The following is a 57,671-nucleotide window of genomic DNA, read 5'->3' as shown; positions in this document are numbered from 1 at the left end:
TACGACACCGTCCGCTACGTGGAAAAACGACTGGCCGACACCCGCAAGCCAGACCCGATTGGCACGCCGGACATCCTACTGATGGTGTCGGAAGAGCTGGCCGTAGTGGACAACCTGTCCGGCAAGCTGTACCTGATCGTGTATGCCGATCCTGCGGTACCCAATGCGCTGGTCAAGGCAGAAAGCCGACTGGGCCAGCTACGGGCACGGCTGCGTGAACCGATGGACATTCCGCTGTCACTGCCATCGCAAATCAGCAAGGCTGTTTCCGAGTATGGTCAGGAAGAATTCAAACAGGCGGTGGAAAAGTGCAAGCACTACATTGTGGATGGCGACATCATGCAAGTGGTGCTGGCCCAGCGCATGCAAATGCCCTACCGCGACTCACCACTATCGCTGTACCGCGCCCTGCGCAGCCTGAACCCGTCACCGTATATGTTCTTCTACCATTTTGACGACTTCCACGTTGTGGGTTCTTCACCGGAAATTCTGGTGCGCCGCGAACAGGAAACCGTTACCGTGCGCCCTATCGCTGGCACCCGCGTGCGCGGCAAGAACCGCGAGGAAGACGAAGCACTGGCAGAAGAGCTGCTGGCCGACCCCAAGGAAATTGCCGAACACGTGATGCTGATGGACCTGGGCCGCAATGACATCGGTCGGGTTGCCAACACCGGCAGCGTCAACATTACCGACAATATGGTGATCGAACGTTACTCGCACGTAATGCACATCGTCTCCAGCGTGGAAGGCCATGTGAAGCCGGATGTTTCCAACATCGACATTCTCAAGGCCACCTTCCCGGCCGGTACGCTGTCTGGCGCACCCAAGGTACGCGCCATGGAGATCATTGACGAGTTTGAACCCACCAAGCGCGGCGTATACGGCGGTGCCGTCGGCTATCTTGGTTTCAATGGCGATATGGATCTGGCGATCGCCATTCGCACTGCCGTCATCAAGAACGACATGCTTTATGTGCAATCCGGTGCCGGCATCGTCGCTGATTCAGTGCCGGAATCCGAATGGCAGGAAACCCAGAACAAGGCCCGCGCCGTCATCCGCGCAGCAGAATTAGCCCAAGCCGGGCTGGATGCCTGATGACAGCAGGCTGTCATCAACGGCACGAACCCCGCCTCGGCGGGGTTTTTTTATACTCGACTAAGGGATGGTGCCGAGAAGTGATGTGCATCCTGCTTCATCAGGAAAAGAAAATAACTAATCACCGGCAAAGAAATCAATGGCCACCCAACCAGGCGAAACAATAGAAGATTAAAACCAGAAAACCATGACTCCTGCACCAGCAGGAACCAGCATGATGCCGAAACAAGGAATGCAATGATCTTGTTGGCACAAATAAAAAATATATCGCTCCAGCCAATATTATTTATTGACGCATGCAACATATTGCCAGAAACAATACCCATAATAAAATAAATTACCGTATCAAGCAGCAAATATGTATCCCACAGCACGCCTTTACTATGAAAATAGCCCTGAAACAGTTCAAACAAAAAACCCAACAACAACAATAACACTCCTTTTCTAACCGTTAAAAACACCCCCACCAGAAAAATAAAATCATTAGAAAGATTAAAAACAACGCCATCATACAATAAAATATAAGCAAAAACAGTAAATGAAATTGTCAACATAGCCAGCAAAAGGAAAAACACATATCGCTCAAAATAATTTACATTTAGCAACCTGGATAAATCAAGCATGGTAAATTTTGGCAGCAGCAAAAATCGCAGAGAGAACATTGCCAAAATATGAATAAAAACAAAAGGAATCAGCGCAAGAATATATTGTAAATAATACCGAATCATCAAGAAAATATCACCGAGATAATACATAAAGCACCTCGCTGCAAACTTAATATCAGAACACACCAAACCCAACACCAGGTCGGTTCATTTTCAGACTTACCTAACATTGCCAGCACGCTGAGCACCCACCAACTCACTGCAAATGAATACTTATCATTGACAAATAAAATCAACTGCCACGCTCAAATCAGTGGGCTAATCTAGCACGCGCCCAAGCGGCAATAAATCAGAAAGTTCTTATAATTTATCTGGCACCCGCATCGCCACCACCGAGACGATGGCGTATTGACCCGCAGCAGCCCGACAGAAGCAGGTATAATTGACGGGTCACCCTCACAATCCCACGCATGCCATCCGCCCCACGCAACCGGCAAAGGTGAGACTGACCGACAACAAGAGAAGACCCGTTTACATGACCCGTTCGTTTCGTACACTCCATTCCCTCTGCCTGGCCCTGACCCTTGCCACCACCCTGTCAGTGCAGGCCGGCAATAAGGAAGATCTGCTTGCCGCCCGCGAGGCCTATCGCAGCAACGACATCGGCAAGCTGACTGCCATCGCCAGCGCCATGCCCGCCAGCTATGTACTGCATGACTATCCGTCCTACTGGCTCACCCTCAAAGCGCTGGACCGCGACAACGATGGCCAAGTCGTAGGCTTTCTCAATACGGTGCGCGAAGGCTGGATGCCGGAAAAAATCCGTAATGAATGGCTGAAAAAGCTGGGCAAGCGCGAAGACTGGGGCAGTTTTAGTGCCGAATGGAAAAAGCTGCCTGCAGAAGCGCGAGATGAGGAATCCATCTGTTATGGGCAGTTGCTGGATGTGCGCCAGGGCCGCAAGCCAGATGACCTCAACCGTTTTCTGGAAATGCGCGCCGCACCGGACGGCTGCAATCAGCTGATTACGGCAGCAGCGGCCCAGGGTTTGTTGACCCAGGACTGGCTGTGGCGCAGGGAGCGCCTGCTGCTGGCCGGCAATTACGTTTCTCAGGCCCGCCAACTGGCTGACGCCACCAATCTGCCACTAGACAATGCCGCCTTGAATAATCCGGCCATGGCAACTGCTGGCAGCCCCGGTGGGCAAGAGGCGATGGTCTACGGCATTGTCAGCAAGGCAAGAAGTGATATCAGCGGTGCCGCCAGCCGCCTGAGTGCAGTGGAAGCATCGCTCAGCAAGGAGCGCAGCGGTTTTGCCTGGGGCCAGCTGGCCCTGCTGTCGGCGCGCAAGCAATTGATGTCCCAGGCGCTGCAATGGTATGCCAAGGCCGACCCGCAGCAACTGACGGGTGAACAGTGGGAATGGTGGGCCCGTGCCGCACTGCGAGGCGAACAATGGGCACAACTGGAGCAGATCACCCGCGCCATGCCTGCCGCAGTAGCGGGCAAGCCAGCCTGGCAATACTGGCGCGCGCGCAGCCTGAAACAGCTGGGTCGAGGCAATGAGGCACCGGCGCTGTTTGCCCGCGCCAGCGTTGGCCATCACTACTATGCCCTGCTGTCATTGGAAGAGCTGGGCAATGCCTTGTCCACACCGGCCAGCAAGACAGGCCCTTCCGCAGCAGACATCAGCGCCATGCGTAGCAATCCGGCTATCCAGCGTGCGCTGATGCTGCTCGACATCAGCACTAGCGAAGGCCGGGGTGAACTGCGCAGCGATGCACAGCGCGAATGGCGCTGGGCCATGCGTGGCCGCAATGACATGGAGCTGCTGGCCGCTGCCGAAATTGGCCGCCGCGAAGCCTTCTACGACATGGCCATCTACAGTGCCGAGCGCACCAAGGAAGACCATGATTATTCCCTGCGCTATCTGACCCCCTACCGGGATGTCACCCAACGCTACGCCCGCCAGTTGAATGTGGACGATGCCTGGGTCTATGGCCTGATTCGTCAGGAAAGCCGCTTCATTACCGCAGCCCGTTCCGGCGTTGGTGCATCCGGGCTCATGCAGCTGATGCCGGCAACCGCCAAGTGGGTGGCCAAGAAAATGGGCCTGGGCAGCTATTCTGTCACCGATATCGAAACCAATGTCCAGCTGGGCACCTGGTATCTGCGCTATGTCCGCGACAGCCTGTCCGGCAACGAAGTCATGGCCACCGCCGCTTACAATGCAGGCCCTGGCCGTGCCCGTGCCTGGCAGGATGCCCGCCCGCTGGATGGCACCATCTATGCAGAAACCATTCCCTTTAGCGAAACGCGCGACTATGTTCAGAAAGTCATGGCCAATGCGGCTTACTATGCCAGCACCTTTGGCCATGACAATATTTCGCTGAAAACCCGCATGGGTACTATTCCGGCTCGTTAGGCCGCTTGGCAAAACAGGAGAAAGCAATGCATGACCAGCGCATTTGTCTGATCGGTGGCAGTGGCTTCATCGGTAGTTATGTTGCCGAGCACCTGACAAAACAGGACGCCTCGCTCACCATTGCCACCCGCAACCGCGACCGTCACAAGGCATCGCTCATCGTACTGCCAAAAACCGAAGTGGTTTCCACCAATGTGCATCACCCGCTGGCACTGCAGGAACTACTGGCAGGGCATGATGCAGTGGTCAACATGGTCGGCATCCTGCACGGAACCCGCAAGGACTTCGAACGCGCGCACGTGGAGCTGCTGGACAAGATCATCAGCAGTTGCCACAAGCAGGGCATTCGCCGACTGGTACACATCAGCGCACTAGGGGCAGACCCGCACGGCCCCAGCGACTACCAGCAAACCAAGGGCATTGCCGAACAGCATCTGCAGGACAGCGGACTGGATTGGACCATCCTGCGACCATCGGTGGTGTTCGGGCGTGGCGATAGCTTTCTCACCCTGTTTGCCGACTTGCTGGACAAACTGCCACTGCTACCGCTGGCCGGCGCACACGCCCGCTTTGCCCCGATATGGGCGGATGATCTGGCCCGCGCCGTGGTTGCCTGCCTGCAAAACCCCCATAGTGTGGGCCAGCGCCTCGACCTGACCGGCCCGCGCAGCTATACCCTGGCTGAACTGGTGCGCTATGTAGGCCGGCTGCGTGGCACGCCGCGCCCAGTCTTCGGCCTGCCGCAAGGCTTGGCCATGCTGCAAGCCATGCTGATGGAGCTGCTACCCGGTCCCACCCTGATGAGCCGTGACAATGTCCGCTCGGTAAGCGTGGACAATGTCAGCCCGCACCCCTTCCCTAGCAAGCTGCTGGGCTTTGCCCCCACACCGCTGGAAGTGGTAGCACCTCAATATCTGGGCCGGGATGAGTTCAACCTCATCCTTGCCGATTACCGCAGGGAAGCAGCGCGCTGATGCAGATTTACATTGTTGGCGGTGCCGTGCGGGACCGCTTGCTGGGCCTTCCGGTGAAGGACAGGGACTGGGTAGTGGTGGGCGCCAGCGTGCAAAGCATGCTGCAACAGGGTTTCAAACCGGTAGGCAAGGACTTTCCGGTTTTCCTGCATCCGCGCAGCCACGAAGAATATGCCTTGGCCCGCACCGAGCGCAAAACCGGCAAGGGTTATCACGGTTTTGCCTTTCATGCGGACGAAAGCGTGACACTGGAACAGGACCTGGCCCGGCGCGACCTCACCATCAACGCCATTGCCCAGGATGATCAGGGCCGACTGATCGACCCCTACAACGGCCAGCAGGACCTGCGCGCTGGCCTATTGCGCCATGTCAGCCCGGCTTTTGCCGAAGACCCGGTGCGCATTTTGCGGCTGGCCCGCTTTGCCGCCCGCTTCGGCTTTAGCGTTGCCCCCGAAACCATGCAGCTGATGCGCGACATGGTGGCTGCTGGCGAGGTGGATGCCCTGGTGGCCGAACGTGTATGGCAGGAAATGGCCAAGGCCCTGATGGAAGACAAGCCATCGCGTTTTTTTCTGGTCCTGCGCGCATGCGGTGCCTTGCAACGCATCCTGCCGGAAATCGACGCCCTGTTTGGCGTACCGCAACGGGCCGACTACCACCCTGAAATCGACACCGGCGATCATGTCATGCGCGTCATCGACATGGCCGCCAGCATGCAGCAGCCATTGCCTGTGCGCTTTGCCGCGCTCACCCACGATCTGGGCAAGGCACTGACACCCGCCGCTGTGCTGCCGCGCCATATCGGCCATGAAGCCCGTGGCGAAAAACCCCTGCTGGCACTATGCACCCGCTTGCGGGTACCTGCCGAGTGTCGCGACCTGGCACGCATCACCGTCCTCAACCATACCAAGATCCACTGCACCGCCGAGATGAAACCGGCCACCATCCTGCGGCTGTTCCGCGACTGCGACGCGCTGCGTCGCCCGGAACGCTTTCGCCAGATGCTGTCTGCCGTACTGGCCGATGCGCGTGGTCGGCTGCATTTTGAAGACTGCGCCTACCCACAAGTGGCATGGATGGAGCAAATGCTGCAAGCAGCCTTGCAGGTAGATGCCGGTGCCATTGCCAACAGCTGCGCCGACCCACGCCAGATCCCGGTTCAGGTGGATGCTGCCCGTACCGAAGCCATCCGCATGGCGCGTCAGCAGCTGCACACCCAGCAAGAATCATGATGCCAACGTGCTAGAATGCATCGGCACCACTCATGGAGAAATCGTAATGAAAATCTGTCTGAGCCTGATTCTGCTGGCCCTGAGCGCCAGCGCACTGGCCAACTCCGCCTGCGATAAGCCCAAAAATGACTTTGACGGTCTGTATTGCCTGAACAAGGTGTATAGCCAGGCCGACAAGGACCTGAACGAGAGCTATGGCGAACTGGCGAAAATGCTGGATGCCAATGGCAAGAAATCACTCAAGAACGGCCAGCTGGAATGGATACGCCAGCGCAATGCTGATTGCAGCTACAGCGATTCGCGTGGCTTCTTTGTCAATCTGGACTGTGCCACCCGCACGACGATCGACCGTCTGCAGTTCATCAACGACCGCAAGCGCGAATGCAAGAGCGCTGGATGCATGAACAGCAAACTGCAATAAACCCGGCTTGCCACTCCCAGCGTCATCTCAGGGGGGTGGCAGCGGGCCTGCCGCCTGGCAACGGGCGGCACCCGCAGCAATAGCACGCGCCAGCATGGCCGTGACTGCCGGTTGCGCCAGCCTGGCTTCTTCTGCCGCATTCACGATGACCCCGTGCTCAATCAGCACTGCGGGCTGAGTTGCCGTTTTCAGTACCACCAGATCATCAAACCAGTAAATCCCCAGCGCAGCATCGGCCAGCGGACGATTTTCACCGGCAATCGGCTCAGCATGATGCAAGGTGGGACGCTCACCGCTTTCCTGCAAGGACAAGGCGATTTGCCGCGCACAAGCCAGGCTTAGCGCAGCAAACGGGTTTTTGCGGGATACAAACAGCGAATAGCCATGGAAACGCCCGGCTTCACCCAGGTATTGCGGCTGCACCGAATCATGGTGCACCGACAGCAGCAGCTGGCGGCCTTGCGCCAACCGGGTGCGCTCGCTTAATTGCGTGATATTGCCCTCGGCACCGATCACGCTCACCGCCACGCCACGCTCACGCAGCTGCTCTGCCAGCAGCAAGCCGGCACGGCGATTGAAACTGAACTCGGTCTGGCCGCTGGCACTGCGGGCACCAGAAGCCTGCAGGGAATGACCGATATCCACGGCCACAGACTGTATCCCGCCAGCACCAGCAGGCAGCGCAAGCATACCTGCCAGCCAGCCCTGCACCAGCCAGCGTCTCAGCATGCTGCCTGCACCTCCAGCTGCCTCACCCGCTCGAACAGGCAGACGGTAGCCGCCATGGCCACATTCAGCGATTCAGCATGCCCCGGCATGGGAATGCGTACCCGGGCATCCGCCAGTGCCAGCAAGGCCGGGCTCACGCCTGCACCTTCATTGCCGAATACCAGTGCCACCGGACCAGTCAGATTCTGGCTATACAGCGAGCTGCTACCTTCCAGATAAGTCACCAGCTTGCGGCCCTTGAATTCAGCCAGCGCAGCTTCCAGATCCACCTGCTCGTGAATGTTCAACACAAAATGGGCACCCATGCCCGCACGCAATACCTTGGGCGAGTAAACATCGACACAGCCCTTGGATAGCAATACATCGCGCACACCAGAGGCAGCGGCACAACGCAGGATGGTGCCCAGATTGCCCGGATCCTGGATATCTTCCAGCACCACGCGCGCGGCATCCGGTGCGGGTGATGGTGGCTGCGGGCGTTCACACAGTGCCAGCAGCTCGGGAGGGCTAGCCAGGGCGCTTACCTTGGCCATGACAGCCTCCGGCAGCATGACCACCGTTACAGCCGCCGGCAGCCTTGCCAGCAGGGCTTGCACTTCTGCATGCTGGCTGGCTGCTTCGTTCAGATACAGGCGGTGTGGCGGCTGCCTGGTTTCCAGGCAGGCATCGGTCAGGTGAATTCCTTCCAGCACCATCAGGCCCTGCTTGCGCCGCTCACGGCTGTTCTGCACCAGCCGCGCCAGTTGCTTGATTTCTTCGTTATGCGGTGAGCTTATGCTTTTAACGGTGTACAACATGCATCAATGGTGCGGCGTCAGCCTGGCCACCAGTTCCTTGAAACGGTGATAGCTTGTGTCGTCGATGGCCCGTCCGCTGCGGCTGTTATCCACATAGAACACCCCGACCAGCCGATGGCCAAGGTAAAGGCTCATGACAGCGAATTCGCTATCCCCGATATGTTCGAAAAAATCATCCTCATACTTGCGTACCAGCTGATTACGCACGGTTTCCGGTGCATGGAAGCTTTGCGCCTTGCTGGTGAGCAAGGCAAAGAAACTCCCCGGTTCCAGATCCAGCACCAGCTTGCGCAGTGCATGGCCCTCGGCCAGTCCTACCTGATATTTCAGCCGCAGGCTATGACTGTCGTGGTCGTAGCGGTAATACAGCACGCGCTCGTACTTCAAGTCATTGGACAGATGGCGGATGGACTCGCGTATGCCTTGCTCTAGTTGATCCGGCGAAGCCAGGCTTGCGGCCTTCTTCATTTCCGATCGCTTGTATTCGCCTTCAATAAACAGGATGGCCCGCGCCGGATAGGTATACGCCGGTGCACGTGGCTGGCGCGCGACCGTCAGGCAAGCCTGCACCACCCCCAGATACACCTGCTGCGGGGTGGCACCTATCAATTTCGCTGTCACATCCAGCCCGACATTCCACGGTGCCCGCCACCACCCCTGCTCCAAAGAGTTGGCCGTAGCCATGGCCAGCTTCAGCAACTGTTTGCGCTTGGATGGTGCGCCACTGCCAAGCAGGGTAAGCAAACCGACCGGCAAGGGAATGGCGCGGACAAACTGCTCCAGCAGCTTGGAATAATCGGTGCCGAAATGATCGGACACCTCCTGCAGCAAGGGTTTGTCCGGTAGCTGGTTACGATAGATCAGGTAGAGGCAGGCTGGCAGATTGTAGATCAGCGCAGCAACAAAGCAGTCTTCCACCTTGTGCTCACCCGTGATGGACAGCCACTCCTTGATGATGAGTGCCGCCACCCGGCTGCGCCCCAGCCAGTCTTCCACGGCCTCCACCACGTCGGCGTCCAGCTTATCCGGCAGCGGCTGCATGGCGCTTAGCTTGCCAAAACGGCCCACAACGGCTTCCAGCCCCATCAGCATCAAGGTCTGCTCGACCGAAGGAGTGGACTCGTTACGCTGCAAGGCATGCGAACCACCCACCACGCGCAGCAGGTCGAACAAGAGCAAAGGATCAGACAGGCAGAGATTGGCCAGATCAGTAAAGCTGATCAGGTCGTTATGACGCGCGCAGGCATCTTTCACCCCCTCCAGGGTGGCAGGGAGAATCGGCCAGCGTCGCTCGGAGATAGACTGAAACCAGTTAGCAAGATCCATGAGGGTGGCACCAGATCAGCAATTCTTTCTGCAGCGGACCGCCAAGCGGAATCCGGCTATCAGGTTGGACATCGGGAACCGAGAAGGTATTGCTTACCAGCACACTGGCCGGAGCACCTTCGGTCAGAAATTTGTGCCAGACACGTGGCATGGGTGCCGGCGACAAAAAAGCGTAGATAGCATCATGCTGGCCCCAGTGCTCGCCCCAGAAGCTGCGGCAGCCAAACCGGACTCCCGCAGGACGACCAGCAAAATACCAGCGCAAGCAGGCCAGCAAGCAGCTGCCCCAGGCATTTTCCAGGGCAAGTATGTGCAAATCCGGCCGCAGCGCCGCCAGCTGGATAGCCAGCCGTCCATCACCACAACCAGCCTCCAGCACATGAGCGCCCTGCGGCAGATAGGCTGCCAGCTTGTCGGCCACCTCGCGTCCGGAACGATACAGCGGCACGCGTTCGGTCAGCGCATTTCGTCCCAGCGCAAAGGTTAGCAGCAGGCCCAGCAAATACACCCACGCCGGTACAGCCAGCTGCTGCAACAGCACGACCGCCGGCACAAACAGGCCATGGGAAAGTTTTTGCCAGCCCGGCATGCGCCATACATAAGTCAGCAATACGGCAAACAAGCCCTGCAGAATGGCCCAGCCCTGTGGCTGTACTGCTGGTGCAATAAAGAACCAGGCCAGCAGCGCCGCCAATAGCTGGAGCAGCAAATGTCGCAGCAGGCTCCGGCGCATACCTGCTTATTCGGCCTTGGCCGCAGTTGTTTCAGCCGGGCCGATCGGGCCGATCGGCTCCTGGCTGAGCACCGGCTTCACGCCATCGTTCTGGATTGCCTGTTCGGCATCCTTATTCAGCACCACGATGGTGATACGGCGGTTTTCCGGGCTGAATAAATTGCTCTTGATCAGTGGATTGGCCGCAGCCACCCCGACCACACGCATCACCTTGTCATCCTGCAGACCACCGGCAACCAGCTCACGCCGGGCGGTATTGGCACGATCAGCCGACAGCTCCCAGTTGCTGTAACCGTTCTGCCCATTGCCGAAAGGCGTGGCATCGGTATGACCGGAAATGCTGATCCGGTTGGGCAACTGATTCAGCTGCTGCGCCAGTTGCTGCAGCAGCACACGGGTATGCGGCAGCATGCGTGAGCTGCCGGAGTCGAACATGGGGCGGTTCTGCTCATCCACAATCTGGATTTTCAGCCCTTCTGGCGTCATTTCCAGCTTCATCTGGTTCTTGTAGTCTTTCAGGACCTGGCTTTGCTCCACGCTGGACTGGATTTTCTGCTGCAGTTTGTCCAGCGCCTGCTTTTCCATCACCTTGCGCTCTTGCTCCCGGGTGCTCTTGTTGACCTGACCTGCCTTTTTGGTAAGGTCGTTACCACCGCCCTTCACCACTGAGGTGGCATCACCGGCACCATCACCACCAGACATCGCCACCTTCAGCGGCGTTTTGAAGTACTCGGCAATACCATTCAAGGTTCCTTGCGAAGCCGAGCCCAGCAGCCACATCAGCAGAAAGAAGGCCATCATTGCCGTCACGAAGTCGGCATAGGCAATCTTCCAGGCACCGCCATGGTGGCCGTGCCCGCCTTTTTTGATGCGTTTGACAATAATGGGGCGTTGCGATTCGTCAGCCATGATCCAGCCCTGTTACGCTTATTTTTTGGATTGTTTGACGTGGTCTTCCAGTTCCTTGAAGGAAGGACGATCCGTCGATGTCAGCACCTTGCGACCAAACTCCACGGCCACCTGCGGGGCGTAGCCATTGAGGCTGGCCAATAAGGTTACCTTGATGGTCTGGAAGACACGGGTGCCATCACCCAGCTTGTGTTCCAAAATGGTGGCCAGCGGGGCCACAAAGCCGTAAGCCAGCAAAATACCCAGGAAGGTACCCACCAGCGCGTGGGCAATCAGCATGCCCAGCTCGGAAGGCGGCGCACCGACCGATTCCATGGTGTGCACCACGCCCATCACCGCCGCCACAATACCGAAGGCCGGCAGGCCATCAGCCAGGCCTTTTACCGCGCTGATCGGCACTTCACCCTCATGGTGGTGGGTTTCGATTTCCACATCCATCAGGTTTTCAATTTCAAAGGCATTGAGGTTACCCCCCACCATCAGCCGCAGATAGTCACAGATAAATTCGACGACATGGTGATCGTGCAATACCGCCGGATATTTGGAGAACACCGGGCTGGACTCCGGATTTTCCACATCCGCTTCCACCGACATCAGGCCTTCCTTGCGCACCTTGGACAGGATTTCAAACAGCAAGGTAAACAGCTCCATGTAGAAAGCCTTGTTGTAGGGCGAGCCCTTGAACACCGTTGGCAAGGCCTTGATGGTGGCCTTCAATGGTGCGCCGCCATTGGCCACGACAAAAGCGCCAGCTGCCGCACCAGCAATCATGACCACTTCCAGCGGCTGCATCAGCGCCCCCAGATGGCCCCCTGCCGCGACAAAACCCCCCAGCACAGAAGCGAGGAGAAGAAGGTAGCCGATTCCGACAAACATTAGCTTGATCCTGTAATTGTGATTATTACGTCTCGATTGAACGTTACTGACATTCAGTCTCTGGCATCCCCGCCATGACCGTAACGGACATCAGGCATCAACGTCACATGCTTACTTGCAGGCCCCAAACAACCCCCTGACAAGGCAATGACAGCCCGAATAATAGCATGGCATGCCACCCTTGCAGCGGGCCTGCCTTTATCTTTTGTAGCTGCCAGGCCAGGCGACAGGCAAGTCCGCCATTTAGCTGCCAGCATGAAAAACGGGCCACCCACAGGGCAGCCCGTTCTGCTTGCAGCCATCAGCCCATTAAACCAGGCCGCGCTCTTTCAGTTGTTTCTCGAATTCCACCATGCACTTGGCAGCGGTTGCCAGCATCTGGTCGATCTCTTCCTTGCTGATCACCAGCGGCGGAGCAGAAACAATATGGTCGCCGCAGGCACGCATGATCAGGTTGTTCTTGAAGAAGATATCGCGACACAGGGTGCCGATTTCACCAAAGTTGGGGAACAGCTCGCGAGTGGCTTTGTTCTTCACCAGGGTAAACGCCTGAATCAGGCCCACACCGCGCACATCATCCACATGCTCAAACTGGCCAAACACTTCGCGCCAGCGTTTTTGCATGTAAGGGCCGGTGTCGTTCTTGACACGGTCGACAATGCCTTCGTCACGCAGGGCCTTGACGTTGGCGTGTGCCACGGCAGCTGCCACCGGGTGACCGGAATAGGTAAAGCCGTGGTTGAAATCGCCACCTTCGGCCAGGGTATTGGCCACTTTTTCGTTGACGAACACGGCGCCAATCGGTTGATAGCCAGAGGACAGGCCCTTGGCGGTGGTGAAGATATCCGGCTTGAAGCCGAATACCTGCTGACCAAACCATTCACCGGTACGGCCAAAACCGCAGATGACTTCATCAGCTACCAGCAGAATGTCGTACTTCTGGCAGATGCGCTGGATTTCCGGCCAGTAGGTGGACGGCGGCACAATCACGCCACCAGCCCCCTGGATGGGCTCGCCCACGAAAGCGGCCACCTTGTCGGCACCCACTTCCAGAATCTTGTCTTCCACCCACTTGGCGGCAGCCAGGCCGAATTCTTCCGGCGTCATGTCCTTGCCATGCTTGTACCACCACGGCTGTTCAACATGCACGATGCCCGGAATCGGCAGATCGCCCTGCTCGTGCATGTAAGTCATGCCACCCAGGCTGGCACCACCGATGGTGGAACCGTGATAGCCGTTCCAGCGGCCGATCAGGGTTTTCTTGTCTTTCTTGCCCTTTACATCCCAGTAGCGACGTACCATGCGAATCATGGTGTCAACGGATTCGGAGCCGGAGTTGGTGTAGAAAACGTGCTTGAAACCTTCGGGAGCGACTTCCGCCAGCAGGTGGGACAGTTCCACCACCGCCGGATGCGTGGTCTTGAAGAAGGTGTTGTAGTAGGCCAGCTGCTCCATTTGCTGCTTGGCCACTTCCGGCAGATCCTTGCGGCCATAACCGATATTGACACACCACAGGCCCGCCATGCCGTCGAGAATCTTGTTCCCTTCGGAGTCGTACAGGTAAATACCTTCTGCCTTGGTGATGACACGCGCACCCTGCTCGTTCAGCGAGTTGGTGTCAGTAAACGGGTGCAGATGGTGTGCTGCATCCAGTTCGCGCCATTCGGTCGTAGTACGTTGGTTCTGCATAAAAGCTTCCTCTCTACTATCTCTCCAGCCCGCAGGGGGCTTATTGTTGGGCTGGCCGGAATCGGCCAGCCTCAGGCTGCAACAAGACTATTTCTGCGCAAAACCCGGCTTTGCGGGCTGCGAAATCACACTGTCTGCTGCAACGGCCACTACCCTGACGCCCGGCACGCTGGACGCCAGCTGCCGATCAAAACCGACCGGCAGCACTCACCTGAAACCGCTTCTTATACGTGCAGCAGCAGGAATTTGCGTTCCCACGGGCTGATCACGCGGAAGTATTCGGAGAATTCCTTCTCCTTCATCCCCAGATACATCTTCACAAAATGCGGGCCCATCACTTCCGGAATATCCGGGCAGGCGGCCAGGCGCTTGAGCGACTCTTCCGCACCGTGCGGGAACTGGAAAGGCAGCTCGTAAGCATCAGTAGACATCGGCTCGCGCGGCTTGATCTTGTTGACGATGCCCAGATAACCGCAGGCCAGGGTGGCAGCCATGGCGATATAGGGGTTCACGTCCACGCCGGGTACGCGGTTTTCCACACGGCGGGCTGCCGGGGAAGAATGCGGTACGCGCAGGCCGACGGTACGGTTGTCATAGCCCCACTCCACATTGGTCGGCGCAGCAGTGTACGGGCTGAGGCGACGGAAGGAGTTTACGTACGGCGCAAAGAACGGCATCACTTCCGGGATGTAATGCTGCATGCCGCCGATGAAGTGGAAGAAGATGTCGGACGGGCTGCCATCTTCATTGGTGAACACGTTCTTGCCGGTGTTCTTGTCGATCAGGCTCTGGTGCATGTGCATGGCAGAGCCCGGCTCGTTTTCCATCGGCTTGGCCATGAAGGTGGCGTACATATTGTGGCGGAACGCTGCCTCGCGCACGGTACGCTTGAACAGGAATACCTGGTCGGCCAGATCCAGCGGATTGCCATGCAGGAAGTTGATTTCCATCTGGGCGGTGCCGATTTCGTGAATCAGCGTGTCCACTTCCAGATTCTGCGCATGGCAGTAGTCGTAGATGTCTTCAAACAGCGGGTCGAATTCGTTCACCGCGTCGATAGAGTAAGAACGGCGGCCAAATTCGGCACGACCGGTACGGCCGATCGGAGCGGACAGCGGAATGTCCGGATCCGGGTTCGGCGACATCAGGTAGAACTCCATTTCCGGTGCCAGTACCGGCTCGAAGCCCAGTTCGTCAAACAGGCCCAGTACGCGCTTGAGAACGCTACGCGGTGCCACGTCCACCAGCGAGCCATCGGCGCGGTAGCAGTCGTAAATCAGCTGGGCGGTCGGGTCCACAGCCCAGGGCACAAAGCGCAGGGAGTTCGGATCCGGTGTCAGCACCATGTCCGGGTCTGTCAGGTCCAGCATGCTGTCGTCCGGATAGTCGCCGGTCACAGTCTGGATCAATACCGCTTCCGGAAGACGCATTTCCGGATCGGAGACAAATTTGTCTTTGGGAACAATCTTGCCGCGTGCCACGCCGGTCATGTCCGGGACGATACACTCGACTTCCGTGATGCGATGTTCTCGCAGCCAATCATTAATTTGGTTCATGTTTTCCTCTACTTCCATAGTGGCCGGTAAACCGGCTCTGGATGACGTGCGTCTCAGCCCTGGCGGCTGGCACGACGCGCACGGCAAGCGTCACCGAACGCGTTGAAAATGGCCATGGATACCGGGTTTTCCCAGTATTTCCATTCCGGATGCCACTGCGCGCCATAGGCAAAGCCCTTGGCATCCTTGACCCGGTAAGCCTCCACCAGCCCGTCATCCGCCACGCCTTCCGCAATCAGGCGGTCGGCCAGACGTTTGATCCCTTGCTGGTGCAGCGAGTTCACCCTGACTTCATCCTGCCCCAGCCAGCTTTTGAGCAAGCTGTCCGGTTGCAGGTGCAGGGCATGAGCCAGACCATACATCTCATCCAGATTCTGAGTATCCGGCTCGCGATGATCGCGAAAGCCTGCTTCTTCCTGTACGTGCTGGAAGAGTTCGCCGCCCAGTGCAACATTGATTTCCTGGAAACCACGGCAAATACCCAGAAGCGGGATGCCTTCTTGCAGAAGAAGGTCGATGAGCGGCAGCGTGGTTGCATCACGTGCCGGATCATGAAGTGTTCCCTGGCGGCTGGCTTCTCCGCCATAACGATGTGGCTCTACATTGGACAGCGAGCCAGGCAGCAGCACACCGTCCACAAACTTGAGATATTCGCGCAGCGGCGCAGCATCACCCAGCGACGGAATCAGCACCGGAATGCCACCCACGCCACCGGCGGCAGCTGCAATGTATTTCTCGCCAACCGCGTGAAATGGCAAACCGCTTACCAGTTTCACATCACACGGAATGCCGATGATAGGTTGCTGCATAAGGACCTCATTAACTCGATTGAGGCGTTCGCTACTGCGAACGCCGACAGTTGCAACACCGCTGCATTCTGCACTGCCCAAAGAGCAGGCAGCGACAGGACGGAAACCTCCCATGTCGTGATGGATACGACACATTCCGCGCCCTCCTTACCGCAGCTGCCCAGCCAGACTTGAAACCGCGCTAAACGGCCAAGAAAACTGGTCAGCTGAAAGTACGCTGTCGCTGTGCAGAATACCAGCACGAAACAGCATGCCACGGTTCTTGCAACAAGCCAAGGTTTGATCAAATATACTGTTGCGGATGTTTAAAAAAATCCACAGCACACTTGATTCCTGTGGTCGATTCTGGCTATAAACTCGAAAACTTGCAAAATAATTTGATTTTGCGACGCAACAACAGATGCAGGATACGATCAAAAACCCTATGATGGAACGTCTAAAATTATTAACATAGATGGAAACCGCCAGATGGATGTTGGAGCACGATTGAGAGTGGTCAGAGAGCGCGCCGGACTCTCACAACGCGAACTTGCCAAACGGGCAGGCGTCACCAACGGCACGATCTCGCTGATCGAGCAGAATCGCGTCAGCCCATCGATCAGCTCCCTGAAGAAAGTGCTGGAGGGCATGCCCATGACCCTGGCCGATTTCTTCACTTTTGATGTAGAGCCGCAACAGCCGCGCGTGTTTTATCAGGCCAAGGAGCTGCCCAATCTGGGCAATGATCAAATCAAGCTGCTGCTGGTTGGCACTGCGCACGAACGGCGTGACATTGCCATCCTGAAAGAACATTACGAACCGGGTGCCGACACCGGCCCGGACATGTTGATGCACGAAGGCCAGGAAGGCGGCGTCATCATTGCCGGCTCGATAGAACTCACGGTCAACAATGAAACCCGAGTCCTGGGCCCGGGCGACTCTTACTATTTCGACAGCAAACTGCCACATCGCTTCCGTAATACCGGCAAGCAAGTCTGTGAAATCGTCAGTGCCAGCTCGCCGCCCACATTCTGATTGACGGTTGCCAACCACGAGCAACCGGGATCACCGCATATAACACCAGGAGAACACCAATGGCTCGTACCCATGCACAGTGGAAGCAGTTTGCTGCCGAACTCAATATCGAAGGCCGTGCTTTCATCAACGGTGCTTATACCAGCGCCGCCGATGGCAAGACATTCGACTGCATCAACCCGGCCAACGGCCAGAAGCTGGCGGACATCGCCTGGTGCGGCGAGTCCGAAGTCAATGCTGCCGTCAAGGCCGCCCGTACTGCCTTTGATGCCGGCGCATGGTCCGAGCTGGCGCCGCTGGCACGCGGCAAAATCCTCAAGCGCTTTGCCGCACTGATCCGCGAACATGGTGACGAGCTGGCGCTGCTGGAAACCCTGGATATGGGCAAACCCATTGGCGACTCCACCACAGTAGACGTACCGGGTGCGGCGTATTGTGTGGAATGGTTTGCCGAAGCCATCGACAAGATCGGCGGCGAAGTGGCCCCGGTGGACCCCAAGCTGGTTGGCCTGGTCACCCGCGAAGCCATCGGCGTGGTAGCCGCCGTGGTACCGTGGAACTTCCCCATCCTGATGGCAAGCTGGAAGTTTGGCCCGGCGCTGGCAGCCGGTAACGCCGTCATCGTCAAGCCGTCGGAAAAATCCCCGCTCACCGCCATTCGTCTGGCGCAGCTGGCCAAGGACGCCGGTATTCCGGATGGCATCTTCCAGGTGCTGCCGGGTGCCGGCGAAGTGGGCAAGGCGCTGGCCCTGCACATGGACGTGGATTGCCTGGCATTCACCGGCTCCACCGGCGTGGGCAAGCTGATTGCCGGTTATGCCGCACAATCCAACCTCAAGCGCGTGTGGCTGGAGCTGGGCGGCAAGTCGCCCAATATCGTGCTGGAAGACTGCGCCGATATCGCCAAGGCAGCCCGCACTGCCGCTGGCGGCATCTTCTTCAATATGGGTGAAATGTGTACCGCCGGTTCGCGCGTGCTGGTGCACAGCAAGGTAAAAGAACAATTCCTGGCAGAATTCAAAAAGGCAGCGCAAGGCTGGTATCCGGGCGACCCGCTGGACCCGGCCACCAGCATGGGTGCCATTGTGGACAAGATTCAGTACGACAAGGTGCTGTCTTATGTGGACAAGGGCATCAGCGAAGGTGCCGGGCTGATTTGTGGCGGCAAGGCGGCCCATACCGACAAGGGCCTGTTTATCGAACCGACTGCCTTTGATTGCCAGCGCCCGGACATGACCACCTGCCGCGAGGAAATTTTCGGGCCGGTGCTGTCGGTCATCACTTTCGATACCATCGACGAGGCCGTGCGCATTGCCAATGACACCGAATACGGCCTGGCAGCTGCGGTATGGACCTCCAACGTCACCACCGCGCACCAGGTTTCGCGTCGTCTGCGCGCCGGTACGGTATGGGTAAACTGTTACGACGAAGGCGGCGACATGAACTTCCCCTTCGGCGGCTTCAAGCAATCGGGCAATGGCCGCGACAAATCGCTGCATGCGCTGGAAAAATACACCGAGTTGAAGAGCACGCTGATCAAGCTGTAAACCCCCGCAGCAGCAAAAAAAAGGCGCTCACCAGAGCGCCTTTTTTACTTTTCATCAGCACAGATTCAGCCCTGGCCGGCCATCTCCAGCGCCAGCGCCTCAGCCACGCGGATACCATCCACCCCGGCAGACAAAATACCGCCTGCGTAACCGGCCCCTTCGCCAGCCGGATACAAGCCCTTCACGTTCAGGCTTTGCAGGTCTTCACCACGGGTAATGCGCAGCGGCGAGCTGGTGCGGGTTTCCACCCCGGTCAGCACGGCGTCGTGCATGTCGTAGCCACGGATTTTCTTGCCGAACTCCGGCAGCGCTTCGCGCATGGCGGTAATGGCAAAATCCGGCAGCGCAGAGGCCAGATCCGTCCAGTGCACGCCAGGTTGATACGAAGGCTCAACCGAACCCACTGCGGTGGAAGCGCGCCCCGCCAGGAAGTCGCCCACCAGTTGTGCCGGTGCTTCGTAGGTGCTGCCGCCCAACACATAGGCATGGCTTTCCAGCGCGCGCTGGAAGGCAATGCCAGCCAAGGCACCGCCCGGATAGTCTTCCGGGTTGATACTGACCACCAGGCCGGAGTTGGCATTGCGCTCGGCACGCGAGTACTGACTCATGCCATTGGTAACCACGCGGCCCTCTTCCGAGGTTGCCGCCACTACCTGCCCGCCCGGACACATGCAGAAGCTGTATACCGCACGGCCATTGCTGGCGTGGTGCACCAGCTTGTAGTCTGCCGCCCCCAGAATCGGGTGACCGGCATATTTGCCCCAGCGTGCCTTGTCGATCAGGGTTTGCGGGTGCTCGATACGGAAGCCCACCGAGAACGGCTTGGCTTCCATGAACACGCCACGCTGATGCAGCATTTCAAAAGTGTCACGCGCACTGTGGCCCAGCGCCAGAATCACGTGATCCGCCTCGATCTGACTGCCATCGGCCAGCGTCAGGCCACGGATATGACCATTGTCGATGTGCAGATCAGTCACGCGCTGCTGGAAGCGGATTTCCCCGCCCAGCGCTTCGATTTCCGCGCGCATCTTTTCCACCATGCTCACCAGGCGGAAAGTGCCGATGTGCGGCTTGGCAATGAACAGGATTTCCTCCGGCGCGCCAGCCTTGACGAACTCGGTCAGCACCTTGCGCCCCAGATGGCGCGGGTCCTTGATCTGGCTGTACAGCTTGCCGTCGGAGAAGGTACCGGCCCCGCCCTCGCCAAACTGCACATTGGATTCCGGGTTCAGCACATTCTTGCGCCACAGGCCCCAGGTATCCTTGGTGCGCTCGCGCACTTTCTTGCCGCGCTCCAGTACGATGGGCTTGAAGCCCATCTGGGCCAACACCAGCGCCGCCAGCAGGCCACAGGGGCCAAAGCCCACCACCACCGGACGCTTGGCCAGTGTGGCCGGGGCCTGGGTGACAAAATGGTAGCTGGTATCCGGCGTGGCCAGCACATGGGCATTGCCCTTGAAACGGGCCAGCAGCTTGGCTTCGCCTTCCACTTCCATGTCGATGATGTAGGCCAGGCTCATCACGCCACGGCGGGCGTCATAGCTGCGCTTGAATACGGTGTAGTTTTTCAGCTCGGCGGGCTTGATGCCCAGAAAGGCCACAATGGCCTCGGTCAGTTCTGCTTCGCTGTGATCCAGCGGCAGTTTGAGTTCGGTAATGCGTAACATGCTGATTCCAATGCACAGGTTGCTGTCTATTCAACAAGGGCCGTATTGTAGGAGGGACGTCCTGCAAAAGCAAAACCGGCCACAATGGGCCGGTTTTGCAAGGGTGAAAACTGGCTTAATCGCGGAAGTTGTTGAACTGCAGCGGCACGCCGTTTTCCTTGTCGTCGGCAATCTCCTTGCGCAGCAGCGCAATGCATTCTTGCAGCAGATCACGCTTGGCACCGGATACGCGCACCGCTTCGCCCTGAATGCTGGCCTGCACCTTGAGCTTGGCATCCTTGATGATGCGGACGATCTTCTTGGCCATTTCGGTTTCCAGGCCTTCTTTTACCGTCAGCACCTTCTTTACCTTGTTGCCACTGACTTTTTCCAGCTTGCCGTATTCCAGGCTGCGCACATCCACGTTGCGCTTGGACAGCTTGCTCACCAGGATGTCGTTGACCTGATCCAACTGGAATTCGGCATCAGCATACAGGGTGACTTCCTTGTCGGTCTGCTCGATACGAGAGTCGCTACCCTTGAAATCGTAGCGGGTGGACACTTCCTTGTTGGCCTGCTCGATGGCATTGCGCACTTCTACTTTATTGACTTCGGAAACGATATCAAAAGACGGCATGGGCTAATCCTGTAAGGCATGTATATCTGAATGGCGCAATTCTAGAGATTGCGCACGTCCTTGTCACTCGCCAGCCTGCGCACTGCCCTCGCCCAGCCGGGCACGCATGGCCTCCACTTCCTGCAGGCGGTTGCTGATGGAAGCCCAGTAACGGGTATTGAGCGCGGCAATCACGGCATCCACCAGCAGCATCAGCGGAGTATTGCTGTCCCAGCCGGAAGGGCCGGCGGTATGCGCGGCCAGGGTGAAACGTGCCACCCGGGAAACCGGCGACAGCCACTGATCGGTAAACAGCAGCACATTGACCTTGCGCTGGGCGGCCATCTCGGCAATGTGCAGCGCGCCATCCCAGTAACGACGGATATCAAAGATCACCAGCACATCGTGCTTGCCCATATCCACCAGGGAGTCGGCCCAGCTGGATGGCAGGCCGCGCAGGTGCACCACATCGGCGCGCACCACTTTCAGGTGGTGGCACAGATAAGCTGCCAGCGGGTCGGTCAGCCGTCCACCCAGCAGCCAGATACGGTGCTTGCGCTCGCCCAGCATATTGACCACGCCATCAAACTCGGCGCGGGGCAGATGGGCAACTGTTTGCTGCATCAGCTGGGCAACCTTGCTGGCATAGCCAACCAGAAAGTCATGATCGCCCTGCAGCTGGGCCGGATCGTGCCGTACCAGTGGTGACTGCAGCCGCACTTCCAGTTCGTTGCGCAGGGCGGTCTGGAAGGCGGTATAGCTGTCGTAACCCAGCTTGCTGATCAGCCGCAGCACGGTTGGGCCGCTGACATCAGCGCGAGCTGCCAGCAGGGCAATGGTTTCCAGTCCGGCCACCGGGTAGTTTGCCAGCAGCACCCGCCCCACCTTGCGCTCGGTGGGGGTCAGGCTTTCGAACAGGCTGCGGAGCTCTTCCGCAATGGACCGCTGATGATTCAAGGCTTTCTCCACAATCAGGTCATTACTGACAAGCTGTTGTTAACAATGACCCCGTCCGGCCACAAAGCGGGCTGATTGCGCAGATGATACCAGTCATCGTCCGCGAAACTGCATTGTGTCATTGCTTCCACATTGCACAGCACAATCTAATTTTTATTACATTTTCTACTTGATTGACAAATTTCTAACGAACAATACTGTGCGCAACAGGAGGAAGACAGCACCTGCCACCCACCTAACACCAGCGCAAGGAGCAATCATGGATGCTCGGCATGTGAAGACAATGGCGGATTTGAAAACCCTGATCGAAGAGCGCCAGCTGCGCCAGATCAAGGTTGGACTGGTCGATATTGATGGCGTGATGTGCGGCAAGTACATGTCGCGCGACAAGTTTCTGTCCTCGCTGGAGGGCGGATTCGGCTTCTGTGACGTGGTATTCGGCTGGGATGTGGGGGACAAGCTGTACGACAACACCCTGCTTACCGGCTGGGGACGCGGTTATGGCGATGCGCAGGTGCGCCTGATTCCCGAGTCCTGCCGCGAACTGCCGCTGGAAGACAATATGATTTTCGTGCAGGGCGAGGTGGTGGGTCGGCTGGAAGGCCTGTGTCCGCGCGGCGTGCTGCGGCGGGTGGTGGAGCGGGCCCGCACCATGGGTTTCGAGCCGATGGCCGGGTTCGAATATGAATTCCTGGTTACCGACGAAAGCCATGAGGCATTGCAAGCAAAGCTGTACCAGCAACCCAAGCCGTTGGGGAGCGGTGCGTTTGGCTACTCGGTGTTGCGCAACTCGGTGAATACCGAGTTCTATCGCGGCCTGCTGGATCTGTGCGAACAGATGAATATGCCGATCGAGGGCTTTCATGAGGAAACCGGCCCCGGCGCACTGGAGGCCGCCCTCACCGTAGACCACGCCATGACTGCTGCCGACAACGCCGTCTGCTTCAAGACCTTCTCCAAGGTGCTGGCCGAAAAACAGGGCCGCATGGTCTGCTACATGGCCAAATGGAATGAAGAGCACTCCGGCCAGGGCGGGCATATTCACATCTCGTTGAAAAACCGCGACGGCCACAGCGCCTTCCATCAGGCGGGTCACGCGCACAATATCAGCGACACCATGCGCCATTTCATCGGCGGCATCCAGAAACTGATGCCGCAGTTTATGAGCTTGGCCGCTCCCACCATCAACAGCTTCCGCCGTCTGGTGCCTGGCTACTGGGCCCCCACCAGCGCTCTGTGGGGCGTGGATAACCGCACCGTGGCCATCCGCGCCATTCCCGGCAGCAGCAAGTCGCAACGGGTGGAATACCGCCTGCCCGGTGCCGACACCAATCCCTATCTGGCACTGGCCAGCGGCCTGGCCGCCGGGCTATACGGCATCGAAAACAAGATTGAGCCAGAAGAAGCCGTCACCGCCAACGGCTACCTGCTGCAAGCCCCGGCCCATCTGCAATTGCACCGCACCCTGTGGGACGCCGCCCAGGCGCTGCGCGGTTCGGCTGCCGCGCGCGACTGGTTCGGCGATGATTTTGTCGATCACTTCGCCGCCACCCGCGAGTGGGAAGAACGCGAGTTCCAGCGCCATGTGACGGACTGGGAATTGAAACGCTACTTCGAGATCATCTAAATGAGCACCTCATTCGCTGTCATCACTCCGCTGGACGGTTCCATTCTGCTGGAACGCGCCTATGCCACCGCCGCCCAGACCCAGGCCGTACTGGATGCTGCCAGCAGCGCCCGGCGCGGCTGGCAGCATACCCCGTTAGCCGAACGCAAGGCGCTGATCAGCAAGGCGGTGGACTGGCTGGTGGCCAATAAAGACCGCTGCGCCGATGCCATCACCCGCCAGATTGGCCGCCCCATCAGCCAGTCACCGGGCGAGGTGCGCGGACTGGAAGAACGCGCCCGTTACATGCTGGACATTGCCGAGCAGGGCCTGGCGGCGATCCAGCCCACCACCAAAGCAGGTTTCCAGCGTTTCATGCAACGCGAACCACTGGGTACGGTGCTGGTGCTGGCACCGTGGAATTACCCCTTCCTTACCGCCATCAATACCATCGTGCCAGCACTGGCCGCCGGCAATAGCGTCATCCTCAAGCACTCTTCGCAAACCCCGCTGGTGGCCGAACTGTTCCAACAGGCTTTTGATGCCGCAGGCTTGCCCGCTGGCGTATTCCAGAGCCTGCATCTGGACCATGCCGCCACCCTGCGGCTGGTGGCGGCACCGCAGATCGACTTTGTCGCCTTTACCGGCTCGGTGGCCGGTGGCCGTGCCGTGCAGCAGGCAGCCAGCGAGCGCTTTATCGGCGTGGGGCTGGAGCTGGGCGGCAAAGACCCGGCCTATGTACGGGAAGATGCCGACCTGGCCAGTGCCATCGAAAACCTGGTGGATGGCGCTTTCTTCAACTCCGGGCAGTCCTGCTGCGGCATCGAGCGCATTTATGTGCATCGCAGCCACTATCAGGACTTTGTCGATGGTTTTGTCGAACTCACCAAGGCGTACCGCTTTGGCAACCCGCTGGATACCAGTACCAACCTTGGCCCCATGGTGCGCGCCAGTGCCGCCAGCTTCGTGCGCGGGCAGATTGCCGATGCCGTGTCCGCTGGGGCGCGGGCGCTGATTCCGTCCGGTTCTTTTGCAGCAGACCAGCCAGGCAGCGCCTACCTGGCCCCGCAGGTGCTGGTGGACGTCCATCATGGCATGAGCGTGATGCGCGACGAGAGCTTTGGCCCGGTCATTGGCATCATGCCGGTGGACTCGGATGCTGAGGCCATCACCTTGATGAATGACAGCGCCTATGGCCTGACCGCTTCGCTGTGGACGCAGGACAGCGCCGCCGCCATCCGCCTGGGCCAGGAGATTGCCACCGGCACCGTATTCATGAACCGCTGTGACTACCTGGACCCGGCCCTGGCCTGGACCGGGGTCAAGGATACGGGCCGTGGCATTTCGCTATCCGTACTGGGCTACCAGCAGCTCACCCGCATCAAGTCCTTCCATCTCAAGGGGTAGATCATGCAATTGCAAGGTAACTGGAACTATCCGACCAGCATCCGCTTTGGCGCAGGCCGCGCCAGCGAGCTGCCTGCGCTGTGCCAGCAACTGGGCATGCGCCGCCCGCTGCTGGTAACCGACTCCGGCCTGGCCCGCCTGCCATTGATTGCAAAACTACTGGACTACCTGCACGCAAGCGGACTTGAAGCCACCGTATTCAGCGATATGCGCCCCAACCCGGTGGGGCGTGATGTCTACGCCGGCATCCATGCCTACAAAGAGGGCCGGCATGATGGCGTAATCGCGGTGGGTGGCGGCAGCGCACTGGATGTGGGCAAGGCCATTGCCTTGATGGTGGGGCAGGACAGGCCGCTATGGGATTTCGAGGATGTGGGAGACAACTGGCTGCGGGTGAATGTGGCCGGTGTTGCCCCCACCATCGCCATCCCCACCACCGCCGGTACTGGTTCGGAAGTGGGCCGCGCCTCGCTGATCATCGACGAGGAAGACCACCGCAAGGTCATCATTTTTCACCCATCCATGTTGCCGCGACTGGTACTGGCCGACCCGGAACTCACCACCGGCCTGCCCGCGCATCTGACTGCGGCCACCGGTATTGATGCCTTTGTGCACAATTTTGAAGCCTATTGCTCGCCGTTTTATCACCCGCTGGCCCAGGGTGTGGCACTGGAAGGCATGAAGCTGGTGCACGATTGGCTGCCTGCTGCCTATGCCGATGGCGGCAATATCGAAGCCCGCTCGCAGATGCTGGCGGCGTCCATCATGGGTGCCACCGCCTTCCAGAAAGGCCTGGGCGGCGTGCATGCACTGGCCCACCCCATCGGCGCGGTGTTCGGTACCCACCATGGTCTGGCCAATGCCATCCTGCTGCCCTATGTGATGGTACGCAACCGCCCTGCCATTACTGACCGGCTAACGGCTGCCGCGCGCTATATCGGCCTGGCTGACTGCAGTTTTGACGGCTTTCTTGCCTGGATTCTGGCTTTGCGCAGTGCATTGGGCATCCCCCACACCCTGGGGCAGATCGGCATTCCGCTTGATCAGGCTGGCGAGATCGGCCGCATGGCCAAGGCCGACCCCAGCGATGGCGGCAATCCCCTGTCGCTACAGGCGGCGGACTACAGCGCCATCTACCTGGCCGCTGTGGAAGGCAGGCTGTCATGAAGCCCCCGCTGATCGGCCTGACCACCTACCCGGCAGGTCAGGGCTATGGCTATCACACCCCGGTGGATTATGTGCATGCCGTGGTCCGGGCTGGCGGTGTGCCGGTGCTGCTGCCCCCGGTGGGCAAAACCGCCATCGACAGCTGGCTGGCGGTGCTGGACGGCGTGGTGCTGATAGGCGGCGGCGATATTGCCCCCGCGCTGTTTGATGGCGGTGCACACCCCACCATCTACAACCTCAGTGCGGAGCGGGACGATACGGAAACCGCGCTGGCACGCTCCCTGCTTGCATGCAAGCTGCCCACCCTGGCCATCTGTCGCGGTTTGCAGATTCTCAACACCGTATTGGGCGGGACATTGCATCTGCATCTGCCGGATGTGGTGGGTGAGGCCGTGGCACACCGGGTAGCCCCGCGTGACCCAACCTTGCACAGCGTACGGGTGGCAGGTGACTCCTGCCTGGCCAGCCTGCTGGGCAGCACCCAGATCAGCAGCAAGTCCTGGCACCACCAGGCAATAGATCGCGCCGGCCATGGTGTGCGCGCTGTAGCCTGGGCCGAGGATGGCGTCATCGAGGCCATTGAAATCGATAACGCACCGCAAGTCATTGCGGTGCAGTGGCATCCCGAGCTTTCCGCCGCAGACGACAGCAGCCAGCAGGCGCTGTTTGATGCACTGATCAGGATGAGCAGCAACAAGAACTGAAGCTGGCAGCAACACAGGCCACCATTCAGTCATTTCGGCAGCAACAGGCCGCAGAGCGCCAGCAACCGCCAAGCAAGAACCGATGGGAAGGGTTTGTTAACAAGACAATACCGGACCCAGGCCGCTCTCTTGCCCGTAAGCGGCTGGCAATGCAAAGGGTGATGTTTCAGCAAGTGCATTTCCACAACGTGTCATTCAACACCGGAAAAAGGATCATCATGAATCGCGATCAGCACGCAGCCACGCCGCAAGGCGAGGACGAGAAACTGTTACACAGCATGGGGTACGCTCAGGAGTTGTCCAGACGCATGAGCGGCTTTTCCAACTTTGCCATCTCCTTCTCCATCATCTGCATCCTGGCCGGCGGCATTACCGCCTTCCCTGCCGGGCTAAGCGCCGGAGGCGGCGCCTCCATTGGCATAGGCTGGCCGGTAGGTGCGCTGTTTGCCAGCATTGTGGCCGCTGCCATGGCACAAATTGCTTCGTCTTACCCAACCGCCGGTGGCCTGTATCACTGGTCATCCATTCTTGGCGGCAAGGGCTTGGGCTGGGTGACTGCCTGGATCAACCTGCTGGGGCTGATCTTTGTGGTGGCATCGGTCAATTTCGGGGTATACGACCCCTTTTTCAAAACCCTGATCGCACCACTGCTGGGCATCAATCCCGACAAACTCACCTGGACGGAGCAGACACTGTTTCTGGCAGGCATCACCATCAGCCAGGCCTGGCTGAATCACCTGGGCATCAAGATCACCACCCGGCTTACCGATATGTCCGGTTACCTGATTTTTGCCATTGCCGTGGTACTGACGGTATCGCTGCTGGCTTACGCCCCTGGCCCGCTGGACTTCTCCCGCCTGTTTACCTTCAGCAACTTCAGTGGGGCCGATGGCGGCACCTGGCCCAAGTCCGACAGCAGCCTGCTGGTTTTCCTGTCCGGTTTGCTGCTGACCGTCTACACCCTCACCGGCTATGACGCTTCCGCCCACACTTCGGAAGAAACCCACCAGGCCGCGCACAACGTCCCCAAGGGCATTCTGCGTTCGGTACTGTGGTCTGCGCTGTTTGGCTATATCCTGATCTGCACCTTTGTGCTGGTACTGCCAAGCATGCAGGCTGGTGTCAAAGCCGGCATGGGCTTTTTTGATCTGCTACTGGGTAGCCTGCCCCCGCTGCTGAAGGCCGTGTTGGGTATCGGCATTTTTCTGGTGAACTATCTGTGCGGTCTGGCCTGCCTGACCTCCACCTCGCGCATGATGTATGCCTTTGCCCGTGACGGCGGCCTGCCCTTCTCCCATCAGCTCAAACAGGTGCACCCGGTTCATCGCACCCCCGGCCTGGCTATCTGGGTGAGCGCCACCCTGGCGATTGTCGCCACGCTGTATGGTGATGCCTTTACCGTGCTGTCGGCTGGCTCTGCCGTCTTTCTGTACATCTCCTACATCATTCCGGTGACGGCTGGCATGTTTGCCGAAGGAAAAACCTGGACACACAAAGGGCCGTTCAGCCTGGGCGCGGCATCAAAACCCATCGCCCTGCTGGCCACCATCGGCGGTGCCATTCTGGCTTTTGTCGGTATGCAGCCACCGAATGAGAAGGTGCTGTACCTGACCATCGCCCTGCTGCTGGTGCTGCTGTTTTTCTGGTTTGTGCTGGGGGTACGCAAGCAGTTCAAGGGCCCGCCGATTGGCGAGCGTATCCAGAAGCATCAGGCACATATCCGCGAGATAGAAAGCGCGCTCGACAAGACCACCTGAATCCCCTTGTTTCCGCAGTAACGGCCATGCCCGGCATGGCCGTTTTTCTTGCCAGCGGCAGCCCTGCAGCCTGGCGGTGCATACCTGGGAAACCCGCTTGCTCCTTGCCGGAAAATACTTAATGATGTTGCCTTGTTTACCTTGAGAAAAACGCCATGATCGTGAGCCCGGAACAACTGGCGGCCTTCACCGCTGCCGCCGTACTGATTACCCTCTCCCCCGGACCGGACAATCTGATGGTACTGAGCCTGGGCATTGCCAAGGGCCGCCGCCAGGGCATGGTATTTGGCCTGGGTTGCGCGCTGGGCTGCATCACCCACACCGTGCTGGCGGCACTGGGCGTCAGCGCGCTGATTGCCGCCTCTCCTGCCGCATTCGGCTTACTGAAGATAGCCGGTGGCAGCTACCTGGTGTACCTGGGCTGGCAAGCCATTCGCAGCAAGGGCAGCAGCCTGAAAGCCGACAAGAGCCAGACCGATAACACGCCGCTGGCAGCGCATTTCCGCAAGGGGCTGATTGCCAACACCATCAATCCCAAGGTGGTGCTGTTTTTTCTGGCCTTCCTGCCGCAGTTCGTCAATCCGGCCCAGGGACATAGCGGCTGGCAGACGGCTATTTTGGGGCTGATCTTTACCGCGCAGGCAGCGTTGCTGTTTGGCAGTCTGGGTTATTTTGCCGGTGCCATCGGCAGTTGGCTTAACCGTACCCCCAAGGCCAGCCAGTGGCTGGATCGCATTGCTGGCAGCATCTTCATCGCCCTGGGCCTGCGCCTGATCCTGTCGCCGCAGCGCTAAAACAGCCAGTCGATTTATCTGCTCCAAACGCAAAACGGGTTGGCCTAAGCCAACCCGTTTTTATTTGTCAGTGCTGTGCTTACTTGAGTACCAGAAACTCCACCAGCACGTTCTTGAAGATAAAGCCCACCACGCCGAAGCCCAGTACCAGGAACAGGATGGCCGTCCCCATTTTTCCGGCCTGCGATTTCTTGCCCAGATCCCAGATGATGAAACCCATGAAGATGATGAGACCGGTCAGGCACACGGTCATGGAAATATCGGTAAATTGCTCTTCTGACACCCTGATGTTCCTTGATGAATGCGGCGGTATGGTCAGGCGCACTGCGCTTGTGCACACGGCAGACTACTTGGCGAAGCCGATACGATACGCTGCATCTACGCCCCGCTCAACTTTTCCTCAATCACCGACTGGCCAAACGCAAAAAACCGCCCGAAGGCGGTTTTTCATCAGCGGGCCAATCAGCCGCGCTTGAGCTTGGCGTTGGCGGCAATCCGCATGCGCAGGGCATTGAGGCGGATGAAACCAGCCGCATCGGCGTGGTTGTAAGCGCCGCCGTCTTCGTCAAAGGTGGCGATGTTCGGGTCGAACAGCGAATCGGTTTTGGATTCGCGGCCCACCACGATGACATTGCCCTTGTACAGCTTCAGGCGTACCCAACCATTAACGGTGGCTTGCGAAGCATCAATCAGGCCTTGCAGCATCTGACGCTCCGGGCTCCACCAGTAGCCGGTGTAGATCAGCTTGGCATACTTCGGCATCAGCTCATCCTTCAGGTGGGCCACTTCGCGGTCCAGCGTGATGGATTCAATGGCGCGATGGCCCTTCAGCATGATGGTGCCGCCCGGCGTTTCGTAGCAACCACGCGACTTCATGCCCACGTAACGGTTTTCCACGATGTCCAGACGACCGATGCCGTGCTTGCCGCCCAGGCGGTTCAGCTCGGTCAGCACTTGTGCCGGGCTCATGGCCACGCCGTTGATGGCGGTGATGTCACCCTTTTCGTAGCTCAGCTCGATGTATTCGGCCTGGTCCGGTGCATTTTCCGGGCTGACCGTCCACAACCACATATCTTCTTCCGGCTCGGCTGCTGGGTCTTCCAGCACAGTGCCTTCGTAGGAGATGTGCAGCAGGTTGGCATCCATGGAATACGGGCTGCCGCCGTTTTTCTTCTTGCTGATGTCAATGCCATGCTTTTCAGCGTAGGCCAGCAGCTTTTCACGGGACAGCAAGTCCCATTCGCGCCACGGGGCAATCACCTTGACGTCCGGCTTCAGGGCGTAATAGCCCAGCTCGAAACGCACCTGGTCGTTACCCTTGCCGGTAGCACCGTGCGATACCGCATCGCCGCCTACGGCATTGGCGATTTCAATCTGACGCTTGGAGATCAGCGGACGGGCGATGGAAGTACCCAGCAGGTACTCGCCTTCGTAAATGGCATTGGCACGGAACATCGGATACACGTAGTCACGCACAAACTCTTCGCGCAGGTCTTCGATAAAGATGTTTTCCGGCTTGATACCCAGCGCGATTGCTTTCTTGCGGGCCGGTTCCACTTCTTCACCCTGGCCGATATCGGCGGTGAAGGTCACCACTTCACAGTGGTAAACGTCTTGCAGCCATTTGAGGATTACAGAGGTATCCAGGCCACCGGAGTAGGCCAGCACTACTTTTTTGATGTCAGACATGATGCGTTTTCTTTCCAGCGAATCTAGTGGGTTGTCCTGCCGGCTCAGTCGTACAGATGACCAAGCAGCAGATATTCGATCAGGGCTTTCTGGGCATGCATGCGGTTTTCCGCCTCATCCCATACCACGCTCTGCGGGCCGTCGATAACGTCGGCGGTCACTTCCTCGCCGCGATGGGCGGGCAGGCAGTGCATGAACAGTGCGTCCGGCTTGGCATGCTTCATCAGATCGGCATTTACCTGATAGCTGGCAAATGCTTCCAGACGGGCAGCACTTTCGGCCTCATAGCCCATGCTGGTGAACACGTCGGTGGTCACCAGATCAGCACCTTCCACGGCCTTGACGGCGCTGTGGCTGGGTTCGAAATGCTCGGGACCGTAGTGCACGCCATCCAGCACCGTCAGTTCATAACCAACCGGCGTAGCCACCTTCAGCTTGAAGCCAAGAATCTTGGCCGCCTGCAGCCAGGTACGGCAAACATTGTTGCCATCACCAATCCAGGCCACGGTCTTGCCCTTGATCGAGCCACGATGTTCGATGAAGGTGAAGATGTCCGCCAGAATCTGACAGGGGTGGTATTCATTGGTCAGGCCATTGATGACCGGCACTTTCGAATGCGATGCCAGACGCTCGACCAGCGACTGCTCGAAGGTGCGGATCATGATGATATCGCTCATGCGCGACAGCACCCGAGCCGTGTCCTCGATGGGCTCACCGCGCCCCAGCTGGGAGGTTTTGGTGTCCAGGAACATTGCATGGCCACCAAGCTGGGCCATGCCGGCTTCAAAGGAAACCCGCGTACGCGTGGAATTCTTTTCGAAGATCATGGACATTACGCGGCCTACCAGCGGCTGATACAGCTGTTTTTCGCTGTGTCGTCGCTTCAGAACCTTGGCACGCTCGAAGATGTGGCGATACTCCTCGTGATTCAGGTCGCTGAATTGCAGGTAATGTCCTACTTGCTTCATGGGTAAGATTTCCAAAAAAAAAGACCATCGCGCATAGAACACGGTGTGTGTCTTCATGCGCAATGGCACATTACTACACGCAGGTCTCAAGTCAGTTAACTGGTGTCGCAAAACCGTATCAATTGGATACTGGATTTATATATTTGCGACAATTGTTATATTTATCGGAAATTAGCCATTCTGACAAGGTCTCAGCCGAACAATAATCTGTCAGGCAAATGCGAAAGCTCCCTATCTTTTAGCACTCTGACATACATTTCCCCACCATCTTCAGCGAGTCCATGCATTTCTATGGACTTTTGTGTCTTTTGCAGACGTGCCAGATAAGACAGGATACTGTCGTCAATCACCTGCCCCGGTACCAAAACAGGAATGCCAGGTGGGTAAGGCACGATCTGATCGCAACATACCCGGCCATTCAAGGCCGCATTGGGGCGACCATCATCATCCAGCAAGGGCAGGCGCTCGCCGGCCTCGTAAAAGGCGTCGCGCGGCAGGCAGGCCAGGCGGGAAAAGCGTGGAATTTCCGGCATGCGGCCAACCGCACGCGGTGCACGCTTTTCCTTGGCCAGACGCAGCAGCGCATCATACAGCCGCGACACTTTGCTGCGCGTGGTACCCATGGTCAGCAACAAGGTAATGGTGCTGAAGGTGGATTTCTCCACCTGGATGTTATAGCGCTCAAACAACTCATGCTGCAGCTCGTCGGTGGTGAAACCGGACTGGCTGATATCGACAGTGAGCTTGGTCGGGTCCAGCCGGATGCCGTCTTCGCGCATCTCTTCGGGCAGCAGGTCTTCCAGCTCTAACACGCGGAAAGCACCGGTGGAGTTTATCTTGTCACGCAGCTCCTCTGCCAGTTTCAAGGTACGGTCCAGCAGCCGATAGCCCTCGGTCACTGCCTGCTTGCGCGCCACATCCAGGCTGGCAATCAGGTTGTACTGCGGGCTGGTGGAGGTATGCATATTGAAGTTTTCCCGGAACAGATGCTCGTCAAATCCGGGGTCATTCACGTGAATCATGCTGGCCTGCGAGAAGGCTGACAGAATCTTGTGCGTGCTTTGCGTGACATAGTCGGCACCGGACTCCAGCGCCGTGGGACGGAACGCCGGGTGGAAGCGGGCAAAACCGTACCAGGCCTCATCCACGATCACCTTGATGCCCTTCTCATGCGCGGCCTGGATGATGGGAATCAGGTCGTAACGCAGGCCATCGTAAGTGCAGGAGGTCAGGATCAACACCCGCGCATCCGGATTGGCCTCGATGGCGGCAAAGATAGTGGCCTTGGGCACCGGGCCGAAAATGCCATACTGCTTGTTGATGGAGGAATCCAGATACACCGGCAAGGCACCCGACAGAATTACCCCGTGATGCACGGATTTATGGCAATTGCGGTCCAACAGTAATTTATCGCCCGGTGCCAGCAAGGTCTGGAAGATCACCTTGTTGGAGGTGGAAGTGCCATTGGTGGCAAAGTAAGTCTTGCGCGCACCAAAGGCTTTGGCCGCCAGCTTTTGCGACTCGGCAATCACCCCGGTCGGGTGCAGCAGTGAGTCCAGCATCGGCACCGAGACGGACAGGTCGGCACGCAGCATGTTTTCGCCGACAAAATCGTAGAAATCCCCCACCCACGGGCTGCCTTTGAGCGAATCACCACCGGCATGACCTGGCGTGTGCCAGGAATCCTTGGCCATGCGCACATACTGTTTGAGCTTGTCATAGAAAGGCGTGGCGGACTTCTCGGCCAGTTCGGCGGTCAGAATGCGGAACCAGCCGTTGTAGTCGGTTTCATCGCGATAGAAATAACCATCCACCGCATGGCTGGCCAGATTTTCCACCAGCACACGCTCGTCATCATCCATCAGCAATACATATAAGGATAATTCAGGGCGAAACTGGCTGATCTGGTTGGCCAGTTCAACCGCAGCCTGATTCAAGCCCTTTTCTTGCAACTGCTTGTCGACCAGCACGGCCTGGATATCACCATCACGCCGAATGATGTCCATGGCCTCCTTCAGGCGCGCTGCACCTACGAAAGTCAGCCCATATGGGTTCTCCAGCCTCACGGCTACAGCCCCCAGTCCGGCCAGCACGTCGGACTGCCACTTTGCATCATCGCTTACCACCAGAACGCGGCTAACGGGTGTCATCAACTCATTTCTCCTGTGTGCAGAACACTGCGTACTTGTTATTTGTCTGTCCATGCGTACGCAAAACGCCTCAGTCAATTCTTGTCACACACCACTCGCTTTCATACGAAGGTTGCGCCGTTGCTGATCACGCTTGATGAATTTGGCTATCGTAGCCACAAGCTGAGTGCGTCGTCATTTTGCAAAGCAGCATTTGCGCACCTACGAAAATCCATGACGCTTTAGCGCCAAAATCACCCCCAGCTTGCGGTACAATCGCGCCATGCTGACCGATGCCGAAAAAGACGCCATTCGCGACCACTACCGCACCATTGCCGACAACCTGCCCGGCTTCCGCCCACGTGCGGCACAACGGCGCATGCTGGCCGAGATCGCCAATGCCCTGTCGCGCAGCCTGGATAAACAGGGTGATGCCTACCCCAGCCGGGAAGGTGAAAGCATTGCGGTGATTGAAGGCCCAACCGGCGTCGGCAAGAGTCTGGCCTATCTGCTGGCCGGTGGCGTGATGGCAAGAGCGCGTGGCAAAAAGCTGGTAGTCACCAGTGCCACCGTCGCCCTGCAGGAACAACTGGTTAACCGCGACCTGCCCTTCGTAGTGGAAAACAGCGGCCTGCCGCTGACCTTTGCACTAGCCAAAGGCCGTGGCCGCTACCTGTGCCCGCAGCGCATCTATGCACTGACCGCCGAAAACTCCCAGGGCCAGTTGCTGGCACCCGACCCAATGCTGGCCTTGTGGGACCGCAAGCCGCAGGCCGGCGAGATAGAAGCCCTGCGCAGCATGGCGGACGAGTTTTACTACCGCCGCTGGAATGGCGACCGCGACACCTGGAAAGAAATCATCGATGACAGCCTGTGGAGTCGCGTCACCAATGATCGCCATGGCTGCCTGAAAGCCGCCTGCCCCAATCGACCGGAATGTCCTTTCTATTTGGCACGCGATACGCTGGAAACCGTCGATGTCATCGTGGCCAACCATGATTTGATGCTGGCCGATGTTTCCATGGGTGGCGGCGTTATCCTGCCTGCCCCGGAAGACAGCTACTACTGTATCGACGAGGCACACCATCTAGCCAAGAAGGCCATCAATCAATTTTCGGCCGTACACTCGCTAGCCCAAGCCATGGGCTGGCTGGACAAAGTCGCCCCCACCGCAGCGCGGGTAGAAACCCTGACTGGCAAGGTGGAAATCACCACCCAGGCCATGGATGCGGCAAGCGCCTGCATGGAAACGCTGAATGAATGGTTGTGGCTGCTCAGCGGCGAAGCGTCCCTCAGCGCCAACAGCGAAAATATGGAACCCACCTGGCTGATGGACGACGGCCAGTTGCCAGAGCGCCTGCAGCAGCCCGCACGGAATATGGCCATTGCCGCTCGCGCCATCTTCAAGCACCTGGCAGCCCTGAACGACGCACTGACCGAGGCGCGCAAGGAAAAAGGTAGCGATACCACCCAGATCGACAAAGCCGCCGCAGACATCGGCTTTCTTAATGGCCGTGCCGAGCAGCTGATGGCGGTATGGGATCTGTTCGAAAAAGAAACCGAAGAAAACGCACCGCCCATTGCCAAATGGATTACTCGCCGCATCGAGGGCAAGGGCGACTACATCTTCTCCGCCTCGCCAGTCAGTGCCGCTGCCAGCCTGGCGGCCACCCTGTGGCGCCGCGCAGCAGGTGCAGTACTGACATCGGCGACTCTGCGTTCACTGGGTGCTTTTGATCTGCTGCTGTCGCAAACCGGGCTGAAATGGCTGCCACAGGTCAGCTGCGTCGCACTGGATTCACCATTCAATTTCACCGAACAGGGTGAACTCTACTTGCCACCGATGCTGGCCAGCCCAAAAGACCCGCAAGGCCACACCAGGGAAATTGTCGAATGGCTGCCCAAGCTGGTGGACATTGCCGAAGCTGTCGGCACGCTGGTGCTGTTTTCCTCACGCAAGCAAATGCAGGACGTTGCCGCCCAGTTGCCAGAGAACCTGCGCGCCCAACTACTGGTCCAGGGGGAAATACCCAAAAGCGTGCTACTGGAGACCCATCACCAACGATTGAAAGAAGGACAGCCCAGCGTGATCTTCGGACTGGACTCCTTCTCGGAAGGCCTGGATTTGCCAGGCGAAAGCTGCGTGCACGTCATCATCGCCAAGCTGCCATTTGCCATGCCGGATGACCCGGTCGGCAAAACCTTATCACGCTGGATAGAAAAGCGCGGCGGCAACCCTTTTGTCGAACTGACGGTTCCAGAGGCCTCCATCAAGCTGATCCAGGCAGTAGGCCGGCTGATCCGCACCGAACGTGATTATGGCCGCGTCACCATTCTGGACAACCGCTTGGTGAAACAAAGTTACGGAAAAAAGCTACTTGCCTCGTTACCGCCATTCAAGCGCATCTGATTTTCAGGTAAAATTGCGGGTAAACCCGCTATTGCCTTGCAACAAAGACAGACCAAAACAAAAATCCTGTCTTTGCTATAGATAAATACAGAGACCACACCTTAAAAGCACACCCGGTTCATCACCATGATTTGCAATCCATATGAAGTAGTCATCCAGGGACTCACCTCCGAAGGCCGTACCTTCCGCCCCAGCGACTGGGCCGAACGTCTGGCAGGCATTCTGGCCTCTTTCGGTGGCGATCAGAAACTTTCCTACCACGCTTATGTACGCCCGATGCTACTGGAGGGGGTACGCTGTGTAGCCGTCGACAAGAAGCTGCAAAAGATCGATCCGCAGGTTTTCCAGTTTCTGATGGACTTCGCCAAGGACAATGATTTGCGTATTGTCGATTGTCGAACCTTGATCGACGAAATCTACCCCAATAAGTTTTTGGCGTAAAAACAACAAATCCGGTCTATCTAAGCTTGATCTGCATCATTACTGCAACATCAGCGTCACATTTTGTGGTTAAACTTCGACAGTACTGACGTCCTGGACGGCTCAAACATAGAGTTCCGCCACAGCCAGTACGCATAACGAAACATAAAACCCCTGATGGAGCACTGATGATGCACAAGAAAAGCCTAGCCGCACTGGTTGCAACCCTGTTCGCCGTTCCGTTCGCCGCTCACGCTGACGTAACCATTTATGGTTTCCTGAGCAGCAGCATTGAATCCACCAAAGCCACTGGCGCAACCGCCGGTTCTGCCTCTGACTACAAGTCCCGTACCCGTGTTGTGGATGACAACTCCCGCATCGGTTTCAAGGGTACTGAAGACCTGGGCAATGGCACCAAGGCCATCTGGCAGGTTGAAAGCAGCCTGAAGTACTTCGAACAAGGCGGCACCAACGACAAGGGCGAAACCGCCACGTTTGCTACCCGCAACACCTTCGTAGGCCTGGATAACGGCACCTTCGGTAAAGTACTGCTGGGTCAGAATGACTCCGCCTACAAATCGCTGACCAACATCGGTCTGAACCTGTTTGGCGATACCACTGCCGAAAATAACGGCTCCACCCAGGTTTACAGCCGTGCAGAAACCCGCCTGAAAAACTCCATCCACTACTTCTCCCCGAACTGGTCTGGTTTCCAGTTTGGTCTGTCTTATGGCGTGGATGAAGCTCGCCTGAATAACGTAAAAGCTGACGGCACCGTAACCAATACCAACGGCCAAACAAACACCAGCCGCGTATCCCTGGCAGGTAACTACACCAACGGCGGCTTGCAAGTAGCAGCCGGCTGGGATCGCCAGAATGATCGCGGCGTAAGCAATGCTTCCGGTTCCGCAGCAAACTGGGCTGGCAAGAATGTAGACTTCTACAAATTGGCTACCAGCTACAAATTTGCTACCGGTACCTTTGTTGGTGCTGGCTACGAATTTGGTCGCTTTGGTTCGAGTACCGGCGGTGCAGACCTGAAGCAAGATGACTGGACCCTGTCTGTTGGCCAGGATATCGGTGCTGCCACCCTGAAACTGGAATACAGCTCGCTGGGTCGCCTGAAGGGTGCCACCGCAGGTACTGAAGACAACTACAAGGCTCACCAATGGGCACTGGGTGTTGACTACAACCTGTCCAAGTCCACCAAGCTGTTCAGCTACTACACCAAGATCACCAACAAGAGTGCCCAAAACGCTAACTTTGCCAACACCTCCATCTACACTTCCGGTGTAGGTAGCTCTTCTGCCGCACTGGCAGCCGGTGTTGACCCGCAAGCCTTCGGTGTTGGTCTGAAGGTAGCGTTCTAAGCTGAACACTGTTTAGCTACAAACGTGAAAACGGGCGTCCCATGGGATGCCCGTTTTTTCATCATTTGCTAGAATGGAACATTGCCGCACACACCAAGACCACCACAATGAGCGTTGAACTGAAAACTCCCGCCGATATCGAGAAGATGCGTATCGCCGGTAAGCTAGCTTCCGAAGTACTGGATTACATCACCCCCTTCATCAAACCCGGTGTTACCACCGAGGCCATCGACAAGCTGTGCCATGACTATATGGTCAATGAGCAAGGCTGCATCCCGGCTCCGCTGAACTACGCACCGGATGGCCACAACCCCTATCCCAAGTCCATCTGCACCTCGATCAACAGCGTGGTGTGCCATGGCATTCCCAATGACAAGCCACTGAAAAACGGCGACATCATGAACATCGATATCACCGTGATCAAAGATGGTTATCACGGCGATACCAGCCGCATGTTCTTTGTCGGCGAAGTCAGCGAACATGCCCGCCGCCTGTGCAAGATCACCTATGAATGCATGTGGCGCGGTATCGAGAAGGTAAAACCGGGCGCCACGCTGGGCGATATCGGCTATGCCATCCAGCAATACGCCGAAACCAGTGGTTACAGCGTGGTGCAAGAATTCTGCGGCCACGGCATCGGCAAGCGTTTCCATGAAGAACCGCAAGTACTGCACTACGGCCGTCCCGGCACCGGGCTGGAACTCCAGGCAGGCATGATCTTCACCATCGAGCCGATGATCAACCAGGGCAAGCGCCACCTGCGGATGATGGGCGATGGCTGGACCGTTGCCACCAAGGACCGCAGCCTGTCAGCGCAATGGGAACACACCATACTGGTTACAGAAACCGGCTATGAAATCCTGACCCAGTCCGCAGGAACACCCGCCAAACCAGCCTCACGCTAAGTTTTGTTAGCAATACCACAGCAAACACCCGCCTATTGCGGGTGTTTTTGTGTAAATAGTGGTTAAGAAGAGGAATGGCATCTATAGTAAGCCCATGATCTGACAGCTTAAAAGCGAGTTTCACATGCTTGGCATCAACACCAATCTCGGTGCACTCAACGCCCAGACCCAACTGGACAAATCACGCAAAAACACTGAGCAGACCCTAGCCCAACTAAGCTCCGGCACTCAGCTCACCAGTGCTGCAGTCAATGCGGCAAACACAGCGCTGTCGCAGTCGCTGGAAGCACAAGTCCGTGGTGATAACCAGGCCAGCAGCAATGCCCTGGATGGCATATCACTGGTGCAGACAGCGGATAGTGCCCTGTCTCAACTGCAAAGCAATAGTCAGCAAATTCAGGAGCTGGCCATTCAAGCTGGAAACGCCGCGCTCAGCAGCAGCAATCGTCAAGCCTTGCAGCAACAGGTAGACCAGCTCACCCAAAGCAACTCAGCCATTGTCCAAAATACGCAATACAATGGCACCCCCCTGCTAAGCAGCAATAATCAGTTGCAATTTCAGGTTGGCCCCAATGCCGACAGCAGCAATCAGATAGGTGTCAGCACCAGCAATCTGAGCGCCAGCCCCAACAACGGCGGTCTTAACAGCTACAACAGCAATCTGAACGCAACCGGCACCATAGACATATCCAGTCCTGCCAGCGCCATCACTGCCCAGTCACAGATACAGTCGGATCTGGCAAGCATCAGCAGCTCTCGCACTCAAATGGGAGCCGCCGGCAATCAGTTTGCTACGGCCATCAGTAATCTGCAGAGTGCCTCACTCAACGCGCAGGCCGCCAACAGCCGCATTAGCGATACCGACTATGCTGCAGCCACTGCACAACTGGTACAGCAGCAGATACTTGGTCAGTCGGCCATTGCCGTGCAGGCGCAAGCCAATATGTCGCAACGCAGCACCCTTAGCCTGCTCGGTTAGCACACGGCAACTTTCCGTCGACTCCGCACTCCAAGTCAGATCAGCATCTTTATTTTTAACCGCACGCACAGGCAAGTTCTCTGCCTGTGCTTTTTATTGAATGAAGGAGTCAACCATGCCCAGCCAACCATCCATCATCGTTTCCAGCCTTGACTACGAAAGGCTGACGGCCTGGATGGAACGGCTTCCCGCACAGGACAAGGCAACACTGGCCGCACTGGAAGCAGAGCTGGAACGTGCAGAAGTTGTCGAGCCAGAAGAAATCCCCGCCGGCATCATCACCATGAACAGCACGGCGCGAGTACGCATTGAACAAACAGGCGAAGAAAAGCAGTTGACCCTGGTTTACCCCAACCAGGCCGATGGCACCGCCGGGCAAGTGTCGGTACTGGCCCCCGTCGGAGCCGCGCTGCTGGGGCTGGCCGAAGGCCAGTCCATTGACTGGCCCACACTGGCAGGGGTCACACGCTTAACCGTCGTTGCTGTCAGCTACCAGCCAGAAGCAGCTGGCGATCTGCATCGCTAATACCGCCAACAAAAAAGGCCGGTCAACTGACCGGCCTTTTTCAATTCATTATCCCGCTATTTACCAGCAGCGCTGGATCATCTGCCCCAGCTTGACCAGTTTGCCATGGAAAAAATGCCCGGCACCCGGGAATACCAGTACCGGCAGATCCTGCGGTCTTGCCCAGTCCATCACGGCAGACAAGGGGATAACCTCATCCTGTTCGCCATGAATCACCAGCGTATCGGCGGGAACCGGCGGGGTGGGAATTTCATACTTGCCAACGGCAACGCCTAGCAACAGCAGCTTGTCGGCCTCGATGACCGCCCGGGTACGTGCGGCAACGAATCCACCAAAAGAGAAACCGGCCAGCGCCAGTGGCAACGCGCCATGCACGCCACGCGCATGCGCAATCACGGCCAGTACATCATCCACCTCACCAATGCCGTGATCATGCACTCCCTCACTCTCCCCCACCCCACGCAGATTGGGGCAGTAGCAGGCATAACCCAGTTGCGACAGCGCCTTGGCTGTTGTTTGCACCACCTTATTGGTGTTGGTGCCACCCTGCAGCGGATTGGGATGGCAGATAACTGCCACGCCGGTGACAACTGTCTGGGGTAACACAACAATGGTTTCCAGACTGCCTACCGGGCCAGTTACCGCAATCTTGTTCAATGCTTTAAGCATCAGATCTTCAGCCTTTCTACAATGCGTCCGGCCACCATGTGCTCATCCACGATTTCATCAATATCCTGCTTGTCGATAAAGGTGTACCAAGTCTCTTGCGGATACACCACCATCACCGGGCCATCGTCGCAACGGCCCAAGCAGCCGGCCTTGTTGATGCGGATCTTGCCATCGCCCGCCAGACCCAAGGCTTTGATGCGATCTTTCATATAGCCCAACAACTCGCTGGAGCCATGGTTATTGCAGCAATCCTCACCTGCAGCACGCTGATTGCAGCAGATGAATACATGCTTGTCGAAAAAGCTCATGATCTTCCTTTCCTGAACAGATGCACACACCAGCTGCATCTTGCTTTCTAGCAGACAGACAATCTTAGCTGTCGCTGTCCGCCCAGCCGCTGATACCCAGCGTGGCTGCATTTTCAAATTTGGCATGCTTGCCGACAAAAGCCAGCCGCACCGCGCCAGTCGGGCCATTACGGTGCTTACCGATAATCGCCTCGGCCATGCCTTTTACCTCGGCATTTTCCGGGCTGTAGTATTCTTCGCGGTACATGAAGATGATGATGTCAGCATCCTGCTCGATGGCACCGGACTCCCGCAGGTCGGACATCATCGGTCGCTTGTTGGGACGCTGCTCTACCGCACGGGACAGCTGCGACAGGGCAATCACGGGTACCTGCAGTTCTTTGGCCAGACCTTTCAGACCTCGAGAAATCTCACCAAGTTCGGCAGTACGGTTATCACCACGGCCTGAACCGGACATCAGCTGCAAATAGTCGATCACGATCAACCCCAGCTTGCCGCCATGCTGGCGTGCCAGACGACGGGCACGGGCGCGCAATTCCAGCGCCGTCAGCGCCGGGGTTTCATCGATATACATCGGCGCTTCGGACAGCTTGCCGATGGCGTAGGTCAGCTTCTGCCAATCTTCATCACCCAGCTTGCCGGTACGCAATACATGCTGATCCAGCCGCCCTACCGAGCCCAGCATACGCATTACCAGCTGGGCACCTCCCATTTCCATGGAAAAGACTGCCACCGGCAGATGTGCCTCCACAGCCACGTGCTCGGCGATATTCATCGAGAAGGCAGTTTTACCCATGGACGGACGACCGGCCACAATCACCAAGTCCCCGGGCTGCAAGCCCGATGTCTTGGCATCAAGGTCGATAAAACCAGTGGGAATGCCGGTTACTTCGTCCGGATTGTCACGGCTATACAGCATGTCAATGCGCTCGACCACTTCCTTCAACAGCCCTGGCATTTCCAGAAAGCCCTGCTTGGACTTGGCAGTCGATTCGGCAATCTGGAACACCTTGCCCTCAGCCTCATCCAGTAACTGGGCCGCATCACGGCCTTGCGGCGCATAGGCCGACTCGGCAATCTCCGCCCCCACCACAGCCAGCTGGCGCATGATGGAACGTTCGCGCACGATCTCGGCATAGCGGCGGATATTGGCTGCCGATGGCGTGTTCTGCGCTAGTGTTGCCAGGTAAGACAGGCCACCAACATCAGCCAGCTCGGCATTTTTGTCCAACACCTCGGACACGGTCACCACGTCGGCAGGGCGACCCAGTTCAACCAGGCGAGCAATGTGCTTGAAAATCAGCTTGTGATCGTGGCGGTAAAAATCCGCCTCGGAGACAACATCGGCAATCTTGTCGAATGCACCGTTGTCTAGCATCAGGCCACCAAGGACCGACTGCTCGGCCTCGGTCGAGTGTGGCGGCGTGCGCAAAGACGCCATGGCGCCATCAAAATTTTCGTACTGTTCGGTCATGGAGACTCAATGAAATGTGCTACAGGCAACAGCTGGGAATCAGGTGGCAATTCTAGCAGTTTTTACCCGCCACATAGCCGGATGACCACGCCCACTGAAAGTTATACCCCCCCAGCCAGCCAGTGACATCCACTACTTCGCCGATGAAGTACAAACCCGGCACCTCCTTCGCCTCCATGGTCTTGGATGACAATGCCTTGGTAGAGACGCCACCACGGGTCACCTCAGCCTTCTTGTAACCTTGCGTACCATTGGGCTTGATGCGCCAGTGCTGTACCAGCTCCGCCAACTGGCTACATTTTTTGGCTGACAAATCTTTCAGGCGAACATTGAACCCCAATCGCGCCAGCCAAGCTTCTGCAAAGCGCTTGGGCCAGCCCAGCTCTGCCAGCGCATTGCTCACCAGCTGCTCGCTCCCCTGCCGCTCTTCTAACCATGCCTGCACATCACAATCCGGCAGCAGATTGATGACCACCTCCATGCCCGGCTCCCAATAAGAGGATATCTGCAGAATGACCGGGCCGGACAAACCCTTATGTGTGAACAACACCTGCTCACGGAAGCGCCCCTTGCCTGCACGCACCTCCACATCCAGCGATACCCCAGCCAGAGGAGCAAAAACCTCTGCGTCTTCGACATGAAAAGTCAGCGGCACCAATGCAGGACTGAGTGAAGTTACCGGCAGACCAAACTGCTCGGCAATGCGATAACCCAAGGGGCTTGCCCCGATCTGCGGAATGGACAGGCCACCAGTTGCCACCACAAGTGAGGCTGCCTCAAAGCACCCCATCGAGGTATCCACAACAAAGCCCCCCGCCTCAGCCGTACGCACCCCGTCAATACTTACCCCCATTTGCCGGGACACCCCAGCCTGACTGCACTCTGCATCCAGCATGTCGATAATCTGCTGACTGGAATCATCACAAAAAAGCTGCCCCAGCTTTTTCTCGTGATAGGCAATGCCATGGCGCTCGACGATGGCTATAAAATCCTGCGGGCCGAATTGGGCCAGCGCGGAACGACAAAAATGAGAATTTTCTGAAATATAACGATCTGGCCGCGCATCGATATTGGTGAAATTACAGCGCCCACCACCAGAAATACGAATTTTCTCTGCCAGCTTTTCTGCATGATCCAGCAACAATACCTTGCGCCCCCGCTGTGCGGCGACAGCGGCGCACATCATGCCGGCAGCGCCAGCGCCCAATACCAAAACATCAAATGACTTATTCATTTTCTTACTTTACTTATTTAGTCAACTATTGGCGATCAAGTGTTGAATCCAGTACACTTGCTGCTACAGTAATCCGCTAGATACGGCTTTCGCAATTTCGCAAGCCCAATTCTCAACAAGGAGAGCATGATGGAACACAAACTGCCGCAACTGCCTTACGCACTGGATGCGCTGGCTCCCCACATCTCCAAGGAAACCCTGGAATTCCACTACGGCAAGCATCATCAGACCTACATCACCAACCTGAACAACCTGATCAAGGGTACCGAGTTTGAAAATGCCTCGCTGGAAGAAATCGTGAAGAAATCTTCCGGTGGCATCTTCAATAACGCCGCCCAAGTATGGAACCACACTTTCTACTGGTTTGGTCTGGCCCCGAATGCCGGTGGCGAACCGACCGGCGCACTGGCCGATGCCATCAACGCCAAGTGGGGCTCATTCGAAGAGTTCAAAAAAGCCTTTACCCAGACCGCCGTTGGTACCTTCGGCTCTGGCTGGGCCTGGCTGGTGAAGAATAGCGACGGCTCGCTGGACCTGGTGTCCACCAGCAACGCTGCCACCCCGTTGACCACTGACAAGACTCCGGTCCTGACCTGTGATGTGTGGGAACACGCTTACTACATCGACTACCGCAACAGCCGTCCGAACTACTTGGACAGCTTCTGGAAGCTGGTGAACTGGGATTTTGCTGCAAAGAACTTTGCCGCCTGAGCCATCGCCAGATAAAAAAAGGGCCTTGCGGCCCTTTTTTTATTGCTTGCCAATACTGCGCTGCAAACAGGCGAGGCCACCATCCGGCCTCGCCCTTCATGGTCTTACTGTTCGCTCTGATCACTCAGCTGCTGCTTGCCCATCTTGATCGGGTATTTCTGCCGCAGTGTTTCCAGATAGCTACCCAACTGACTGCGTGCCGCCATCTGCACCATCGCACCAGCCAATTGCGTACGCTCTTCATCGCTAACCGCAGCACCAGCAGTAACATTCGCAATCTGGTAAATAGCATAGTCGCCATTATCATGCTTGCTGCCCGCAAAAGCAGGAAGCGAACTGGTCTGAGCCGCAAAGACTGCACGCACATCGCCGGGAACCATGGCACCAGGATTGCGGCGCGATACCGTCTGCAACTCGCCCCACTTCTGGCTATCAGCACCCTTACCGGACTTAAGCTGCGCCAACAATGCCTGGCCCTGCTTTTCTGCCAGTTTGGCACCTTGCGAGGCAATTAACTCACTCTTGATGACATCACGCACTTCATCCAGCTTTTGCTGCCGCTCCGGCTGATGCTCAGCCACGTGTACCACCACCAGACTACCACCGCCGATATCAACCGGCTCGCTGTTATGCTTTTTCTTCAGCACATCATCGCCAAAGGCAGCATCAAGTACCTTGGGATTGGAAAGTACCGGGTCGGCGGACTTCTTGTCGCGTGACAACCAGTCAGAATGCTTGATTTCAAGCTTGAGGGCATCTTGAACCCCCTTGAGCGAATCAGCCTGTTGATAAGCCACTTCAGCCAACTTGTCCGCCATGCTACGCAACTGCCCTGCAGCCTTCTGTTGCTTCAGCTTGGCCTCTACTGCGGCCTTGACAGCAGCCAAGTCGGGCTGTTTCACCTCATCCAGCTTGATGATGTGATAACCGTACTCCGTTTCCACCACTTCGCTGATCTTGCCTGGCTGCATGCGGAACACCACATCATCAAACGGCTTGACCATCGCTCCACGAGCAAAGAAACCCAGATCACCACCATTGGCAGCCGAACCGGGATCTTGCGACTTTGCCTTGGCCAACTCAGCAAACTTGGTCGGATCGGCACGCAGCTGCTTGAGCAAGGCGTCAGCTTCGGCCTTGATCTTGGCCTTGTCAGCCGGCTTGGCATCCTTGGGAACTGTCAGCAGAATATGCGAAGCACGACGCTCCTCACCTGCCAGATCCGCCTTGTGCTGCTCATAGTATTGCTTGATCTCGGCATCACTCACCGACAAACCAGCAGCCACAGCCTGCGGCGATAACACTACATAATCAAGCTTCACAGACTCGGCAGTGCGGAAGCGCTTGGCATTGGCATCATAAAAAGCCTTCAGCGCGGCATCATCCGTCTTTACTTGGGATGCAAAGTCAGCCGGTTTCAGTAGCAGCAGACGAACCTGACGCTCTTGTGCCATCAGCCCCCCCATGCGCTCCACCATGCTGCGGGAAACAAAACCGGTACCGGCAAAATTATTGATCTGGCTTTGCAACAGAATGTCACGACCAATCTTGGCTTCAAAAGCCTCAGGGGACATATTGCGGGCAGCCAGGAATTCCTTGTAGCGTGTTGCACTGAACTGGCCGTTATCCTGCAGTTCGGCAATACCGGCAATTACCTTGCGCAATTGCTCGGGGCTAACCGTTGCACCACCGTCTTGGGCTGCTGCAAGCAACAGATCCTGACGAATCAAGTCATCCAATGCCTGCTGGCGAGTGGCAGCATCTGAGGGCTGCCCCTCCAGAATCCTATCCAGATCACGCTTGTAAATCTTGGCCGAACCCACCTTAACCAGATAGGGATCATCCACGGCGGAGGTGTAACTTCCAACGCCAAAGCCAACAAAGGTCAGCGCTACCGCACCCAGAATGACTTGAATGGCAATTTTATTATTTTGAACAAAATCGAACATGGCGATATCGGCGCAAGCCATCCCATTGGTAAAAAAAAAGGTGAACGACTGAATACGTTCACCTTTTCTGTAGATTCTGGCGGAGTGGACGGGACTCGAACCCGCGACCCCCGGCGTGACAGGCCGGTATTCTAACCAACTGAACTACCACTCCAAACTTGGTGGGCGTTGACGGAGTCGAACCGCCGACATCCTGCTTGTAAGGCAGACGCTCTACCAACTGAGCTAAACGCCCGCTATAAAACCTTGCCGCTATTGCTAACGACAAGGTTGCAGATTATAGCGCGTCTTTCAGTGCTTTGCCAGCACGGAACTTCGGAGAACGTGCAGCCGGGATCTTGATGGTTTCGCCGGTTTTCGGGTTGCGACCGCTGCGTTCAGCACGCTCGCCAACATAGAAAGTGCCAAAACCTACCAGAGTCACGGTGTCGCCTTTTTTCAGGGCGTCGGTAACAGCGGCAACCATACCATCCAGTGCCTTGGCAGCTGCAGCTTTGGAAATATCAGCTTCAGCGGCGATTGCATCAATCAGTTCAGACTTGTTCACGTAAGTCCCCTTTCGTCGTTCTTCGGTCTACGTAATTCGGATAAAAACCGCTTGCTTTATAGCAAGGTCAAAATCCTTGTGTCAAGCGCCTTCCAGCGGAATATTGCCATTTGACAAGCCCGTCTGGAAAGCACAAGCGGCCCGGTAATTTAACTACGGCTGCAACATACTGATTTTTAATGCGTCATTACGGATACACCGGACGCACCTTCCGGTGCGGGGTGCAACTCGTCCGGCTTCGCTTCTTCAGGCAAGGGCTCGGGCTGACGCTCCAGCGCCAGGGCCAACACCTCGTCGATCCACTTAACAGGATGAATTTCCAGCTTCTGCTTGATGTTGGCAGGAATATCCACCAAGTCCTTGGCATTGCCATGTGGAATCAGCACATGCTTGATCCCGCCACGATGTGCAGCAAGCAGTTTTTCCTTTAGCCCACCAATGGGCAATACTTCACCGCGCAAGGTAATCTCGCCGGTCATGGCAACATCAGAGCGTACCGGAATTCCAGCCAGAACGGAAACAATTGCGGTTGTCATTGCAATGCCTGCACTCGGGCCATCCTTTGGTGTTGCACCTTCAGGCACATGAATGTGCATGTCATGTTTTTCATGAAAATCCGGTTTGATACCCAAAGTACGCGAACGACTGCGCACCACACTCATCGCCGCAGTGATGGACTCCTGCATTACTTCACCCAACTGGCCGGTTCGCACAATATTGCCCTTGCCAGGCAACGAAACCGCCTCGATGGTCAGCAGCTCACCACCAACTTCAGTCCAGGCAAGACCAGTCACCTGACCAATACGATTTTCCTGTTCAGCCACGCCATAATCAAACCGGTGTACACCCAGGTACTTGTCCAGATTCTTGGCATTTACCGTAACCTTGGCCGCCTTGCTTTTGCCCAGCAAAGCACCTGTCACCACCTTGCGGCAGATCTTGGCAATTTCGCGGTCCAGGCTGCGCACACCAGCTTCACGGGTGTAGTAACGCACGATATCGCGCAAAGCACTTTCCTGCAGCACCAGCTCGCCTTCCTGTACACCATTGGCCTTGATTTGCTTGGGCACCAGATACTTCAGCGCAATATTGACCTTTTCATCCTCGGTGTAGCCGGCCAGGCGGATGATTTCCATCCGATCCAGCAAAGCATGCGGAATGTTCAGCGAATTGGCTGTTGCCACAAACATCACGTCCGACAAGTCATACTCAACTTCGGCGTAATGATCGACAAAGGAGTGATTCTGCTCCGGATCCAGTACTTCCAGCAAGGCAGATGAAGGATCGCCACGGAAATCAGCGCCCATCTTGTCTACCTCATCCAGCAGGAACAGTGGGTTTTTCACCCCAACCTTGCTCATGTTCTGCAGCACCTTACCCGGCATGGAGCCAATATAAGTGCGGCGATGACCACGAATCTCGGACTCATCCCGTACACCGCCCAAGGCCATACGCACAAACTTGCGATTTGTTGCGCGAGCAATGGACTGCCCCAGCGAGGTCTTACCCACCCCTGGAGGCCCTACCAAGCACAGAATGGGCGCTTTGAGCTTGTCTACTCGCTGCTGCACCGCCAGGTACTCAAGAATGCGTTCTTTGACCTTTTCCAGACCAAAGTGATCCTCGTCCAGCACCGACTCGGCATTGGCTACATCCTTGTTGATCTTGGTCTTCTTCTTCCAAGGCAGTTCAAGCAAGGTGTCAATGTAGTTGCGCACCACAGTGGCTTCTGCCGACATGGGCGACATCATCTTGAGCTTTTTCAGCTCAGCACTGACTTTATCCTTGGCTTCCTTGGGCATGCCAGCCAGGCGAATCTTCTTTTCAAGATCGTCAAGATCGCTGACTTCATCCATATCACCCAGTTCTTTCTGGATGGCCTTAACCTGCTCGTTCAGATAGTACTCGCGCTGGCTCTTTTCCATCTGGCGTTTGACGCGGCCACGGATGCGCTTTTCCACCTGCAAGATGTCGATCTCGCCTTCCAGCTGGGACAGCAGATGCTCCAGCCGTGCGCGCACATCAAACATCTCCAGCACTTCCTGCTTCTGCTCAAGCTTGAGCGGCAGATGTGCCACGATGGTATCCGCCATGCGGCCGGCGCGCTCAATACCAGCCAGAGAAGTCATTACCTCAGGCGGAATTTTCTTGTTAAGTTTGACATACTGCTCAAACTGCGCGAGCAAGGCACGGCGCATGGCCTCGGATTCGGTCGAATCTTCACCATCAGCTGCCAACGGCGTGATGGTGCCGACAAAGCAACCACCATCCTCTTCGACCCGGCTGATCTGCGCACGCTGACGCCCCTCGACCAGCACTTTGACCGTGCCATCCGGGAGTTTGAGCATTTGCAGCACAGAGGCAATCGTGCCGACGCTGTAAAGATCATCCGCTTCCGGTTCGTCCTTGGAGGCAGAGCGCTGGGCTACCAGCAACACCTGCTTGCCTTCGTCCATGGCACTTTCCAGCGCACGGATAGACTTGGCCCTGCCGACAAACAGTGGGATGACCATATGAGGGAAAACAACCACATCCCGAAGCGGAAGCAGCGGCAGTGTGGTTTCTTCGCGGAGTTCTGCGGGTTGGGGCATATCACCTAACCTTGCGTACGTGAAACATTGCATGAAAGATGGGGCAGTCATGCTGAAAATCAACACCCCATACTAAATCAGTTTGGCGACATTACAAAAGAAAACCGCCCATGGCGGGCGGCTTTTCCTAATCCTGAATTAACTCAGGCGGACTGAACCTGCTCATCCTTGTCGCGATAGATGAACAGAGGCTTTTCACCCTTTTCGATAACCTTTTCATCTACCACGACTTTTTCCACATTTTCCATGGACGGCAGTTCGTACATGGTATCCAACAGCACACGTTCGATAATGGAGCGCAGACCACGCGCACCGGTCTTACGGACCAGTGCCTGCTTGGCAATGACACGCAATGCTGAAGGACGCACTTCCAGCTCAACATTTTCCATGCGGAACAGACGCTGATACTGCTTGATCAGTGCATTTCTGGGTTGAGTCAGAATGGTAACCATCGCTTCCTCATCCAGCTCCTCCAGCGTTGCCACCACCGGCAAACGGCCAATCAATTCCGGAATCAAGCCGAAACGGATCAAATCCTCCGGCTCGGCTTCCTTGAACAGCGCCGAGGTGGACTTGCTGTCGTCACGCGAGCTGACTTCCGCACCAAAACCGATACCACCCTTTTCCGAGCGACGACGGATGATCTTTTCCAGACCATCGAATGCACCGCCACAGATGAACAAGATATTGGTGGTGTCAACCTGGATGAACTCCTGATTGGGGTGCTTACGCCCGCCTTGTGGCGGAATGGAAGCAACCGTACCTTCAATCAGCTTCAGCAAGGCCTGCTGCACCCCCTCACCCGATACATCACGGGTAATGGACGGGTTTTCCGACTTGCGTGAAATCTTGTCGATCTCATCGATATAGACAATGCCACGCTGGGCCTTCTCCACATCGTAGTCGCACTTTTGCAGCAGCTTCTGGATGATGTGTTCGACATCCTCACCCACATAACCGGCTTCCGTCAGCGTGGTGGCATCTGCGATCACGAACGGCACATCCAGCAGGCGAGCGAGCGACTGTGCCAGCAAAGTCTTGCCTGAACCGGTCGGCCCCACCAACAGGATATTACTCTTTGCAAGCTCGACCTCATCCTTATCGCTTGCCGGTGTGTACAGACGCTTGTAATGGTTGTACACGGCAACAGACAAGGTCTTCTTGGCAAAATCCTGACCGATGATGTATTGATCCAGGTCGGCTCGGATTTCCTGAGGAGTCGGCAAAGTCGTCACAGTAGCGGCTGCGTCACCGATTTCGCCCACCACCTTTTCCAGCTCCTCGCGAATGATGTCGTTGCAAAGCTCGACGCATTCATTGCAGATGAAGACTTGGGGGCCGGCGATCAGACGCTGGACTTCATGCTGGCTCTTGCCGCAGAAAGAGCAATACAGAAGTTTTTCGTTGCTGTTTTTATCAGCCATTAGCTAGTTCCACTGCTTACGCCGTAACATCCTTGCGGGAGGTCAGCACTTTATCAATCAGACCGTACTCGCGGGCTTCCTCGGCGGACATGAAATTGTCGCGCTCGGTATCGGCCTGCAGACGCTCCATGGTCTGGCCGGAATGCTTGGCCAGCAGCTCGTTCATCTTGCCTTTTACCTTCACCAGCTCGCGGGCATGGATTTCAATATCGGTCACCTGACCACTCAGACCACCGCCATACAGCAAGGGCTGATGAATCATTACACGGCTATTGGTCAGGGCAAAGCGTTTGCCTTGCGTACCTGCCGACAACAGGAAGGCACCCATACTGGCCGCCTGACCGATACACAGCGTGGAAATGTCCGGCTTGATGAAATTCATCGTGTCGTAGATGGACATGCCTGCCGTAATCGAACCACCCGGCGAATTGATGTAGAAGTAGATGTCCTTGTCCGGATTTTCCGACTCAAGAAACAGCATCTGCGCCACAACCAGGTTGGCCGATTCGTCGGTGACGGGCCCTACCAGGAACACGATACGCTCCTTCAGCAGTCGCGAGTAGATGTCATAAGCGCGCTCGCCACGACCACTCTGCTCCACTACCATGGGCACCAGGCCCAGCCCTTGCGGTTCAATCATCGATTTCATCGACCAACTCCGTTTGTGTCGTTATCAGGCGTTGCTACCCATCAGGGCATCAAAGGACAATTCTTCTACCTCAACCTTGGCCTTGGACAGAACGAATTCCACTACATTGTCTTCCAGCACCATGGAGGTCGGGCCTTCCAGGCGATCAGCGCTGGCGTAGTACCAGGTCAGTACTTCCTCCGGATGCTCGTAGCTGTCAGCAAACTCTTCGATCATGGCCTTCACCTGTTCCGGCTTGGCTTCCAACTTGTTAGCTTCTACCACTTCAGCCAGGATCAGGCCCAGTGCCACGCGACGCTCTGCTTGCTGGGCAAACAGTTCCGGCGGGAAAGGCATGTCTTTTACGTTCATGCCACGTTGTTGCATGTCACGTTGCGCCTGCTCGATCAGACGACCGATTTCCAGCTGAACCAGCGCCTTCGGCAGGGTGATTTCAGTGGCATCCAGCAGGGCTTGCATCACAGCTTCCTTGGTGCGAGCCTGCAGACGACGCTTAACTTCACGCTCAACATTCTTGCGAATTTCAGCGCGCATCTTTTCCACGTCGCCATCAGCAATACCCAGCAGCTTGGCGAACTCTTCGTTCACTTCCGGCAGGGTGGCTTCAGCAACATTCTTCACGGTAATTTCGAAGACGGCAGTTTTGCCGGCAACGTCCTTGCCATGATAGTCAGCCGGGAAAGACACTTCCACGTTCTTGACTTCGTCTTCCTTCATGCCGGTCACACCAGCTTCGAAGTCAGCCAGCATCTGGCCTTGACCAATGACAAAAGGGAAGTTCTCGGAAGAACCGCCATCGAACAGCACGCCATCGATGCTGCCCTTGAAGTCGATGATCACACGATCGCCTTCGGCGGCAGCACGTTCAACGCGGTTGTAGCGGGTACGTTGCTTGCGCAGAATATCGATGGTCTTGTCGATTTCAACATCGCTAACCGGGGTGGACGGCTTCTTGATTTCTTTGCCGGCCAGTTCACCAACCTTAACTTCCGGATAAACCTCGAAAGTAGCAGCAAACTTGAAGTTCTCTACATCACCCTCTGCAGCTACCGGCTCAAAGCGCGGATAGCCGGCAACGCGCAGCTTCTGCTCGCTCACTGCGCTATAAAAACCTTGCTGAACCTGCTCGCCCAACACTTCTTCACGCACCTGGGCACCGTAATTGGCTTCAACGATTTTCAGCGGAGCCTTGCCCGGGCGGAAACCTTGAATCTTGGCAGTACGTGCCACGCGCTTCAGGCGCTCAGTCACTTGGGCATCAATAGCAGCCATCGGCAGAGCGATGTTCATGCGGCGCTCAAGATTGCTCAACGTTTCCAGTTGTACTTGCATGTTCAATCCTTAAACTAGTCATCTGAATACGAGTTCGGCCTTTGCGCGAACATTTCGTATTTTGGAAAACAGGTGAAACCCTTGGGAGGCTTCGGCTCTATATGGGGCCACAAGCCCCGGCTACAAGTGCAAGCCTTGCTGCATTTGCGCAGCGAACGATCAGGCCCGCATCCCATTGCGAAAACGCGCAGTATAGCATGCAGCCTGTCTTTGTATGCAGGCGAATAGTAGCCCAAAAGCCAGCCGCTCAGCGCACTTCAAACACCGCCACCCGGCGCGCGAAAGAATGCAGAGCTGTCTACGCAATGCTCTTGATCACCCAGCCCGAATGGATAATTTGCAGCACCTTGCCTACATCACAGCGCCGCAACTCTGTTTATTGAAAAATACGCGGGTGCTGGATGTGGATAAAACCAAGGAAAATGATTACTTGCAGAAAATACTGAAGAAACTGATGATGTGGTGCGAGCGGAGAGACTCGAACTCTCACGCCTTACAGCGCTGGAACCTAAATCCAGTGCGTCTACCAATTCCGCCACGCTCGCACTGTCAGGGCAGTGAATGCCACAGACGAAGAGGCGCACTATACCCTAGGCCAGTTCATCTTTCAAGCGCTTCTCAATGAACTATTGGTATGGTTTCATGTCACAATGCTGGCACTTCATTTTCATGCCAGCTGTTTGAATGGCACATACAACACCAGGAAAGAGGGCAGCATGCAACCAGACCTGCACAATACATATCAGGCCAGCACTTCCAGCCTTGCGCGGAATAAAGTTTTGCGCAATACCTACGGCCTGCTCGGTCTTTCGATGATTCCCACCGTGATGGGCGCACTCATTGGCACACACCTGAATTTTGCCTTCATGGCTGCCAGCCCCATCATGGGCATGCTGGCCATCATGGCCGTATTTTATGGTTTGGTTTTTGCGATTGAAAAAAATCGCAATAACTCGCTTGGTGTTTTCCTGATGCTCGGCTTCACCTTCATGATGGGCTTGCTGCTGGGACCATTGCTGCAATTTGCCTTGCGCTTCAGCAATGGTGGCCAGCTAATCATGACTGCCGGCGCAGCCACCGCATTGGTATTCATCGTAATGGCCGGCATTGCCAGCACAACCAAACGTGATCTATCGGCTTTGGGTAGCTTTCTGACGGTGGGTGCCATTGTCCTGATGGTGGCTGTTGTCGCCAACATCTTCCTGCAGATGCCCGGGGTTCAACTGGCCATTGCCGCTGCATTTGCCCTGTTTAGCTCGCTGATGATTCTGTGGCAGGTAAAGGTTGTTGTCGATGGCGGCGAATCCAGCTATGTCTCGGCCGCACTCTCAATCTACATCAGCATCTACAATCTATTCACCAGCTTGCTACAGTTGCTACTGGCACTGAGCGGTGATCGCGACTAAGCAACTTCATCTTTCCCAGCAAAAAGCGCCTTGATACAAGGCGCTTTTTTATTAATCTGGCAACCACTCAGGCCAGTAACCGGCAGGGTCATAGCAATCGCTGGAAACCGCCACGCCAGGTAGCGCAAGTAATTTTCCCGCACCATCAAGCAGCAAAGGCCACTGCTTGCGCAGCAGCGGTGGGATACCAAACTCCTGCAACAATTTCTTGACCTGCTTTCGCCCTACCTGCTGCGGCAGCAGCTCCCCTCCCCGCCTTGGCGACAAACAAACACCCTCCGCCAGTACTTCCGGCGCGATGCCTCCGCTGCGCACCCAGCGCAAACGCCCCCCCCAATCAGGAAAGAACTGCTCTGCCGACTCGCCAGAGAACACAGGTACATCATTCGGCACACACACATCACGCAGCACGCGAACAGCATGCAAGACGCCCCGGTAACGCAGCACTGCCACATCACCCACCATCAGGCTTGGCTGACTTGCCACACCAGCCCCCCGCAACTGACGCAGAAATTCCTGCGCACGCTCCGGGGATAACGCAACGACACCACGCTCTCGTAGCCAAGCAAGCAAAACAAATCCCTGCCGCACCTCCGACAGGGCCAATAGACTGGCCACGTCAAAACCATGACCTTTTCTACCCCGCTCCAGATCCGCAGCCACTACTTCTTCGATCAGGCTCGATGCCTGGCTCATATGCCAGGCTGTGCGCGCAATATGCTGTCGATAGTCAGGCACATGCTCCGCCAGTACCGGCATGATGCAATGGCGCAGCATATTGCGTCGGTAGTGAATATCGGCATTGCTGTCGTCGCTCACCCAAGACAACTGATGCTGTGCTGCATAGTGCTCTAGTTGCTGCCGGGTGCGTGACAACAAGGGACGCCACAAAGCCAAGCCTGCCAATGAGCGGCAGATTGGCATTCCTGAGAGCGCCCTTACACCTCCACCGCGCAAAAGCTGTAGCATGACGGTTTCAGATTGATCATCCTGGTGCTGTGCCAGCACCAGGACATCTGCTGTCGACTGTGCATATGCCTCATACCGTAGCTTGCGCGCATTGGCCTCGACACCTTCCGCTGCTGCTCGATCAACATGCACCCGCACCACCCGCAGCGGCACCTCCCACTCAGCACACACGGCCTGACAATGGCGCACCCACTCTTCGGCAAAATCACTGAGACCGTGATGCACATGAACGGCAGATATCTGCAGTTGCGGCCGATGCTGCCTTGCCCGCACCAGCAACGACAACAGCACCATGGAGTCGAGCCCGCCACTCAACCCTACTTCAAAAGCAGAAAGGCCGGACAATTTGTCCGGCCAGCAGGCTAACAGCTCATTCAGCAGATCAGGCTGCATCTTCCTTGAAACGCCCATAACTCATCAGGCGATCGAAACGCTCCTTGAGTAGCGCGTCAATCGGCCGATTGGCAAAGTCCTTCAATTGTTCCTGAATGACACGTTTCATGGCATTCATCATCTGCGCGTGATCGCGATGGGCCCCGCCGACCGGTTCGTTGATCACCCGATCAATCAGACCCAGCGTTTTTAGACGATTGGCCGTGATGCCCAGCGCCTCTGCCGCCTCCGACGCACGCTCAGCGGTTTTCCACAAGATTGACGCACAACCTTCCGGAGATATCACTGAGTAAGTTGAGTACTGCAGCATATTGACCTGATCACCAACAGCAATAGCCAAGGCACCACCAGAACCACCCTCACCGATAACGGTACAGATGATAGGCACTCGCAGGCGCGTCATCTCGTATAGATTGCGGCCAATCGCTTCGGACTGACCACGCTCTTCGGCACCGATGCCCGGGTAAGCACCCGGCGTATCAATAAAGGTAACAATGGGAATGCCAAACTTTTCGGCCAGCTTCATCAAGCGCAATGCCTTGCGATAGCCTTCCGGGCGCGGCATGCCGAAATTGCGATAAATTTTTTCCTTGGTATCGCGGCCCTTCTGATGACCAATCACCATGACAGGCTGGCCATTGAACCGGGCGAGCCCCCCCACGATTGCCGGATCATCAGCAAACGCGCGATCACCATGCAGCTCTTCAAAATCAGTGAAGATGCTGCGCAGGTAGTCCAGTGTATACGGACGCTGCGGGTGGCGTGCCACCTGGGAGATCTGCGAGGGGGACAGTTTGGCATATAGAGTCTTGGTCAGTTCCAGACTCTTCTTTTGCAGGCGTGCGATTTCTTCGGAGATATCCAGTACGGAATCGTCCTGCACGAATCGCAGCTCTTCTATCTTGTTCTCGAGCTCGGCGATAGGCTGCTCAAAATCGAGAAAGGTCGGCTTCATTATGCACATCATCCGATTAAGCGAATCGGGCAATCATACATGAGTGCAAAAGAATCCGTCACGCCCCTGTCTGACAAAATTCATTCGGCATAAGCTGGCGGTTTGATTATTCCTGGGTTTATGCAAAAAAGTGAAACCTCCCTCTTGCGCTGACTTTTCGGCTGTGCTTTAATTCGCCTCCTCGCTGAGACGCAAACGCAGACAGCGAAAAGATTTCAGGGCGTTTAGCTCAGTTGGTAGAGCGTCTGCCTTACAAGCAGAATGTCGGCGGTT

At 56.9% G+C, this 57,671-nt stretch carries 50 protein-coding genes and 3 tRNA genes (1 of these 53 running past the window's edge); 21 read left to right on the top strand and 32 right to left on the bottom strand.

The annotated features are described in order from the left end of the window. Nucleotides 1-1,095, top strand: partial view of an anthranilate synthase component I gene (trpE, locus tag ACODR9_RS16820; protein WP_488810551.1) — the 3' portion only. Its footprint begins 369 nt before the window's first position; 1,095 of the gene's 1,464 nt are visible here — the last part of the coding sequence; its start codon lies off the left edge, out of view; it ends in the stop codon at nucleotides 1,093-1,095. Between the two features lie 50 nt (nucleotides 1,096-1,145). On the opposite strand, the gene ACODR9_RS16815 is transcribed toward trpE, so the two are convergent. Then, complete coding sequence (locus tag ACODR9_RS16815; protein ID WP_488810550.1) at nucleotides 1,146-1,898, bottom strand: hypothetical protein; 753 nt, start codon at nucleotides 1,896-1,898, stop codon at nucleotides 1,146-1,148. Nucleotides 1,899-2,235: 337 nt separating this feature from the next. On the opposite strand from ACODR9_RS16815, the gene ACODR9_RS16810 reads away from it, so the two are divergent. From ACODR9_RS16810 to ACODR9_RS16795, 4 genes are read left to right on the top strand one after another with little or no spacing between them, the layout of a single operon-like run. Beyond that, entirely contained in the window at nucleotides 2,236-4,125 is a 1,890-nt protein-coding gene (locus tag ACODR9_RS16810) for a lytic transglycosylase domain-containing protein (RefSeq protein ID WP_488810549.1), read from the top strand. A gap of 26 nt (nucleotides 4,126-4,151) precedes the next feature. Further along, a complete protein-coding gene (locus ACODR9_RS16805) occupies nucleotides 4,152-5,099 on the top strand; it encodes a complex I NDUFA9 subunit family protein (RefSeq protein ID WP_488810548.1) in 948 nt (315 codons plus the stop codon). Continuing rightward, nucleotides 5,099-6,331, top strand: a complete 1,233-nt coding sequence (locus tag ACODR9_RS16800) for a multifunctional CCA addition/repair protein (RefSeq protein ID WP_488810547.1) — start codon at nucleotides 5,099-5,101, stop codon at nucleotides 6,329-6,331. Before ACODR9_RS16805 ends, ACODR9_RS16800 begins: the two co-directional genes overlap by 1 nt. A 46-nt stretch (nucleotides 6,332-6,377) precedes the next feature. Next, nucleotides 6,378-6,752, top strand: coding sequence for a lysozyme inhibitor LprI family protein (locus tag ACODR9_RS16795; protein ID WP_488810546.1), 375 nt, complete (start codon nucleotides 6,378-6,380; stop codon nucleotides 6,750-6,752). Between the two features lie 27 nt (nucleotides 6,753-6,779). Here the strand turns inward: ACODR9_RS16795 and ACODR9_RS16790 are convergent, their stop codons facing one another. The 9 genes from ACODR9_RS16790 to ACODR9_RS16750 all read right to left on the bottom strand — a co-directional run bounded on the left by ACODR9_RS16790 (nucleotide 6,780) and on the right by ACODR9_RS16750 (nucleotide 16,176). Then, the gene (locus ACODR9_RS16790; RefSeq protein ID WP_488810545.1) at nucleotides 6,780-7,481 is read right to left on the bottom strand and encodes an N-acetylmuramoyl-L-alanine amidase; all 702 of its coding nucleotides are present in this window, start codon (nucleotides 7,479-7,481) and stop codon (nucleotides 6,780-6,782) included. After that, complete coding sequence (locus tag ACODR9_RS16785; protein WP_488810544.1) at nucleotides 7,475-8,278, bottom strand: TrmH family RNA methyltransferase; 804 nt, start codon at nucleotides 8,276-8,278, stop codon at nucleotides 7,475-7,477. Before ACODR9_RS16785 ends, ACODR9_RS16790 begins: the two co-directional genes overlap by 7 nt. Nucleotides 8,279-8,281: 3 nt before the next feature. Beyond that, nucleotides 8,282-9,604 (bottom strand): HDOD domain-containing protein, encoded by a 1,323-nt coding sequence (locus ACODR9_RS16780; protein ID WP_488810543.1) that lies wholly within the window; start codon nucleotides 9,602-9,604, stop codon nucleotides 8,282-8,284. Next, nucleotides 9,591-10,337: a class I SAM-dependent methyltransferase gene (locus ACODR9_RS16775; RefSeq protein ID WP_488810542.1), complete on the bottom strand. Its 747-nt coding sequence runs from the start codon at nucleotides 10,335-10,337 to the stop codon at nucleotides 9,591-9,593. Before ACODR9_RS16775 ends, ACODR9_RS16780 begins: the two co-directional genes overlap by 14 nt. Nucleotides 10,338-10,343: 6 nt before the next feature. Further along, on the bottom strand, nucleotides 10,344-11,246 hold the full coding sequence (gene motB, locus ACODR9_RS16770) for a flagellar motor protein MotB (protein WP_488810541.1): 903 nt from the start codon (nucleotides 11,244-11,246) through the stop codon (nucleotides 10,344-10,346). An 18-nt stretch (nucleotides 11,247-11,264) separates the two neighbouring features. Beyond that, nucleotides 11,265-12,122, bottom strand: coding sequence for a flagellar motor stator protein MotA (gene motA / locus ACODR9_RS16765; protein WP_488810540.1), 858 nt, complete (start codon nucleotides 12,120-12,122; stop codon nucleotides 11,265-11,267). Between the two features lie 309 nt (nucleotides 12,123-12,431). Continuing rightward, nucleotides 12,432-13,811 (bottom strand): aspartate aminotransferase family protein, encoded by a 1,380-nt coding sequence (locus tag ACODR9_RS16760; RefSeq protein ID WP_488810539.1) that lies wholly within the window; start codon nucleotides 13,809-13,811, stop codon nucleotides 12,432-12,434. Between the two features lie 224 nt (nucleotides 13,812-14,035). Then, nucleotides 14,036-15,367 carry a glutamine synthetase family protein gene (locus tag ACODR9_RS16755; RefSeq protein WP_045848620.1) on the bottom strand — a complete coding sequence of 444 codons (1,332 nt, stop codon included), beginning with the start codon at nucleotides 15,365-15,367 and terminating at the stop codon, nucleotides 14,036-14,038. Nucleotides 15,368-15,420: 53 nt separating this feature from the next. Continuing rightward, nucleotides 15,421-16,176, bottom strand: a complete 756-nt coding sequence (locus tag ACODR9_RS16750) for a gamma-glutamyl-gamma-aminobutyrate hydrolase family protein (RefSeq protein WP_488810538.1) — start codon at nucleotides 16,174-16,176, stop codon at nucleotides 15,421-15,423. A gap of 486 nt (nucleotides 16,177-16,662) precedes the next feature. On the opposite strand from ACODR9_RS16750, the gene ACODR9_RS16745 reads away from it, so the two are divergent. Both ACODR9_RS16745 and ACODR9_RS16740 read left to right on the top strand, forming a co-directional pair. Continuing rightward, nucleotides 16,663-17,190 carry a cupin domain-containing protein gene (locus ACODR9_RS16745; RefSeq protein WP_276608554.1) on the top strand — a complete coding sequence of 176 codons (528 nt, stop codon included), beginning with the start codon at nucleotides 16,663-16,665 and terminating at the stop codon, nucleotides 17,188-17,190. Nucleotides 17,191-17,249: 59 nt separating this feature from the next. Continuing rightward, on the top strand, nucleotides 17,250-18,737 hold the full coding sequence (locus tag ACODR9_RS16740; protein ID WP_488810537.1) for an aldehyde dehydrogenase: 1,488 nt from the start codon (nucleotides 17,250-17,252) through the stop codon (nucleotides 18,735-18,737). Between the two features lie 65 nt (nucleotides 18,738-18,802). Here the strand turns inward: ACODR9_RS16740 and ACODR9_RS16735 are convergent, their stop codons facing one another. From ACODR9_RS16735 to ACODR9_RS16725, 3 genes are all read right to left on the bottom strand, one after another. Further along, nucleotides 18,803-20,404 carry an NAD(P)/FAD-dependent oxidoreductase gene (locus ACODR9_RS16735; RefSeq protein ID WP_488810536.1) on the bottom strand — a complete coding sequence of 534 codons (1,602 nt, stop codon included), beginning with the start codon at nucleotides 20,402-20,404 and terminating at the stop codon, nucleotides 18,803-18,805. A 115-nt stretch (nucleotides 20,405-20,519) separates the two neighbouring features. After that, the gene (locus ACODR9_RS16730; protein ID WP_488810535.1) at nucleotides 20,520-21,020 is read right to left on the bottom strand and encodes a YajQ family cyclic di-GMP-binding protein; all 501 of its coding nucleotides are present in this window, start codon (nucleotides 21,018-21,020) and stop codon (nucleotides 20,520-20,522) included. Nucleotides 21,021-21,083: 63 nt separating this feature from the next. Continuing rightward, the gene (locus ACODR9_RS16725; RefSeq protein WP_488810534.1) at nucleotides 21,084-21,956 is read right to left on the bottom strand and encodes a MurR/RpiR family transcriptional regulator; all 873 of its coding nucleotides are present in this window, start codon (nucleotides 21,954-21,956) and stop codon (nucleotides 21,084-21,086) included. A gap of 259 nt (nucleotides 21,957-22,215) precedes the next feature. Between ACODR9_RS16725 and ACODR9_RS16720 the strand changes: the two genes are divergently transcribed. The 6 genes from ACODR9_RS16720 (at nucleotide 22,216) to ACODR9_RS16695 (ending at nucleotide 29,391) form a co-directional block, all read left to right on the top strand. Then, on the top strand, nucleotides 22,216-23,583 hold the full coding sequence (locus ACODR9_RS16720; RefSeq protein ID WP_488810533.1) for a glutamine synthetase family protein: 1,368 nt from the start codon (nucleotides 22,216-22,218) through the stop codon (nucleotides 23,581-23,583). After that, nucleotides 23,584-24,969: an aldehyde dehydrogenase family protein gene (locus ACODR9_RS16715; protein WP_488810532.1), complete on the top strand. Its 1,386-nt coding sequence runs from the start codon at nucleotides 23,584-23,586 to the stop codon at nucleotides 24,967-24,969. Nucleotides 24,970-24,972: 3 nt separating this feature from the next. Continuing rightward, a complete protein-coding gene (locus ACODR9_RS16710; protein WP_488810531.1) occupies nucleotides 24,973-26,136 on the top strand; it encodes an iron-containing alcohol dehydrogenase in 1,164 nt (387 codons plus the stop codon). Further along, a complete protein-coding gene (locus tag ACODR9_RS16705) occupies nucleotides 26,133-26,840 on the top strand; it encodes a gamma-glutamyl-gamma-aminobutyrate hydrolase family protein (RefSeq protein WP_488810530.1) in 708 nt (235 codons plus the stop codon). The genes ACODR9_RS16710 and ACODR9_RS16705 overlap by 4 nt, the downstream gene beginning before the upstream one ends. A 218-nt stretch (nucleotides 26,841-27,058) precedes the next feature. Next, nucleotides 27,059-28,597, top strand: a complete 1,539-nt coding sequence (locus tag ACODR9_RS16700; protein WP_488810529.1) for an amino acid permease — start codon at nucleotides 27,059-27,061, stop codon at nucleotides 28,595-28,597. A 155-nt stretch (nucleotides 28,598-28,752) separates the two neighbouring features. After that, nucleotides 28,753-29,391, top strand: a complete 639-nt coding sequence (locus ACODR9_RS16695) for a LysE family translocator (protein WP_488810528.1) — start codon at nucleotides 28,753-28,755, stop codon at nucleotides 29,389-29,391. A 79-nt stretch (nucleotides 29,392-29,470) separates the two neighbouring features. On the opposite strand, the gene ACODR9_RS16690 is transcribed toward ACODR9_RS16695, so the two are convergent. The 4 genes from ACODR9_RS16690 to ACODR9_RS16675 form a co-directional block, all read right to left on the bottom strand. Further along, on the bottom strand, nucleotides 29,471-29,644 hold the full coding sequence (locus ACODR9_RS16690; RefSeq protein ID WP_420837523.1) for a DUF2788 domain-containing protein: 174 nt from the start codon (nucleotides 29,642-29,644) through the stop codon (nucleotides 29,471-29,473). A gap of 209 nt (nucleotides 29,645-29,853) precedes the next feature. Beyond that, nucleotides 29,854-31,080: an argininosuccinate synthase gene (locus ACODR9_RS16685; RefSeq protein WP_488810527.1), complete on the bottom strand. Its 1,227-nt coding sequence runs from the start codon at nucleotides 31,078-31,080 to the stop codon at nucleotides 29,854-29,856. Nucleotides 31,081-31,124: 44 nt separating this feature from the next. Then, nucleotides 31,125-32,048, bottom strand: coding sequence for an ornithine carbamoyltransferase (argF, locus tag ACODR9_RS16680; RefSeq protein ID WP_488810526.1), 924 nt, complete (start codon nucleotides 32,046-32,048; stop codon nucleotides 31,125-31,127). A gap of 191 nt (nucleotides 32,049-32,239) precedes the next feature. Continuing rightward, a complete protein-coding gene (locus ACODR9_RS16675; protein WP_488810525.1) occupies nucleotides 32,240-34,198 on the bottom strand; it encodes an aminotransferase class I/II-fold pyridoxal phosphate-dependent enzyme in 1,959 nt (652 codons plus the stop codon). Between the two features lie 262 nt (nucleotides 34,199-34,460). Between ACODR9_RS16675 and dinG the strand changes: the two genes are divergently transcribed. From dinG to rnk, 6 genes are all read left to right on the top strand, one after another. Then, nucleotides 34,461-36,587 carry an ATP-dependent DNA helicase DinG gene (gene dinG, locus ACODR9_RS16670; RefSeq protein ID WP_488810524.1) on the top strand — a complete coding sequence of 709 codons (2,127 nt, stop codon included), beginning with the start codon at nucleotides 34,461-34,463 and terminating at the stop codon, nucleotides 36,585-36,587. A gap of 126 nt (nucleotides 36,588-36,713) precedes the next feature. After that, nucleotides 36,714-37,028 carry a DUF3579 domain-containing protein gene (locus ACODR9_RS16665; protein ID WP_089085335.1) on the top strand — a complete coding sequence of 105 codons (315 nt, stop codon included), beginning with the start codon at nucleotides 36,714-36,716 and terminating at the stop codon, nucleotides 37,026-37,028. A gap of 167 nt (nucleotides 37,029-37,195) precedes the next feature. After that, a complete protein-coding gene (locus ACODR9_RS16660) occupies nucleotides 37,196-38,377 on the top strand; it encodes a porin (RefSeq protein ID WP_488810523.1) in 1,182 nt (393 codons plus the stop codon). 107 nt (nucleotides 38,378-38,484) lie between these two features. After that, a complete protein-coding gene (gene map / locus ACODR9_RS16655; protein WP_488810522.1) occupies nucleotides 38,485-39,282 on the top strand; it encodes a type I methionyl aminopeptidase in 798 nt (265 codons plus the stop codon). Nucleotides 39,283-39,406: 124 nt separating this feature from the next. After that, entirely contained in the window at nucleotides 39,407-40,261 is an 855-nt protein-coding gene (locus tag ACODR9_RS16650) for a flagellin N-terminal helical domain-containing protein (protein WP_488810521.1), read from the top strand. Between the two features lie 115 nt (nucleotides 40,262-40,376). After that, complete coding sequence (gene rnk / locus ACODR9_RS16645) at nucleotides 40,377-40,787, top strand: nucleoside diphosphate kinase regulator (RefSeq protein ID WP_488810520.1); 411 nt, start codon at nucleotides 40,377-40,379, stop codon at nucleotides 40,785-40,787. A gap of 60 nt (nucleotides 40,788-40,847) precedes the next feature. Here rnk and ACODR9_RS16640 read toward each other — a convergent pair whose 3' ends face one another. The 4 genes from ACODR9_RS16640 to ACODR9_RS16625 all read right to left on the bottom strand — a co-directional run bounded on the left by ACODR9_RS16640 (nucleotide 40,848) and on the right by ACODR9_RS16625 (nucleotide 44,472). Then, entirely contained in the window at nucleotides 40,848-41,456 is a 609-nt protein-coding gene (locus ACODR9_RS16640; protein WP_488810519.1) for an alpha/beta hydrolase, read from the bottom strand. Next, on the bottom strand, nucleotides 41,456-41,764 hold the full coding sequence (locus ACODR9_RS16635) for a (2Fe-2S) ferredoxin domain-containing protein (RefSeq protein WP_488810518.1): 309 nt from the start codon (nucleotides 41,762-41,764) through the stop codon (nucleotides 41,456-41,458). The genes ACODR9_RS16640 and ACODR9_RS16635 overlap by 1 nt, the downstream gene beginning before the upstream one ends. A gap of 64 nt (nucleotides 41,765-41,828) precedes the next feature. Continuing rightward, the gene (gene dnaB / locus ACODR9_RS16630; RefSeq protein ID WP_488810517.1) at nucleotides 41,829-43,238 is read right to left on the bottom strand and encodes a replicative DNA helicase; all 1,410 of its coding nucleotides are present in this window, start codon (nucleotides 43,236-43,238) and stop codon (nucleotides 41,829-41,831) included. Nucleotides 43,239-43,290: 52 nt separating this feature from the next. Continuing rightward, on the bottom strand, nucleotides 43,291-44,472 hold the full coding sequence (locus ACODR9_RS16625; RefSeq protein WP_488810516.1) for a BaiN/RdsA family NAD(P)/FAD-dependent oxidoreductase: 1,182 nt from the start codon (nucleotides 44,470-44,472) through the stop codon (nucleotides 43,291-43,293). A 129-nt stretch (nucleotides 44,473-44,601) separates the two neighbouring features. On the opposite strand from ACODR9_RS16625, the gene sodB reads away from it, so the two are divergent. After that, a complete protein-coding gene (gene sodB / locus ACODR9_RS16620) occupies nucleotides 44,602-45,183 on the top strand; it encodes a superoxide dismutase [Fe] (protein ID WP_488810515.1) in 582 nt (193 codons plus the stop codon). A 104-nt stretch (nucleotides 45,184-45,287) separates the two neighbouring features. Here the strand turns inward: sodB and ACODR9_RS16615 are convergent, their stop codons facing one another. The 9 genes from ACODR9_RS16615 to ACODR9_RS16575 all read right to left on the bottom strand — a co-directional run bounded on the left by ACODR9_RS16615 (nucleotide 45,288) and on the right by ACODR9_RS16575 (nucleotide 54,220). Beyond that, nucleotides 45,288-47,132: a SurA N-terminal domain-containing protein gene (locus tag ACODR9_RS16615; protein WP_488810514.1), complete on the bottom strand. Its 1,845-nt coding sequence runs from the start codon at nucleotides 47,130-47,132 to the stop codon at nucleotides 45,288-45,290. A gap of 77 nt (nucleotides 47,133-47,209) precedes the next feature. Then, nucleotides 47,210-47,286: transfer RNA gene (locus ACODR9_RS16610), tRNA-Asp, on the bottom strand. Between the two features lie 5 nt (nucleotides 47,287-47,291). Continuing rightward, nucleotides 47,292-47,367, bottom strand: a tRNA-Val gene (locus tag ACODR9_RS16605). Between the two features lie 42 nt (nucleotides 47,368-47,409). Beyond that, the gene (locus ACODR9_RS16600) at nucleotides 47,410-47,679 is read right to left on the bottom strand and encodes an HU family DNA-binding protein (protein WP_043572292.1); all 270 of its coding nucleotides are present in this window, start codon (nucleotides 47,677-47,679) and stop codon (nucleotides 47,410-47,412) included. 176 nt (nucleotides 47,680-47,855) lie between these two features. Beyond that, nucleotides 47,856-50,270 carry an endopeptidase La gene (gene lon, locus ACODR9_RS16595; protein ID WP_488810513.1) on the bottom strand — a complete coding sequence of 805 codons (2,415 nt, stop codon included), beginning with the start codon at nucleotides 50,268-50,270 and terminating at the stop codon, nucleotides 47,856-47,858. 143 nt (nucleotides 50,271-50,413) lie between these two features. Further along, on the bottom strand, nucleotides 50,414-51,694 hold the full coding sequence (gene clpX, locus ACODR9_RS16590; RefSeq protein WP_488810512.1) for an ATP-dependent Clp protease ATP-binding subunit ClpX: 1,281 nt from the start codon (nucleotides 51,692-51,694) through the stop codon (nucleotides 50,414-50,416). 16 nt (nucleotides 51,695-51,710) lie between these two features. Continuing rightward, on the bottom strand, nucleotides 51,711-52,343 hold the full coding sequence (gene clpP / locus ACODR9_RS16585) for an ATP-dependent Clp endopeptidase proteolytic subunit ClpP (RefSeq protein WP_103524872.1): 633 nt from the start codon (nucleotides 52,341-52,343) through the stop codon (nucleotides 51,711-51,713). A 24-nt stretch (nucleotides 52,344-52,367) separates the two neighbouring features. Then, nucleotides 52,368-53,675 (bottom strand): trigger factor, encoded by a 1,308-nt coding sequence (gene tig, locus ACODR9_RS16580; protein WP_488810511.1) that lies wholly within the window; start codon nucleotides 53,673-53,675, stop codon nucleotides 52,368-52,370. A gap of 460 nt (nucleotides 53,676-54,135) precedes the next feature. Continuing rightward, nucleotides 54,136-54,220 (bottom strand) — tRNA-Leu (locus ACODR9_RS16575). Nucleotides 54,221-54,391: 171 nt separating this feature from the next. On the opposite strand from ACODR9_RS16575, the gene ACODR9_RS16570 reads away from it, so the two are divergent. Further along, nucleotides 54,392-55,081, top strand: coding sequence for a Bax inhibitor-1 family protein (locus ACODR9_RS16570; protein ID WP_488810510.1), 690 nt, complete (start codon nucleotides 54,392-54,394; stop codon nucleotides 55,079-55,081). Nucleotides 55,082-55,132: 51 nt separating this feature from the next. Here ACODR9_RS16570 and tilS read toward each other — a convergent pair whose 3' ends face one another. Next, nucleotides 55,133-56,443, bottom strand: coding sequence for a tRNA lysidine(34) synthetase TilS (tilS, locus tag ACODR9_RS16565; RefSeq protein ID WP_488810509.1), 1,311 nt, complete (start codon nucleotides 56,441-56,443; stop codon nucleotides 55,133-55,135). Then, nucleotides 56,433-57,398: an acetyl-CoA carboxylase carboxyltransferase subunit alpha gene (locus tag ACODR9_RS16560; protein WP_488810508.1), complete on the bottom strand. Its 966-nt coding sequence runs from the start codon at nucleotides 57,396-57,398 to the stop codon at nucleotides 56,433-56,435. Before ACODR9_RS16560 ends, tilS begins: the two co-directional genes overlap by 11 nt. Nucleotides 57,399-57,671 lie beyond the last annotated feature (273 nt).

Source organism: Aquitalea sp. FG25, from assembly GCF_057809375.1.
The sequence above is the reverse complement of the archived record's forward strand: the minus strand, read 5'-3'. Positions and strand labels throughout refer to the sequence as shown.

Coding starts and splice junctions, on each gene's coding strand:
- ACODR9_RS16810 (WP_488810549.1), top strand. CDS start 2,236: ATGACCCGTTCGTTTCGTACACTCCATTCCCTCTGCCTGGCCCTGACC.
- ACODR9_RS16805 (WP_488810548.1), top strand. CDS start 4,152: ATGCATGACCAGCGCATTTGTCTGATCGGTGGCAGTGGCTTCATCGGT.
- ACODR9_RS16800 (WP_488810547.1), top strand. CDS start 5,099: ATGCAGATTTACATTGTTGGCGGTGCCGTGCGGGACCGCTTGCTGGGC.
- ACODR9_RS16795 (WP_488810546.1), top strand. CDS start 6,378: ATGAAAATCTGTCTGAGCCTGATTCTGCTGGCCCTGAGCGCCAGCGCA.
- ACODR9_RS16790 (WP_488810545.1), bottom strand. CDS start 7,481: ATGCTGAGACGCTGGCTGGTGCAGGGCTGGCTGGCAGGTATGCTTGCG.
- ACODR9_RS16785 (WP_488810544.1), bottom strand. CDS start 8,278: ATGTTGTACACCGTTAAAAGCATAAGCTCACCGCATAACGAAGAAATC.
- ACODR9_RS16780 (WP_488810543.1), bottom strand. CDS start 9,604: ATGGATCTTGCTAACTGGTTTCAGTCTATCTCCGAGCGACGCTGGCCG.
- ACODR9_RS16775 (WP_488810542.1), bottom strand. CDS start 10,337: ATGCGCCGGAGCCTGCTGCGACATTTGCTGCTCCAGCTATTGGCGGCG.
- motB (WP_488810541.1), bottom strand. CDS start 11,246: ATGGCTGACGAATCGCAACGCCCCATTATTGTCAAACGCATCAAAAAA.
- motA (WP_488810540.1), bottom strand. CDS start 12,122: ATGTTTGTCGGAATCGGCTACCTTCTTCTCCTCGCTTCTGTGCTGGGG.
- ACODR9_RS16760 (WP_488810539.1), bottom strand. CDS start 13,811: ATGCAGAACCAACGTACTACGACCGAATGGCGCGAACTGGATGCAGCA.
- ACODR9_RS16755 (WP_045848620.1), bottom strand. CDS start 15,367: ATGAACCAAATTAATGATTGGCTGCGAGAACATCGCATCACGGAAGTC.
- ACODR9_RS16750 (WP_488810538.1), bottom strand. CDS start 16,176: ATGCAGCAACCTATCATCGGCATTCCGTGTGATGTGAAACTGGTAAGC.
- ACODR9_RS16740 (WP_488810537.1), top strand. CDS start 17,250: ATGGCTCGTACCCATGCACAGTGGAAGCAGTTTGCTGCCGAACTCAAT.
- ACODR9_RS16735 (WP_488810536.1), bottom strand. CDS start 20,404: ATGTTACGCATTACCGAACTCAAACTGCCGCTGGATCACAGCGAAGCA.
- ACODR9_RS16730 (WP_488810535.1), bottom strand. CDS start 21,020: ATGCCGTCTTTTGATATCGTTTCCGAAGTCAATAAAGTAGAAGTGCGC.
- ACODR9_RS16720 (WP_488810533.1), top strand. CDS start 22,216: ATGGATGCTCGGCATGTGAAGACAATGGCGGATTTGAAAACCCTGATC.
- ACODR9_RS16715 (WP_488810532.1), top strand. CDS start 23,584: ATGAGCACCTCATTCGCTGTCATCACTCCGCTGGACGGTTCCATTCTG.
- ACODR9_RS16710 (WP_488810531.1), top strand. CDS start 24,973: ATGCAATTGCAAGGTAACTGGAACTATCCGACCAGCATCCGCTTTGGC.
- ACODR9_RS16705 (WP_488810530.1), top strand. CDS start 26,133: ATGAAGCCCCCGCTGATCGGCCTGACCACCTACCCGGCAGGTCAGGGC.
- ACODR9_RS16700 (WP_488810529.1), top strand. CDS start 27,059: ATGAATCGCGATCAGCACGCAGCCACGCCGCAAGGCGAGGACGAGAAA.
- ACODR9_RS16695 (WP_488810528.1), top strand. CDS start 28,753: ATGATCGTGAGCCCGGAACAACTGGCGGCCTTCACCGCTGCCGCCGTA.
- ACODR9_RS16690 (WP_420837523.1), bottom strand. CDS start 29,644: ATGACCGTGTGCCTGACCGGTCTCATCATCTTCATGGGTTTCATCATC.
- ACODR9_RS16685 (WP_488810527.1), bottom strand. CDS start 31,080: ATGTCTGACATCAAAAAAGTAGTGCTGGCCTACTCCGGTGGCCTGGAT.
- argF (WP_488810526.1), bottom strand. CDS start 32,048: ATGAAGCAAGTAGGACATTACCTGCAATTCAGCGACCTGAATCACGAG.
- ACODR9_RS16675 (WP_488810525.1), bottom strand. CDS start 34,198: ATGACACCCGTTAGCCGCGTTCTGGTGGTAAGCGATGATGCAAAGTGG.
- dinG (WP_488810524.1), top strand. CDS start 34,461: ATGCTGACCGATGCCGAAAAAGACGCCATTCGCGACCACTACCGCACC.
- ACODR9_RS16665 (WP_089085335.1), top strand. CDS start 36,714: ATGATTTGCAATCCATATGAAGTAGTCATCCAGGGACTCACCTCCGAA.
- ACODR9_RS16660 (WP_488810523.1), top strand. CDS start 37,196: ATGATGCACAAGAAAAGCCTAGCCGCACTGGTTGCAACCCTGTTCGCC.
- map (WP_488810522.1), top strand. CDS start 38,485: ATGAGCGTTGAACTGAAAACTCCCGCCGATATCGAGAAGATGCGTATC.
- ACODR9_RS16650 (WP_488810521.1), top strand. CDS start 39,407: ATGCTTGGCATCAACACCAATCTCGGTGCACTCAACGCCCAGACCCAA.
- rnk (WP_488810520.1), top strand. CDS start 40,377: ATGCCCAGCCAACCATCCATCATCGTTTCCAGCCTTGACTACGAAAGG.
- ACODR9_RS16640 (WP_488810519.1), bottom strand. CDS start 41,456: ATGCTTAAAGCATTGAACAAGATTGCGGTAACTGGCCCGGTAGGCAGT.
- ACODR9_RS16635 (WP_488810518.1), bottom strand. CDS start 41,764: ATGAGCTTTTTCGACAAGCATGTATTCATCTGCTGCAATCAGCGTGCT.
- dnaB (WP_488810517.1), bottom strand. CDS start 43,238: ATGACCGAACAGTACGAAAATTTTGATGGCGCCATGGCGTCTTTGCGC.
- ACODR9_RS16625 (WP_488810516.1), bottom strand. CDS start 44,472: ATGAATAAGTCATTTGATGTTTTGGTATTGGGCGCTGGCGCTGCCGGC.
- sodB (WP_488810515.1), top strand. CDS start 44,602: ATGGAACACAAACTGCCGCAACTGCCTTACGCACTGGATGCGCTGGCT.
- ACODR9_RS16615 (WP_488810514.1), bottom strand. CDS start 47,132: ATGTTCGATTTTGTTCAAAATAATAAAATTGCCATTCAAGTCATTCTG.
- lon (WP_488810513.1), bottom strand. CDS start 50,270: ATGCCCCAACCCGCAGAACTCCGCGAAGAAACCACACTGCCGCTGCTT.
- clpX (WP_488810512.1), bottom strand. CDS start 51,694: ATGGCTGATAAAAACAGCAACGAAAAACTTCTGTATTGCTCTTTCTGC.
- clpP (WP_103524872.1), bottom strand. CDS start 52,343: ATGAAATCGATGATTGAACCGCAAGGGCTGGGCCTGGTGCCCATGGTA.
- tig (WP_488810511.1), bottom strand. CDS start 53,675: ATGCAAGTACAACTGGAAACGTTGAGCAATCTTGAGCGCCGCATGAAC.
- ACODR9_RS16570 (WP_488810510.1), top strand. CDS start 54,392: ATGCAACCAGACCTGCACAATACATATCAGGCCAGCACTTCCAGCCTT.
- tilS (WP_488810509.1), bottom strand. CDS start 56,443: ATGCAGCCTGATCTGCTGAATGAGCTGTTAGCCTGCTGGCCGGACAAA.
- ACODR9_RS16560 (WP_488810508.1), bottom strand. CDS start 57,398: ATGAAGCCGACCTTTCTCGATTTTGAGCAGCCTATCGCCGAGCTCGAG.